Source organism: Methylobacterium phyllostachyos (genome assembly GCF_900103445.1).
GTDB lineage: Bacteria > Pseudomonadota > Alphaproteobacteria > Rhizobiales > Beijerinckiaceae > Methylobacterium > Methylobacterium phyllostachyos.
In genome coordinates, this window is record NZ_FNHS01000020.1 from 1 (window position 1) to 56,455 (window position 56,455).

The 56,455-nt window shown below is 70.3% G+C and carries 53 protein-coding genes and 1 pseudogene (1 of these 54 cut by a window edge); 33 read left to right on the plus strand and 21 right to left on the minus strand.

Going from position 1 to position 56,455, the window contains the following annotated elements:
- Positions 1–319: EipB family protein (locus tag BLQ49_RS24910; RefSeq protein ID WP_143012319.1), on the plus strand; the 319-nt coding region annotated here is incomplete at its 5' end.
- A 32-nt stretch (positions 320–351) separates the two neighbouring features.
- Here the strand turns inward: BLQ49_RS24910 and BLQ49_RS24915 are convergent.
- Positions 352–648 carry a DUF3572 domain-containing protein gene (locus tag BLQ49_RS24915; RefSeq protein WP_091721417.1) on the minus strand — a complete coding sequence of 99 codons (297 nt, stop codon included), beginning with the start codon at positions 646–648 and terminating at the stop codon, positions 352–354.
- Between the two features lie 80 nt (positions 649–728).
- Between BLQ49_RS24915 and BLQ49_RS24920 the strand changes: the two genes are divergently transcribed.
- Both BLQ49_RS24920 and BLQ49_RS24925 read left to right on the plus strand, forming a co-directional pair.
- Entirely contained in the window at positions 729–1,100 is a 372-nt protein-coding gene (locus tag BLQ49_RS24920; protein ID WP_007560977.1) for a response regulator, read from the plus strand.
- Between the two features lie 129 nt (positions 1,101–1,229).
- On the plus strand, positions 1,230–2,603 hold the full coding sequence (locus BLQ49_RS24925) for a PleD family two-component system response regulator (RefSeq protein ID WP_091721210.1): 1,374 nt from the start codon (positions 1,230–1,232) through the stop codon (positions 2,601–2,603).
- Between the two features lie 45 nt (positions 2,604–2,648).
- Here the strand turns inward: BLQ49_RS24925 and BLQ49_RS24930 are convergent, their stop codons facing one another.
- On the minus strand, positions 2,649–3,338 hold the full coding sequence (locus tag BLQ49_RS24930; protein ID WP_091721212.1) for an MgtC/SapB family protein: 690 nt from the start codon (positions 3,336–3,338) through the stop codon (positions 2,649–2,651).
- Between the two features lie 281 nt (positions 3,339–3,619).
- Here BLQ49_RS24930 and BLQ49_RS24935 point away from each other — a divergent pair, with 281 nt between their 5' ends.
- The 3 genes from BLQ49_RS24935 to BLQ49_RS24945 all read left to right on the plus strand — a co-directional run bounded on the left by BLQ49_RS24935 (position 3,620) and on the right by BLQ49_RS24945 (position 6,624).
- Positions 3,620–4,828: a DUF2252 family protein gene (locus tag BLQ49_RS24935; RefSeq protein WP_091721215.1), complete on the plus strand. Its 1,209-nt coding sequence runs from the start codon at positions 3,620–3,622 to the stop codon at positions 4,826–4,828.
- 105 nt (positions 4,829–4,933) lie between these two features.
- The gene (locus BLQ49_RS24940; RefSeq protein WP_091721217.1) at positions 4,934–5,896 is read left to right on the plus strand and encodes an acetyl-CoA carboxylase carboxyltransferase subunit alpha; all 963 of its coding nucleotides are present in this window, start codon (positions 4,934–4,936) and stop codon (positions 5,894–5,896) included.
- Positions 5,893–6,624, plus strand: a complete 732-nt coding sequence (locus BLQ49_RS24945) for a DUF1796 family putative cysteine peptidase (RefSeq protein WP_091721220.1) — start codon at positions 5,893–5,895, stop codon at positions 6,622–6,624. Before BLQ49_RS24940 ends, BLQ49_RS24945 begins: the two co-directional genes overlap by 4 nt.
- Before the next feature lie 15 nt (positions 6,625–6,639).
- Here the strand turns inward: BLQ49_RS24945 and BLQ49_RS24950 are convergent, their stop codons facing one another.
- The 4 genes from BLQ49_RS24950 to BLQ49_RS24965 form a co-directional block, all read right to left on the minus strand.
- On the minus strand, positions 6,640–6,891 hold the full coding sequence (locus tag BLQ49_RS24950) for a CCDC90 family protein (RefSeq protein ID WP_091721223.1): 252 nt from the start codon (positions 6,889–6,891) through the stop codon (positions 6,640–6,642).
- 155 nt (positions 6,892–7,046) lie between these two features.
- Positions 7,047–8,036 (minus strand): inorganic phosphate transporter, encoded by a 990-nt coding sequence (locus BLQ49_RS24955; RefSeq protein WP_091721225.1) that lies wholly within the window; start codon positions 8,034–8,036, stop codon positions 7,047–7,049.
- Between the two features lie 14 nt (positions 8,037–8,050).
- Entirely contained in the window at positions 8,051–8,692 is a 642-nt protein-coding gene (locus BLQ49_RS24960; protein WP_091721228.1) for a DUF47 domain-containing protein, read from the minus strand.
- Between the two features lie 154 nt (positions 8,693–8,846).
- Positions 8,847–9,758, minus strand: coding sequence for a LysR family transcriptional regulator (locus BLQ49_RS24965; protein WP_091721232.1), 912 nt, complete (start codon positions 9,756–9,758; stop codon positions 8,847–8,849).
- Between the two features lie 98 nt (positions 9,759–9,856).
- Between BLQ49_RS24965 and BLQ49_RS24970 the strand changes: the two genes are divergently transcribed.
- Together BLQ49_RS24970 and BLQ49_RS24975 are read left to right on the plus strand one after the other, a co-directional pair.
- Positions 9,857–11,023: an MFS transporter gene (locus BLQ49_RS24970; protein WP_091721235.1), complete on the plus strand. Its 1,167-nt coding sequence runs from the start codon at positions 9,857–9,859 to the stop codon at positions 11,021–11,023.
- Positions 11,024–11,177: 154 nt separating this feature from the next.
- Positions 11,178–12,668 (plus strand): L,D-transpeptidase family protein, encoded by a 1,491-nt coding sequence (locus BLQ49_RS24975; RefSeq protein ID WP_091721238.1) that lies wholly within the window; start codon positions 11,178–11,180, stop codon positions 12,666–12,668.
- Positions 12,669–13,159: 491 nt separating this feature from the next.
- Here the strand turns inward: BLQ49_RS24975 and BLQ49_RS24980 are convergent, their stop codons facing one another.
- Positions 13,160–13,333 carry a YqaE/Pmp3 family membrane protein gene (locus BLQ49_RS24980; protein ID WP_091721241.1) on the minus strand — a complete coding sequence of 58 codons (174 nt, stop codon included), beginning with the start codon at positions 13,331–13,333 and terminating at the stop codon, positions 13,160–13,162.
- Between the two features lie 619 nt (positions 13,334–13,952).
- Between BLQ49_RS24980 and BLQ49_RS30905 the strand changes: the two genes are divergently transcribed.
- Positions 13,953–14,141 carry an autoinducer binding domain-containing protein gene (locus BLQ49_RS30905; protein WP_091721244.1) on the plus strand — a complete coding sequence of 63 codons (189 nt, stop codon included), beginning with the start codon at positions 13,953–13,955 and terminating at the stop codon, positions 14,139–14,141.
- Between the two features lie 539 nt (positions 14,142–14,680).
- Here BLQ49_RS30905 and BLQ49_RS24990 read toward each other — a convergent pair.
- The 8 genes from BLQ49_RS24990 to BLQ49_RS25025 form a co-directional block, all read right to left on the minus strand.
- Positions 14,681–16,273, minus strand: coding sequence for a cytochrome c (locus BLQ49_RS24990; RefSeq protein ID WP_091721247.1), 1,593 nt, complete (start codon positions 16,271–16,273; stop codon positions 14,681–14,683).
- 22 nt (positions 16,274–16,295) lie between these two features.
- Positions 16,296–16,655 (minus strand): hypothetical protein, encoded by a 360-nt coding sequence (locus BLQ49_RS24995; protein WP_167627782.1) that lies wholly within the window; start codon positions 16,653–16,655, stop codon positions 16,296–16,298.
- Positions 16,655–17,152: a TspO/MBR family protein gene (locus tag BLQ49_RS25000; RefSeq protein WP_091721250.1), complete on the minus strand. Its 498-nt coding sequence runs from the start codon at positions 17,150–17,152 to the stop codon at positions 16,655–16,657. Before BLQ49_RS25000 ends, BLQ49_RS24995 begins: the two co-directional genes overlap by 1 nt.
- The gene (locus BLQ49_RS25005; RefSeq protein WP_244507757.1) at positions 17,149–18,405 is read right to left on the minus strand and encodes a geranylgeranyl diphosphate reductase; all 1,257 of its coding nucleotides are present in this window, start codon (positions 18,403–18,405) and stop codon (positions 17,149–17,151) included. The genes BLQ49_RS25000 and BLQ49_RS25005 overlap by 4 nt, the downstream gene beginning before the upstream one ends.
- 4 nt (positions 18,406–18,409) lie before the next feature.
- Entirely contained in the window at positions 18,410–19,732 is a 1,323-nt protein-coding gene (locus BLQ49_RS25010) for a BCD family MFS transporter (protein ID WP_091721255.1), read from the minus strand.
- Positions 19,733–19,938: 206 nt separating this feature from the next.
- Positions 19,939–20,823 (minus strand): chlorophyll synthase ChlG, encoded by an 885-nt coding sequence (gene chlG / locus BLQ49_RS25015; RefSeq protein ID WP_091721258.1) that lies wholly within the window; start codon positions 20,821–20,823, stop codon positions 19,939–19,941.
- Between the two features lie 321 nt (positions 20,824–21,144).
- Positions 21,145–22,590, minus strand: coding sequence for a transcriptional regulator PpsR (gene ppsR, locus BLQ49_RS25020; RefSeq protein ID WP_091721262.1), 1,446 nt, complete (start codon positions 22,588–22,590; stop codon positions 21,145–21,147).
- A 30-nt stretch (positions 22,591–22,620) separates the two neighbouring features.
- On the minus strand, positions 22,621–23,508 hold the full coding sequence (locus tag BLQ49_RS25025; RefSeq protein ID WP_091721264.1) for a cobalamin B12-binding domain-containing protein: 888 nt from the start codon (positions 23,506–23,508) through the stop codon (positions 22,621–22,623).
- Between the two features lie 326 nt (positions 23,509–23,834).
- Here BLQ49_RS25025 and bchF point away from each other — a divergent pair.
- From bchF to BLQ49_RS25105, 16 genes and pseudogenes are all read left to right on the plus strand, one after another.
- Positions 23,835–24,314 (plus strand): annotated as a pseudogene (gene bchF, locus BLQ49_RS25030) (2-vinyl bacteriochlorophyllide hydratase); the annotation flags it as partial.
- Positions 24,315–24,439: 125 nt separating this feature from the next.
- Positions 24,440–25,717, plus strand: a complete 1,278-nt coding sequence (locus tag BLQ49_RS25035) for a ferredoxin:protochlorophyllide reductase (ATP-dependent) subunit N (RefSeq protein ID WP_091721271.1) — start codon at positions 24,440–24,442, stop codon at positions 25,715–25,717.
- Between the two features lie 4 nt (positions 25,718–25,721).
- Positions 25,722–27,314: a ferredoxin:protochlorophyllide reductase (ATP-dependent) subunit B gene (bchB, locus tag BLQ49_RS25040; RefSeq protein ID WP_091721275.1), complete on the plus strand. Its 1,593-nt coding sequence runs from the start codon at positions 25,722–25,724 to the stop codon at positions 27,312–27,314.
- Entirely contained in the window at positions 27,304–31,047 is a 3,744-nt protein-coding gene (locus tag BLQ49_RS25045; RefSeq protein ID WP_091721277.1) for a magnesium chelatase subunit H, read from the plus strand. Before bchB ends, BLQ49_RS25045 begins: the two co-directional genes overlap by 11 nt.
- Positions 31,044–31,937: a ferredoxin:protochlorophyllide reductase (ATP-dependent) iron-sulfur ATP-binding protein gene (bchL, locus tag BLQ49_RS25050; protein WP_091721281.1), complete on the plus strand. Its 894-nt coding sequence runs from the start codon at positions 31,044–31,046 to the stop codon at positions 31,935–31,937. The genes BLQ49_RS25045 and bchL overlap by 4 nt, the downstream gene beginning before the upstream one ends.
- On the plus strand, positions 31,937–32,839 hold the full coding sequence (gene bchM / locus BLQ49_RS25055; RefSeq protein ID WP_091721284.1) for a magnesium protoporphyrin IX methyltransferase: 903 nt from the start codon (positions 31,937–31,939) through the stop codon (positions 32,837–32,839). The genes bchL and bchM overlap by 1 nt, the downstream gene beginning before the upstream one ends.
- Complete coding sequence (locus tag BLQ49_RS25060) at positions 32,836–34,263, plus strand: BCD family MFS transporter (protein ID WP_091721286.1); 1,428 nt, start codon at positions 32,836–32,838, stop codon at positions 34,261–34,263. Before bchM ends, BLQ49_RS25060 begins: the two co-directional genes overlap by 4 nt.
- A gap of 18 nt (positions 34,264–34,281) precedes the next feature.
- Entirely contained in the window at positions 34,282–35,061 is a 780-nt protein-coding gene (gene puhA / locus BLQ49_RS25065) for a photosynthetic reaction center subunit H (protein ID WP_091721289.1), read from the plus strand.
- Positions 35,058–35,708: a photosynthetic complex putative assembly protein PuhB gene (gene puhB / locus BLQ49_RS25070; RefSeq protein WP_091721292.1), complete on the plus strand. Its 651-nt coding sequence runs from the start codon at positions 35,058–35,060 to the stop codon at positions 35,706–35,708. Before puhA ends, puhB begins: the two co-directional genes overlap by 4 nt.
- Positions 35,709–35,718: 10 nt before the next feature.
- Positions 35,719–36,219, plus strand: coding sequence for a photosynthetic complex assembly protein PuhC (puhC, locus tag BLQ49_RS25075; RefSeq protein ID WP_091721295.1), 501 nt, complete (start codon positions 35,719–35,721; stop codon positions 36,217–36,219).
- The gene (locus BLQ49_RS25080) at positions 36,219–36,515 is read left to right on the plus strand and encodes a hypothetical protein (RefSeq protein ID WP_091721298.1); all 297 of its coding nucleotides are present in this window, start codon (positions 36,219–36,221) and stop codon (positions 36,513–36,515) included. The genes puhC and BLQ49_RS25080 overlap by 1 nt, the downstream gene beginning before the upstream one ends.
- Positions 36,512–37,600, plus strand: a complete 1,089-nt coding sequence (gene acsF / locus BLQ49_RS25085; RefSeq protein ID WP_091721301.1) for a magnesium-protoporphyrin IX monomethyl ester (oxidative) cyclase — start codon at positions 36,512–36,514, stop codon at positions 37,598–37,600. The genes BLQ49_RS25080 and acsF overlap by 4 nt, the downstream gene beginning before the upstream one ends.
- Before the next feature lies 1 nt (position 37,601).
- Positions 37,602–38,396, plus strand: a complete 795-nt coding sequence (gene puhE, locus BLQ49_RS25090; RefSeq protein WP_091721303.1) for a putative photosynthetic complex assembly protein PuhE — start codon at positions 37,602–37,604, stop codon at positions 38,394–38,396.
- 112 nt (positions 38,397–38,508) lie between these two features.
- Positions 38,509–39,726, plus strand: a complete 1,218-nt coding sequence (gene hemA, locus BLQ49_RS25095) for a 5-aminolevulinate synthase (protein WP_091721306.1) — start codon at positions 38,509–38,511, stop codon at positions 39,724–39,726.
- 139 nt (positions 39,727–39,865) lie between these two features.
- Positions 39,866–40,876 carry a magnesium chelatase ATPase subunit I gene (bchI, locus tag BLQ49_RS25100; protein ID WP_091721309.1) on the plus strand — a complete coding sequence of 337 codons (1,011 nt, stop codon included), beginning with the start codon at positions 39,866–39,868 and terminating at the stop codon, positions 40,874–40,876.
- A 140-nt stretch (positions 40,877–41,016) separates the two neighbouring features.
- The gene (locus tag BLQ49_RS25105) at positions 41,017–42,708 is read left to right on the plus strand and encodes a magnesium chelatase subunit D (protein ID WP_091721423.1); all 1,692 of its coding nucleotides are present in this window, start codon (positions 41,017–41,019) and stop codon (positions 42,706–42,708) included.
- A gap of 18 nt (positions 42,709–42,726) precedes the next feature.
- Here BLQ49_RS25105 and BLQ49_RS29885 read toward each other — a convergent pair whose 3' ends face one another.
- Complete coding sequence (locus BLQ49_RS29885; protein ID WP_167627783.1) at positions 42,727–42,873, minus strand: hypothetical protein; 147 nt, start codon at positions 42,871–42,873, stop codon at positions 42,727–42,729.
- Positions 42,874–43,083: 210 nt separating this feature from the next.
- Between BLQ49_RS29885 and bchO the strand changes: the two genes are divergently transcribed.
- From bchO to BLQ49_RS25135, 6 genes are all read left to right on the plus strand, one after another.
- Positions 43,084–44,016 carry an alpha/beta fold hydrolase BchO gene (bchO, locus tag BLQ49_RS25110; protein ID WP_091721311.1) on the plus strand — a complete coding sequence of 311 codons (933 nt, stop codon included), beginning with the start codon at positions 43,084–43,086 and terminating at the stop codon, positions 44,014–44,016.
- Positions 44,017–44,262: 246 nt separating this feature from the next.
- Positions 44,263–45,048, plus strand: coding sequence for a gamma-glutamyl-gamma-aminobutyrate hydrolase family protein (locus tag BLQ49_RS25115; protein ID WP_091721314.1), 786 nt, complete (start codon positions 44,263–44,265; stop codon positions 45,046–45,048).
- Between the two features lie 296 nt (positions 45,049–45,344).
- Positions 45,345–46,094, plus strand: coding sequence for a guanitoxin biosynthesis heme-dependent pre-guanitoxin N-hydroxylase GntA (gntA, locus tag BLQ49_RS25120; RefSeq protein ID WP_091721317.1), 750 nt, complete (start codon positions 45,345–45,347; stop codon positions 46,092–46,094).
- A 58-nt stretch (positions 46,095–46,152) separates the two neighbouring features.
- Positions 46,153–46,749 (plus strand): DUF1989 domain-containing protein, encoded by a 597-nt coding sequence (locus BLQ49_RS25125; protein WP_091721320.1) that lies wholly within the window; start codon positions 46,153–46,155, stop codon positions 46,747–46,749.
- Positions 46,750–47,120: 371 nt separating this feature from the next.
- Positions 47,121–48,860, plus strand: coding sequence for a methyl-accepting chemotaxis protein (locus tag BLQ49_RS25130; RefSeq protein ID WP_091721323.1), 1,740 nt, complete (start codon positions 47,121–47,123; stop codon positions 48,858–48,860).
- A gap of 109 nt (positions 48,861–48,969) precedes the next feature.
- Positions 48,970–49,353, plus strand: a complete 384-nt coding sequence (locus tag BLQ49_RS25135; RefSeq protein WP_091721327.1) for a VOC family protein — start codon at positions 48,970–48,972, stop codon at positions 49,351–49,353.
- Positions 49,354–49,383: 30 nt separating this feature from the next.
- Here BLQ49_RS25135 and BLQ49_RS25140 read toward each other — a convergent pair whose 3' ends face one another.
- Genes BLQ49_RS25140 through BLQ49_RS25150 form a run of 3 tightly spaced genes read right to left on the minus strand, consistent with a single transcriptional unit; the run spans position 49,384 to position 52,166 of the window.
- A complete protein-coding gene (locus tag BLQ49_RS25140) occupies positions 49,384–50,637 on the minus strand; it encodes a cytochrome P450 (protein ID WP_091721330.1) in 1,254 nt (417 codons plus the stop codon).
- 15 nt (positions 50,638–50,652) lie between these two features.
- Positions 50,653–51,921, minus strand: a complete 1,269-nt coding sequence (locus BLQ49_RS25145) for an NAD(P)/FAD-dependent oxidoreductase (protein WP_091721333.1) — start codon at positions 51,919–51,921, stop codon at positions 50,653–50,655.
- A complete protein-coding gene (locus tag BLQ49_RS25150; RefSeq protein WP_091721336.1) occupies positions 51,921–52,166 on the minus strand; it encodes a ferredoxin in 246 nt (81 codons plus the stop codon). Before BLQ49_RS25150 ends, BLQ49_RS25145 begins: the two co-directional genes overlap by 1 nt.
- A gap of 183 nt (positions 52,167–52,349) precedes the next feature.
- Here BLQ49_RS25150 and BLQ49_RS25155 point away from each other — a divergent pair, with 183 nt between their 5' ends.
- Complete coding sequence (locus BLQ49_RS25155; protein ID WP_091721425.1) at positions 52,350–52,889, plus strand: hypothetical protein; 540 nt, start codon at positions 52,350–52,352, stop codon at positions 52,887–52,889.
- On the opposite strand, the gene BLQ49_RS25160 is transcribed toward BLQ49_RS25155, so the two are convergent.
- The gene (locus BLQ49_RS25160; RefSeq protein ID WP_091721339.1) at positions 52,859–54,625 is read right to left on the minus strand and encodes a class I adenylate-forming enzyme family protein; all 1,767 of its coding nucleotides are present in this window, start codon (positions 54,623–54,625) and stop codon (positions 52,859–52,861) included. The two genes, BLQ49_RS25155 and BLQ49_RS25160, sit on opposite strands and share 31 nt — an antisense overlap.
- Entirely contained in the window at positions 54,622–55,392 is a 771-nt protein-coding gene (locus BLQ49_RS25165) for an SDR family NAD(P)-dependent oxidoreductase (protein WP_091721342.1), read from the minus strand. The genes BLQ49_RS25160 and BLQ49_RS25165 overlap by 4 nt, the downstream gene beginning before the upstream one ends.
- A gap of 1,024 nt (positions 55,393–56,416) precedes the next feature.
- Between BLQ49_RS25165 and BLQ49_RS25170 the strand changes: the two genes are divergently transcribed.
- On the plus strand, positions 56,417–56,455 hold the 5' portion of the coding sequence (locus tag BLQ49_RS25170; protein ID WP_244507760.1) for a glycosyltransferase family 2 protein. The gene runs 768 nt beyond the window's last position; only the first 39 of its 807 coding nucleotides appear in the window; the start codon lies at positions 56,417–56,419; its stop codon lies beyond the right edge, outside the window.

Genomic DNA, 56,455 nt, shown 5'->3' on the forward strand with positions numbered 1-56,455 from the left:
TTACGACACCTTCGCGGTGATCGGCCACACCGAGACCGCGCCGGCCCCGGTCTCCGGCTCGGCGCGGGACAAGCCCCTGCGGGAGGGCGCGATCGCCGGCATGCCGCACTGGCCGGTACGCCTGAGCTACTACACGGAGGGCGCTGGCGAGCGCACGCCGATCTACACCCTCGGATTCGACCTCTACGAGAACGGGGTCAGCGGCGCGCTCAAGCTCGATTACGGCGACTTCGCCATCCTGGGCGACATGACCGCCCTCGACATCGATGCGAAGGCGGGGCGCGCCGACAAGGACGAGGGGAAGGGCTGCACACCCTGAACCTCAAGGACCGAAGGGCGCGGGCCGCAGCCTCACGCCCACTCGTCATCCGGCCTCGGCGACAACCTTTGCCACGCCGCCGCGATCCGCTCGGGCTTCACGTCCAGGGCCCGTGCACAAGCCAGCAACACGGCCTCGTCACCCATCACATGATCGAGGACGCCGACCAGAAAGGCCGGCTCCCGGACGCTGGCGCGCAGCGTGTCGAGGTCGAGGCCGGTGGCCGCGAGGAACGGCAGGAGGCGGTCCTCCTCCCCCGTGATCCACAGAAGAACGTCGAGGGCGAGCCGCTCTGCAGCCTCATCCCCTTGAAGAGGTTTGCCATTCATCAACATGTCAACGTTACAAAGGTGATGGAGGGGCTTCACCGCCCGCTAATCATGATCGGCGCGCACCGGGACAACGGATCATGAAGAAGACGGTGCTGATCGTCGAGGACAACGAGTTGAACATGAAGCTGTTCAACGACCTCCTGGAGGCGAACGGCTACGCGACGCTCAAGACCGCCCACGGCATCGAGGCGATCGAGCTGGCGCGCGCCCACCACCCCGACCTGATCCTGATGGACATCCAGCTCCCGGAGGTCTCGGGCCTTGAGGTCACCAAGTGGCTCAAGGAAGATGACGATCTCAAGTCCATCCCGGTCATCGCCATCACGGCCTTCGCCATGAAGGGCGACGAGGAGCGGATCCGCGAGGGCGGCTGCGAGGCCTACCTGTCGAAGCCGATTTCGGTCGCGAAGTTTTTGGCAACGGTTCGCGCGTATCTTGAGCCGCGGTGATCCCAGAGAGGCCCACCGTTGAGGTTGCCCCCGACCGAGTCGGGGACAACCTCAACGGTCTGTCTCGATGCGCGGCCGCATCCGGATCCACCCGTCCCGGGCCGCACCGCCGCGCGTCAGCGAGGAACCATGTCGGCCCGCGTCCTGATTGTCGACGACCTGTTCCCGAACGTGAAGCTTCTGGAGACGAAGCTCGGGCTCGAATATTTCGACACCCTCGCCGCCATGAATGGCCGGGACGCCATCGCGATCTGCGAGAAGGGCCTGTGCGATCTCGTCCTGCTCGACGTGATGATGCCCGGCATGGACGGGTTCGAGGTCTGCCGCCACCTCAAGAGCAACCCGGTCACCGCCCATATCCCGGTGGTGATGGTCACGGCCCTCGACCAGCCCTCGGACCGCCTGCGCGGCCTCGATGCCGGCGCCGACGACTTCCTGACCAAGCCCGTGGACGACACCGCCCTGTTCACCCGGGTGCGCAGCCTCGTCCGCCTGAAGGCGGTCACCGACGAATTGCGTCAGCGGGCGCTGGCCTCCCGTGAGTTCGGGATCGGCGACCCCCTCGCGCTCGCCGCCGCCGAGACCGGCCTCGACGCCCGGATCCTGCTGATCGAGGACCGCCCCGGCTCGGCCGAGCGCCTCGCCGGCGCCCTGCGCCAGCACCACGCGGTGACGATCGAGCCCGATCCGCAGGCGGCCCTGGTGCTGGCCGCCGAGGGCGGGTTCGACCTCGCCCTGGTCAGCCTCGATCTCGACGGGTTCGACGGCCTGCGCCTGTGCAGCCAGCTCCGATCGCTCGACCGGACCCGCGCCATGCCGCTGATCATGCTGGCGGAGGAGCACGACCGCGCCCGGGTGGTGCGCGGCCTTGATTTCGGCGTGCACGACTTCCTGATGCGCCCGGTCGACCGCAACGAGCTGCTGGCCCGGGCCCGCACCCAGGTGAAGCGCCGTCGCTTCACGGAGGCGCTCCGGGGCGCGATGCAGGCCTCCCTGCAGATGGCCGTCACCGACGCGCTGACCGGCCTGCACAACCGCCGCTACCTCGACAACCACCTCGGTGCGCTGTTCGCGCAGCCGGGGGCCCGGCATTCAGCGCTCGCGGCCCTGATCCTCGACATCGACCACTTCAAGCGGATCAACGACGGCTACGGTCACGAGGCCGGGGACGAGGTTCTGCGCGGCTTCGCCGACCGGGTCCGCCAGCACACCCGCCCGGTCGATATCGTGGCGCGTTACGGTGGCGAAGAGGTGGTGGTCATTCTGCCGGAGGCCGGCCTTGCCGAGGCGCAGGTGATCGCCGAGCGCATCCGCGAGCGGGTCGAGGCGGTGCCGTTCTCGGTCCAGCGGGCGACCCGGTCCATCGGCGTGACGGTCTCGATCGGCGTCGCCGTGCGGCACGCCGACGATGCGGATCCCAGCGCCATGCTGCGGCGGGCCGACCTCGCCCTCTACCGCGCCAAGGCGGCGGGGCGGAACCGGGTGGAGCCGCAGGCCGCCTGAGGCCGCGTCCCACCGGCGATTCCAGCCGTCATTCGCGGTCCTGCCTCAGCTCAGATCCTCCCAGCTCGCCTTCGTCACGGCCCGCGCCGCCCGCAGCCGCGCCACGGCGGCGAGGGTCCAGGCCCGGTCCTCTCCCGTGTGCGAGCCGAGGCAGCGCAGGCTGCCGCCCTCCACCCCCTGAACCAGCGTGCTGGCCTTCACCTTGAGGCCGAGCGCGTCGAGTTCAGCCAGCAGCGCCGCCGGATCGGCCTCCGGGCCGAATTCCAGCGTCATCGTGCCGTAGCTGCGCCGGCGCAGGACGGCTTCGAGCCGGCGCAGGGCCTGGAGCGTGACGAGCCCCGCCAGGGTGGCGGCGAGGCCGATCGGCCAGGCGCCGCTGCCGAAGCACAACCCGATCACCGTGGTGAGCCACAGGGTCGCCGCCGTGGTGACACCGCGCACGATGTTGCCCTGCTTCAGGATCGTGCCGGCCCCGATGAAGCCGATGCCGCCGAGCACGCCCTGCGCCAGCCGCATCAGGTCGAGCCGGGTGAGGCCGCCGCTGGACCCGGCCGTCTGCGCCAGCAGCCAATCGGCGAGCAGCATCGCCGTGCAGGCCGAGAGGCCGATCAGCACGAGGGTCCGCAGGCCGGCCGGATGGCCGAGCTCTTCCCGGTCCCATCCGAGCACGAAGGCCGCCAGGAAGGTCAGGCCGATGCGGACCGCAATGGTATCGAGGGTCAGATCGCCGCTCATCGCGCCAAGCCGGCATCAAATGCGGTCTTTCGGCAGACTTGGCGTTCCGCGCAAATCCCGGACGCGCGGTGAACAGGTTCGGGCGTGTCGACGGGCGGCCGGCGCCCGGCGGATCGATCAAAGGTCTGTCGCATGACCGCGAGGTATAGCGTCCCGCCCGGTCAGGAAGCGCGGATCCGGCCGATGAACGCGAATTTAATGTCTGGTCGCGTACGCAGCATCGCGACACGCGTTATCGAGCGCTGTCTGCGATGACGGCAGGGCGAGGAGCGAACGACCGAATGGATATGCAGGTGCCGGCACGATCCGGCCGCGATGCGAGCGTGCTGGAGCACCGCCGCCTGTGCAAGATCGCTTCCTCGCCGCACGCCTATGTTCGCGGCACCACGGCGCGCTTCTACGACCTGATCGCCCAGATGCCGGCTGGGAGCCTGCCTGAGGGGCCGCCGGTCTGGATCTGCGGCGACGCGCATCTGGGTAACCTCGGCGCGGTGGCCGATGCGGATGGGCGGATCGGCATCCAGATCCGCGACCTCGACCAGACCGTGGTGGCGAACCCAGCCTTCGACCTCGTGCGGCTGGCCCTGTCCCTGGTCACCGCGGCGCTGAACGCGACGCTGCCCGGCATCGTCACCGCGCGGATGATGGACGCCATGGCGATCGGCTACGCCGAGGGAATCGCCGACCCCGAAGGCGTCGAGCGCGACATCGCCGAATCCGAGATCGTCGCCACCACGAAGCAACGGGCGCTCGGCCGGCGCTGGCGCCACCTGTCCCGCGAGCGCCTGAAGGGCAAGACGGATTACCTGCCGCGGGGGCACCGGTTCTTCGACCTAGACCCCGACGAGCAGGACGCGTTGACGGCGCTGATCGGGGATCCGGCGGTGCGCCGGCTCGTCCTGGCGCTGGGCAGCGGCGCGGCGGATGCCGAGATTCGGCTCCTCGACGCCGCGTACTGGATCAAGGGCTGCAGCTCGCTCGGGCGGCTGCGCTATGCCGGCCTCGTGGAGATCCGCGGCGGCCGGCGCCCGCATCTCGCCCTCCTCGACGTAAAGGAGGCGGTGCCGCACCTCGCGCCGGCTGCCAGCGGCGCCGCCATGCCAACCGACCATGCCGAGCGCGTGGTGGCGGGCGCCCGGGCGCTGTCGCCGCATCTCGGCGACCGGATGGTGGCCGGCCACGTCCTGGGCAAGCCCGTCACGGTCCGCGAGCTGATGCCACAGGATCTCAAGATCGACGCGGAGCAGTTCTCCCGGCGCGAGGCGGTCCGCGTCGCCGGCCATCTCGCCGCGATTCTCGGCCGGGCCCATGGCCGGCAGATGGACGGGGCCGTCCGCCCGGGTTGGATCGAGGCGGTGCGCGCCGTCGGGCCGGGCCCCGATGCCCCCGGCTGGCTCTGGTCGGTGGTCACCGACCTGATGGGCGCGCACCAGCGCGGCTACCTGGAGCATTGCTACCGGATCGCCCGCGAGGACCTGTCCCGCGGCTGACGCGGGCCGCCCGCCGCCAACAGGCCGGTTGACACCACTCCCGCCATCGCCAACACCTCGCGCCCGCCGCCTCGCTGCGGCGGATCCCGGGAAATCTGTGACACGATGGCGGTGACGCGCACCTATCTCGACTTCGAGAAGCCCGTGGCCGAGCTGGAGGCCAAGCTCGAGGAATTGCGCGCCGTGAGCGCGCGCGACGGCGCGGTTTCGATCGCCGAGGAGGTCGGCCGGCTGGAGGCGAAGGCCGGTCAGGCGCTCGCCGAGATCTACGCGAATCTCACCCCCTGGCAGAAGACCCAGGTCGCCCGCCACCCGCAGCGGCCGCACTTCGTCGACTATTGCGGCGGGCTCATCACCGAATTCACGCCGCTCGCCGGCGACCGCAACTTCGGCGAGGACGAGGCGATCCTCGGCGGGTTCGGCCGGTTCCGCGGGAGGCCGGTGCTGGTGCTCGGCCAGGAGAAGGGCGCCACCACCGAGGCGCGGCTGCGTCACAATTTCGGGATGGCCCGGCCCGAGGGCTACCGCAAAGCGGTCCGCCTGATGGAGACCGCCGACCGGTTCGGCTTAGCCGTCATCGCCTTCGTGGACACGGCCGGCGCCTATCCGGGCATCGAGGCGGAGGAGCGCGGCCAGGCCGAGGCCATCGCCCGCTCGACCGAGGCCTGCCTGGCGCTCGGCGTCCCCAACGTCGCCGTGGTGATCGGGGAGGGCGGCTCGGGCGGCGCCATCGCGCTCGCCACCGCCAACCGGGTGCTGATGCTGGAGCACGCGATCTACGGGGTGATCTCGCCGGAGGGCGCCGCCTCGATCCTGTGGCGCGACCAGGGCCGCGCCGCGGATGCCGCCACCGCCATGAAGATCACCGCCCAGGACCTGCTGCGGCTCGGCGTCATCGACGCGATCATCCCGGAGGCCACCGGCGGGGCGCACCGCGACCGCGAGGCGGCGATCCGTGCGGCGGGCGACGCGATCGCCGAATCGCTCGACCAGTTCGAAGGCCTCGGCCCGGACGAGATCCGCGACCGTCGCGCGGAAAAATTCCTGGCGATCGGCCGGACCCTGTGAGCACACCCGGGGCGACGGGGGGCCTGTTCGGCGCGATCGGGCGGCTGCTCGGCCGGCGGGACGCGCGCGAGCCGGGGGCGCACAACCACATCTCGCTCGGCTGCAACTGCCAGATGGCGCATGTGCTGAAGACCCTGGACCTGCGCCAGTGGTCGGGCCCGCTCGACTGGATCTTCTCGATGCCCGGCATGGCCCGGGACTGCCTTGCGGACGATTTTTCCGCCCTCCTCGACCGGGACCAGCTGGAGAGCATCCCGGAAGCCGAGCGGCGCGGTCCCGACATCTGGCGCGGGCGCCACCGGCTCTACCGGGAGCGGCACGGGCTCGAATGCGTCTTCAACCACCACGACCCGGCGGCGAACGCGGCGGACTATGCGTTCCTCTCCGAGGGCGTGCGCCGGATCCGGACGGCGCTGGACACGCCCGGCACCGATAACCGGCTCTGGATGATGACCCACCTGCACACGCCCCGCGCGGTGGCGGAGGCGGTGGACGACCAGCTCCAGGCACGGGCGAGCCGCAACCATTTGACCTTCCTGCAGCTTGAAACCGGGCATCCGCGGATGACGGTCGTGGAGGCCGTCGATCTGCGGCCGACGCTGCGCTGGCTCACGGTGCAGACGCCCTCCGAGCCGGTGGGCCTGCGGCTCGCCGATCCGGCGGACGATGCCCAGCTCGTGGAGATCATCCGCACGGAGGCGGAGCGGCGGCCGGCGCTGTTCGGCTGAGCGGTCACAGGCGCGTCAGTGCGTGGCCCGCGATAGGGCGACGATCGCGCCGACGATGACGATCGTCTGGAAGCCGATCGAGCCGATCACCCATGTCGTGATGTCGAACTTGGCCTCGGCGAGGTCTGTCTTCGTAACGAGATTAGTCAGGTCGGCGTCGCGGCTCGCGCGGATCGCGGTGGTGATCGCCTCAGCCTGATCCTCGGATAGGCCCGTAGCCTTGAGCCGACGCACAAGGGCATGCGTATCGAGCGAGAGGGCCGTCATAGGCGACGTCGGCGTTTCTGAAGCCTGAACGATCCTTCGACCGAAGCCGGAGAATGGCCGTCGCCAAGTTGGCGCCTTTCTCCCCCGGGGGCAAGCCGCGAGACGGGCGTTCGAGCTTATCGGACCCGCCGACCTGAGGGGTCCGGCCCTTCCCGTCACGGCAGCACGAAGCCGGACACAGCATAGACCAGGGCCGCCACGAGGGCGGCGGCCGGCATCGTCACCACCCAGGCGACCACGATGCCCTGGGCCACGTTCCAGCGGACCGCGGAGACGCGCCGGGCCGCGCCGACACCGACGATCGCCCCGGTGATCGTGTGGGTCGTGGAGACCGGGATCCCGAAGGCGGTGGCCACGAAGAGGGTCAGCGCGCCGCCGGTCTCGGCGCAGAAGCCCTGCATGGGCGACAGGCGCGTGATCTTCGAACCCATCGTGTGGACGATGCGCCAGCCGCCCAGCAGGGTGCCGAGCGCCATGGCGCTCTGGCAGGACAGCACCACCCAGAGCGGTACGTGGAACCCGCCGCTCTCCTCGCCATGGGCGTAGAGGAGCACGGCGATGATGCCCATGGTCTTCTGCGCGTCGTTGCCGCCGTGGCCGAGGGAGTAGAGCGAGGCCGAGACGAATTGCAGCTTCCGGAACAAGCCGTCCACGGCGGCCGGTGTGGAGCGGACGAAGATCCACGAGACGGCGAGCACGAGGAGCAGCGCGAGCAGGAAGCCGAGCGCCGGCGACAGCACGATGGCGGCGCTGGTGGTGATGACGCCGGGCCACACGACCGCGCCGAGGCCCGCCTTCGCGATCCCGGCCCCCAGGAGGCCGCCGATCAGGGCGTGCGAGCTGGAGGAGGGGATCCCGGCATACCACGTGAGCAGGTTCCAGGTGATCGCACCGCCGAGTGCCCCCAGGATCACCCGGTCGTCGACCATGGAGACGTCGATGATGCCGGATCCAACCGTCCCGGCCACGTGCAGGCCGAAGACCAGGAACGCGACGAAGTTGAAGAACGCCGCCCAGAACACCGCGTAGCGGGGCGCCAGCACCCGGGTCGACACGATGGTGGCGATGGAATTCGCGGCGTCGTGCAGGCCGTTCAGGAAGTCGAACAGCAGCGCGACGGCGATCAGAGCGATGAGGAGGATCACGAGGCGCCCGCGGCTCAGACGTGTTCGACGACGATGCTGCTGATCTGGTTCGCCACGTCCTCGAACCGGTCCATCACCTTTTCCAGATGGTCGTAGAGTTCGGACCCGATCAGGAAGGCCATGGGATCCTGCCGGGAGGCCCGGAACAGCGCCTTCAGGCCGGCATTGTGCAAGTCGTCGGCCCGGCCCTCCAGCTGGATCACGCGCTCGGTCAGGGCGTTCAGCGCCGTGGCGTTCTCGCCGAGGGCGCGCAACTTCGGGAGCGCCTCGGCCACCACGGCGGCGGCCTCCTCGATCACCGCGCCCATCTCGCGCATGGGAGGCTCGAAGGTCGTCACCTCGAACAGCTGCACGGCCTTGGCGGTCTTGAGCATCTGGTCGATGGCGTCGTCGAGGGACCCGACCAGCGCCTGGATGTCGCCGCGGTCGAACGGCGTGATGAACGTCCTGCGGACCGCGAGAAGCGCCTCGCGGGTGATCGCATCGGCCTTGTCCTCATGATCCGCGATAGCTTGGTAGGCGACCGGGACATCCTGGGTCCGGTCGAGCAGGGCGCGCAGGGCCGCCGCCCCGTCGACCAGCGTGGCGGCATGGCGCTCGAACAGGTCGAAGAACCGGTCTTCCTTCGGCATCAACGCCCGGAACCAAGCCAGCATGTGAAGTCCAGGTCCCGAGGGCGGAGGGTCTGACGGCCGCAATCGCTCGGGCCGCCACACTGCGACAACCGGGATGCAGGCGCTGTGCTCCCACAACGTAAGGGCGGATCCGAAGTCGGCTAGGGTCTCCGCGTGGCGACGTTTGGATCGGCGCTCACCCGAGGCCACCCCCGCGCATCCGTTCGACCAGGAAATCCACCAGCACCCGCACCCGGGCCGGCATGGCGGGACCGCCGACGAAAACTGCGTGGATCGCCTCGCGGTCCTGCGGGTTGAACGGCTCCAGGAGCGGCACCAGCCGGCCGGAGGCCAGTTCGTCCACGATGTGGAAGTTGCCGACGCGCGTGACGCCGCCCCCCCGCAGGGCGAGCTGCACCAGGGTCTCACCATTGTTGGCCGCGATGGAGCCGGTGACCGGCAGGATGGAATCACGGCCGTCCTCGCGGAACGGCCAGCCCGGCTCGGCGCGGCGGAACGTGAAATCCAGGCAGTTGTGCCGGGCCAGATCGGTGGGCCGGCGCGGCGTGCCCGCTCGAGCGAGGTAGGCCGGCGCCGCCACCACGGTCCGGCCGGTCTCGCCGAGGCGGCGGGCGGTGAGCGGGCTATCGGCGAGGGGGCCGAACCGGATCGCCACGTCGGCCCGGCCACCCAGAATGTCGGCGAGTTCGTCGCTTAGGTCGATCTCGACCGTGATGCCGGGATGGCGTTCGACGAAGTCGGCGAGCAGCGGCACGATCACCAGCCGGCCATGCGCGGTGGCAGCACTGACCCGGACCCGCCCGCGCGGGCAACCGCGGTTGGCGAGCGCGGCTTCGGTCTCGTCGAGATCCGCCAGGATGCGGCGCGCCGCCCGCCCGTAGGTCTCGCCCTCGGCGGTGAGCCGCAGAGTCCGGGTGGTGCGAACCAGGAGCTGCACCCCGAGCCGCGCCTCGATCCGGGCGACGATCCGGCTGACCGCCGAGGGCGTCAGACCGAGCCGGCGCGCGGCGCCCGAGAGGCTGCCGGCCTCCGCCACCGCCACGAACACCGCCATCTCGCCGGCGCGGTCGATCCTGTCGTGCTGCATTCGTGACGTCCAAGCACAGATCCTGATCCGTCCAGCAGGCTACTGTCCGTCGCATGAATCGGCCACCTGCGTTTCCGGAACAACCGGAGACGATCCCTATGGCGCTCAACCCACCCTTGCTGGCCCTGGCGGTCGGTGCCTTTGGTATCGGCGTGACCGAATTCACCCCGATGGGCATGCTCCCCCTCATCGCGGGCGACCTGAACGTTTCGATCCCCGCAGCAGGCCTCGTGGTCAGCGCCTACGCGCTCGGTGTGCTGCTGGGCGCGCCGCTGATGACGCTCGCCACCGCCCGCATGGGCCGGCGGCGCCTGCTGGTCGGGCTGATGGCGATCTTCACCCTCGGCAACCTGATGGCGGCACTCGCCGACAGCTACGCCATGCTGGTCGTCGCCCGGCTCGTGACCTCCCTGAACCACGGCGCGTTCTTCGGGGTCGGCTCGGTGGTGGCCGCCGGAATCGTGCCGCCGGAGCGTCGCGCTGCCGCGGTGGCCGCCATGTTCTCCGGCCTCACCATCGCGCTGATCGGCGGCGTGCCGCTCGCTGCCTGGTTCGGTGAATTCTTCGGCTGGCGCACGGCCTTCTGGGGTATCGCGGCCGTCGGCCTCCTCGCCATGCTGGCGCTGCGTCTCGCCCTACCGGAGCTGAAGCCGGCGGCGAAGGACGACCTGCGGGCAGAGCTGCGCGTGCTCGGGCGCGGGCCGGTGCTCGCCGCGCTGGCATTGACCGTCGTCGGCGCCAGCGCGATGTTCACGGTGTACACCTACATCGTGCCGATCCTGCGGACCGAGACCGGCGCGGCGACCCCCTTCGTGACCGCGATGCTGGTCCTCTACGGAATCGGCCTCACCGTCGGCAATTGGCTTGGCGGCCGGCTCGCCGACCGCTCGGTCGATGGCACGATCATCGGCTCCCTCGCCGGACTCGCCGTCGTCCTGGCGCTGTTCGCGGCGGGCATGCACGGAGCGATGCCCGCGGCGATCCTGATCTTCCTCTGGGGCGTGGGCAGCTTCGCCCTGGTGCCGCCGCTCCAGACACGAGTGATGGAGAAGGCCGCCGAGGCGCCCAACCTCGCCTCCGCGATGAATATCGGTGCCTTCAACCTGGGCAACGCCATCGGGGCGGCGGCGGGCGGTGGCGTGATCGATGCCGGACTCGGGTTCCCGGCGGTGTCGCTCGCCGGAGCCGCCATGGCGGCGGCGGGCCTCGCCCTGCTTCTATGGCTGCGCCGCGGAACCCGGGAACGGATCGCCGCAGCCTGTTGATCAGGCCACGATTCCCCGGAGAAGCCGCTCAGTGTTGCACCCCGGTCCTTGCGGTAAGGAAGGCGCAAGCTTAACGAGCCTATTGGGTTGGGGAGTGGCACGCGACGGTTGCCGAAAAGGCCCGCGGGTGCGCGTAGGACGATTGAGGTTCCCCATGACGGTGCGTCTCGCGACGACCGCGCGGATGCTGGCGGCCGCTTCCCTGCTGGTCCTCTCCCTTGCCGCCTGCCAGGACGGATCTGGTATCAACGGTCCGAGCGCGCGCAGCCTCGCGCCGATCGCTCCGCAGACGGTCGCACTGATGCAGTCCAAGGGGATGCAGCAATCCGACCCGATCCTGATCCGCGCCTTCAAGAAGGAGGCGGAGATGGAGGTCTGGAAGAAGGGCGCCGACGGCCGCTACGCCCTCCTGAAGACCTACCCGATCTGCCGCTGGTCCGGACAGCTCGGCCCCAAGACACGGGAGGGCGACCGGCAGGCCCCGGAGGGGTTCTACACGATCACCCCGGGCCTGATGAACCCGAACTCTTCGTATTATCTCTCGTTCGATACCGGCTTCCCGAACGCCGTCGACCGGGCCAACGGGCGCACCGGGCGCTACCTGATGGTTCACGGCACCTGCTCGTCGGCGGGCTGTTTCGCCATGACCGACGCGACCATCGCGGAGATCTACGCCATCGCCCGCGAGGCGTTCATCGGCGGCCAGCGCAGCTTCCAGTTCCAATCCTACCCGTTCCGGATGACGGCCGAGAATATGGCCAAGTTCCGCAACGACCCGAACATCGGCTTCTGGCAGAACCTCAAGGAGGGCTCGGATTATTTCGAGGCCCTGCGCGAGGAACCGAAGATTGGGCAGTGCGGCACCAAATACGTGTTCGGCGGCGCCGATGCGGCCGCCGGTGCGTGCAAGCCGCGGGTCGAGCCGGAGGTGGCGGAGAAGCGGGAGCGCGACGCGCGCGCGGTCGCCGAACTGGTCGCGAAGGGCACCCCGGCGGTGCGGGTGGTCTACCAGGACGGCGGCCAGAACCCGGTCTTCCGCCCACCGGCCAACACGAGCGCCTTCGCGAGCCTTGGCGGCACCGAGACGGTGCTGCCCTACGACGCCAAGGAGTACGGCCGGCACAATCTCGGCGACGTCAGCCGGCCGGAGACCCTGGCGGCGGGCCCGCAGGAGATCGAGATCAGCCCGAAGGGCCAGCCGGTGATGCTGGCCGGCGCCGAGCCGGCGCCCCCCGTCAAGGCCGCCAAGGCAGGCCGGGGCCCGGGCAGGGAGCCGGCGCAAAAGCCCGTCGCCACAACCCTCATGGCGAACCACGCCGAGCCCGACGCCAAGGTCGAGACGACCGCGGCCCTCCCCGAGAAGCCCGCCCGCATCGCCGTGGCGGACGCGGATGGCGACCCGAGCAGCTATCAGAAGATGTTCGGAAAGCTGTTCGCCAAGGACGACCCGGCCCCCGCCCCCCCGCCGACCCCGGCAGTCGACGCCACTTCGGTGCCCGAGCCGGTCAAGCTCGCGCACGCCACCGAGAAGGTCGCGCCGAAGGCGGCCGCCAAGGCGCATGCGGTCAAGACCGCCAAAGTCGAGCCAAAGGCCGACACAAAGCCCGCACTCCGAAAGGGCGAGGCCGAGAAGACCAAGCCCTGACCCAGGTCCCGGCCCACCGCCGGCATTTCGCGAGGCGGTTCTCCGCGGCGCGTCCCCGGAGAACCGCCTCGATATCGGCGACCGGGCGCGCCGTCATCGCCGCATAGCGGATGACGGCGCCCCCGATCCTCGATTCCTGGTCCGCCAGGGTACTGGGTCCGGCACCGCACAGCCGCAGGTTCATGCGCCGACGGACAACGCTTTCGCCGGATCTGCGCGTCGGCAACGGCAGCCCCAGCCCCGCCGCAAAGCCTGTGCGCCTTGCTCGGTGAGCGGATCCAGAGCGCCGTGGATCGTCACCATCGAGCTCGGTCGCGCAGCCTTCAAGGCCGCGACAGCCCTGCGGTTATCGGGGATCAGGATGGGCTGCGCCTGAGCCCTCAGCATCGCCAAGCGAGGGACGGCGCAGGAGACGCCTGCAAACCGAACCGAAGTGTCGCTGCGGATCGGCGCAAAGCGTTGCGGGCCGCCCGCCGGATCCGTGGCGCGCCTCAGAGCAACGCGCGATCGCGATTCATCAGCCAAAGGGCATGGACGGTGCCCGGCAGCCAGCCGAGGATCCAGAGCAGGATATTCAGCAGGAACTGCAGCCCGAAGCCGGTGGTGACGAGAACCGCGATCGGTGGGAAAAAGATCGCGAGAAGGATGCGGACAAGGCTAGACACGGGCGCTCCGGGGCTGGGGTCCTGAGGCAGTCACGCTCAAACGAAGGGCAGCCCTCTCCGTTCCCGAGGTGCCCAGGGCGGCGTACCGCCCGCTCATAGGCCCTCGCCGCCGGCCCCATCCTTCGCGCGCGCCGCCATCGCCTCGAGCATCCGGAGTGCGTGACGGCGTCTCTCGAAGCCCGGAAGGGCGCAATAGGCTCGGACCACGCGGAACAGCATCGCGGCGCTGTCATAGACGCCGCGGCGCGGTGAATCGGAACCCCAATCCGGCCTATGGCGGGGTCCAAGGAAAGCATCGATGTCCGTTCCGTTCGCCGCCGCAATTCTCTGCAACAAACTTAAGGTCAATTGATTCCTCGGCACATCAATTCTCCGTCAAAAAAGCCGGGATCTCCTTATTGGTATCTCCACCCTATTCCCATGATCATCAAAAATAATTTCTGACGGTACAGATTTCTGCCTTTTGATTCCTTGATCAGAATCATGCCTTCAGTAAGAGCATTCGTCAAATCTCATGCGCCATTCCTGACGGGATACGTCATTCAAAATTCTTGGACAATGCACCAAACATAGCATAAATTCATAGGTCAATATTCGGATCCTACGCGGATGTACTGGGATGTTTGCCGCGATCGCGAGAGCAAATGGTTCCAGATCAATTCTAATCTCAGGTTGGCCACGCGCGTGGACGCAGCGCCATCGGGCCAGGGGCGTCATCCACGTCGGCCCCGTCCCGAGACACCTGAAGGGCGTCGTCGATCCCTTCCTCTGGCGCGTGCTGGCAGGTCAGGCCCGGGGCCGCGCGTGATGGACAGGGCGCGCGCATGCGGGCTGTAGCAGGGCTTCCGCGCCCCCATCCAGCAGCACGACGGCAACGCGGCCTGCATCGGCTTTAACGGCGCCCGTCTCGGCCTTTCGATCGGTGAGCAAGCCGTCCTGCCTCTGACCGCCACCGATGCCCGCCCATGGCGAAGGCGATCCCGCATCACCGAGCGCAGGTGCGAGGCTCGAAATCAATGGCCGGTTGCCGGAGGGACAGCTTGGGACAGACCCGTCCTGGTATCGAACGCGACGCTCTTACTCCATCGACGGGTTGGCTGCCCCTCGGTCGCCGGACGGATGGCGACATGGTCGCGGCCTCCGCGCGCCCTCGGCCGACGCCGCGGCCCCATCGCCTCTCTCCTCGAAATCGATCCGGGAGCGGAGCGCGGCCAAAAAGTCTTCGAACGCCGGCCTAAACGCGATCGCCCGCCTTCGAAGAGCCGATCAACGATCTATTGAACCACCGCGGCGCCGGGTGGACGACGCTGGCCGGGGCGCGGGGCCTGACCCGCGCCGCCCTCCGCCTCAAGGCTTCTGCGTCGGCGGCGTGATGGCCGTGGGCACGTTCACCGCCTGCTTCTCCGGGTTCTTCACCTGGCTGTAGGCGACGTTGGCAAAGGTGCCGATCACCGCCGGCCAACTCGGGCTGGCATATTGCGGATCGTCACGCCCGACCTTGCAGAACGCGGTCGTCAGGGCGTTGACCACGTCGTCGTCGTTGGCCCCCGTCGCGGCGCCCTTGATCTGTGGGACCAGCCGGACCAGCGTCGGCACGAAGTCCTGCTGCTTCAGGCCCTTGAGGGTATTCTGCACGCCGATCTGATCGAAGGCGGCCTTCAGCTTGTCCTGCTCGATCTCGGCACAGGGCGCGGTGCCGGCCAGCATGGTCCGGGTCGCGGCCCGGGCTTCGGAGGCTTTGTTGCCGGTCACCGGCGGCGCCTTGTTGCCCCAGGAATTGCGGATGTAATCGGTGACGTTCTTCACCTCGACATCGGTCATCTGCTGGCCGATCGCCACCATCGGGGCGAGGCCGCTCTGAGCGGCGAGGCCGCCATAGATCACCCGCAGCACCGTCTCGGGCCCATCCGACATGACCGAGGTGTTCCCCGCCAGGTTGGGCACCGCCCCCTCGATGCCCTTGCCGTCGGGCTGGTGGCAGGAGGAGCAATAGGTCAGGTAGGTGGAGGCCCCGGGCGCATTGGCCGTGTCGAAGACCGCAAGGTCCTTCGGCTTGTAGGTCTGCTTGGCGGGAACCGTACGCAGATAGGCGACCATCGCCTTCAGATCCTCCTCCTTCACCTTGGAGAGGGATTCCATGATGGTCTGGCGCATCGGCCCGGCGGCGACACCCGGTCGGTCGCCCGGGGCGGTGCCGGTCTTGAGGTAGGTCACCACCTGCTCGTCGGTCCAGGCGCCGATACCCTGGTGGCCGTCGGGCGTGATGTTGGGCGCGTACCAGCCGTCGATCACGCCGCCGCCGAACCGGCCCGCGAAGCTCGAATTGCCCACGAGCTTGTTCTCGTTGTGGCACATGGCGCAGTGGCCCAGCCCTTCGACGAGATAGGCGCCGCGGTTGACCTCGGCGCTGGCATTCGGATCGGGCTTGAAGCGCTCCTCGGTGAAGAACGCCGTCCGCCAGGTCACCAGCGCCGTACGGACGCTGAACGGAAACGGGATCTGGCTCTCCTGACGCTTCTCGTTCACCGCCGGGACCGATTGCAGGTAGGCCCAGATCGCCTTGGTGTCATCGTCGGTGACCTTGGTGAACCAGCCGAACGGGAAGGCGGGATAGAGGTAGCCGACGTTCTTGCTGTAGCCGTGCCGGAAGGCCTTCTCGAAATCGTCGTAGTTCCAATTGCCCAACCCGGTTTCCTTATCGGGGGTCAGGTTGGGGGTCATGATCACGCCGAAAGGCATGGCCAGCGCGTAATTGCCGGCGAGGTACTTGCCGCCCGGCGCCGTGTGGCAGGCCGCGCAATCACCCATGGTGACGAGGTACTTGCCGCGCTCGATCGCGTCGGACAACCCATCCTGCGCCAGGGCAGGACCCGCCAGAACCATGGCCGTCAGCAGCGAGGCGGAGGCCCATCCCGAGGGGAGGGCATTCGTGCGCTTCATGGCATCCTCTCCCAGGTGGACTTTAGAGTTGTTTCAAGCGGCTGACGCGCGTGAACGCGGCCGTTTGCGGCGTTGTTCCGGCCCAGGTCCGGCTGCGGCGTTGTGCCGTGGCCGCCCGAAATCGGAGGTTGAGATCGGCCAGATGGGCGACAAGCCCGGCGAGCATCCACCCGGCGACCGCGATCCAACCGGCCCCGACGAGGGCCGCCCGCAGGGCCAGCATCAGCGCGGCCCCGGAGGCGAGATTGGCCAGCAGGGACGGCAGCGGCAGCCCCTTGCGGCGGCCGATCCAGGCCAGGACGAGCGCTTCGCCGGCGACGAGCAGCAAAATCGCGTCGATGATCCGGCCGGAGGCGAACCAGGACGCGATCGAGCCCTCCATCACGCCGGCTCCCCGAAGGGCGCGTTGAGGCGCACGATCCGCAGGTTCAGGCAGGCGGCGACGCTGACCCAGGCCAGATAGGGCAGGTTCAGGAGCCCGGCCGTCACGGAGACGCGGCCCGCGACCAGGACCAGCACGGCGATCGACAGCCACAGGGCGGCAACCTCGGCGAGCGCCCAATCGGGACGGCGGAACCGGAAGAACAGCACGCTCCAGGCGATGTTGAGCAGCCCGTTCACCGCGTAGGCGGCCAGCAGCACGCCCCGGGCGGCGGGATCGGGATCGGCGTTCCAGACCATCACGGCGGCGATGGTGGTGAGCAGAAAGATGACGGTCCAGACCGGCCCGAAGGCCCAGTCCGGCGGCTTCCAGGCCGGGACGCGCAGGCGCCGGTACCACGCATCCGTCCGGGTCGCGAGACCGCCGGCCAAGGCCACCAGCAGGGCCGCAACGGCCGCAACGGCGGGCGCCCCCCAACCGGAACCGAGGAGCGTCATGGCGAGACCCAGCGGAACAGGTGGGCGAGGTCCTTGAAGAAGATCCGGGCGTGGGCGGCGGGCTTCGCCCGGACCAGCTCCTTGTTCATGTAGCTGTCCCAGGTGAGCTGCTGCACGTCCTTGTCGCGGCAGATCGAGACGAAGCGCTCGCGCAACCCGTCGCTGCGGTACCAGACCCACTGCATCATCCCGAGGATCCAGAACACGCGCCCGTGGAGCTTCATGAAGGCTTTGCGGGCCTGGGCGAGGGCTCTGGCGTCGCCGGTCTTCAGGAAGGCGGCGGCCGCCTCGGCGGAGAGGCGTCCGCCCAGCATCGCGTAGTAGATGCCCTCGCCGGAGGCCGGGGCGACGACGCCGGCGGCATCGCCCGCCAGCAGCACGTCGCGGCCGTTGTCCCAGCGCTTCAGGGGCTTGAGGGGCAGCGGGGCGCCCTCGCGCCGCACGGTCTCGGCCTGATCGAGGCCGGTCGCCACGCGCAGGGCCCGGATCGAGGAGCGCAGCGAGAAGCCCTTCTTCGCGCTGCCGGTGCCGATGCTCAGCGTGTCGCCGTGCGGGAAGATCCAGCTGTAGAAATCCGGCGAGTGGCGGCCCTGGTAGTAGACATCACAGCGGCTCGCCTCGACCGATTCGGCCCCGGGGGCGCCGGCCTGCGGCACCCGCAGGATCTCGTGATAGGCGAAGACCTGCCGCATCTTGGCGTGGCCCGGCACCTCGGCCCGGCCGACCGGTGAGCAGGCGCCATCGGCCCCGATGACGAGGCGCGCCCGGACGGCGTGGCGGGCGAGGGCCTCGCCCGCGCCGGTGCTGAAGTGGACGCGGGGCAGGCCGTCATCCGGACGGGACATCGTCTCGAAACTGCCCTCGCGCAGCTCGGCGCCGGCCTGTTCCGCGCGGGTGCGCAGCCAGGGGTCGAACTGCTCGCGGTCGACCATGCCGACGAAGCCCTCGCCCACCGGCATGTCGACCGCCTTGCCGCTCGGCGCCACCATCCGGGCGGAGCGGATCTTTGCGACCAGAAGGGCATCGGGGATGGCGAAATCGCGGATCAGCCGGGGCGGGATCGCGCCGCCGCAGGGCTTGATCCGGCCGGGCTTGTCGAGGAGCAGCACCGTATGGCCTGCCCGGGCGAGATCGGTCGCCGCCGTGGCGCCGGCGGGGCCGCCGCCGACCACGACGACGTCGTAGGTCCGCTCGCCGCCGCGTCCATCATCCACCCGAGCCGTTTCCAACCGAGCCGTTTCCAACCGAGCCATGGCCTCACCTCGCGCTGAAGGCAGGATCGAGCGATACCGGGCCCGGTGCCGGAGACGATTCGAGCCGCGCCGCCAGGGCGACCGCGACCAGGAACAGCACGCCTTCCGCGGCGAACACCGCCGCGTAGGCCTGGACCGGCTCGGCCGTCACGAGCCGCATCGCGTCCACCGCGACCGCCCCGAGGAAGCCGCCGGCCCCGAAAGCGATGCCCTGTGCGGCGCCCCAGACGCCCATGCGGGTGCCGCGCTCGCGCGCGTCGCCGCGTCCGGCGAGCGCCATCATCGAGCCGATCGCCGCGACCGCGTAGGCGCCGTTGGCCACCCCGAGGGCGAAGACCGTCGCCCGCAGGGGGAAGTTCGAGCCGGCGGCCGCGCCGCTCGCCAGGGTGAAGAGCGCCGCCGCCGAGCCGGCGCAGCCGATCCCGATCCAGAGCCGCAGGGAGGCGAGGGGGGTGCCGCGGGCCGCGAGCGTCACCGCCGCCACCAGCAGCATGCCGGCCAGCACACCGCCGTGCTGGAGCCCGGCGAGCTTCGTGGTCGCGCCCGGACTCATCGCGAAGACGAGGCCCGCATAGGGCTCCAGGATCAGCTCCTGGGCGCTGTAGGCCAGCATCGAGACGAAGACGAAGATCGTGAAGGTCCGGGCCACCGGATCGGCCAGGACATGGTGCAGCACGGTGAAGAACGGCCGCCGCGCCTCGGCGGCCTCGGGCGCGCGGGCCGGCAGGCGGCGCTCCACACCGGCGACCGCGAGGGCGGCGACGCAGAAGGCGGTCAGCGAGACCGTGCCGGACACCGCGACGAGCCGCATCCCGGAGAATGGATCGAGGAAATGGCCGGCGAGCGGGGCCGTCACCGCGAAGCCGACGATCATCATCACCCAGACGACCGTGGCGGCCGCCCCCCGCCGGGCCGGGGCGACGCCGCCGGCCAGCAGCACGAGGAGCGAGGTCCCGGCGGCGCCGACGCCCATCCCGACGCAGAGGAAGGAGAGGGCGGCGAGCGCCAGCCCCAGCGCAAGGTGCGTGGCGGCGAGCGCCGTACCACAGGCCGCCCCGAAGCCGCCGAGGCACAGGGCCGCCATGCCGCCGAGGATCCAGGCGGTGCGCCGGCCGCTTCGGTCGGAGCCGTAGCCCCAGCGCGGGCGCAGCACCTGAACGGCGTAGTGCAGGGCGACCAGCAGGCCGGGCACGAAGGCGGGCAGCGCCAGCTCCACCACCATCACCCGGTTGAGGGTGGCGGTCATCAACACCACGACGCTGCCGAGCGCGGTCTGGACGAGGCCGAGGCGGACGATCTGGGGCCAGCCGAGGCCATCGACCTCCACGGATCTCCCTCCCCCCTCTGCGGGGGAGGGTGGCCCCTGCGTCAGCAGGGGTCGGGAGAGGGGAGCGCGGTTTGCGGAGAGCGCGCGACGGGTGTCATAACCTGAACCGTCGCGCTGCCCCTCTCCCCCCCTGCTCCGCAGGGTACCCTCCCCCGCAGAGGGGGGAGGGAGGGTGCCTGTCAGACCCGGTCTGATCTCAGCCCCCATCACGCCCCTCCCACCAGCGGCCGCAGCGCAAAGGCGGCGACCAGCATGCCGAGGACGTAGAGGGTGGTGCCGGTGCCGTTGTACCAGATCGCCCGCTCCCGGGGATTTTCGAGGAACCGGACCATCAGGACGAGCTGGCCGGCGAGCAGCGCCGCCACGATGGCGGCATGTCCGTAGCGCCCCCAGCCGACGAGCAGCGCGATCACCGCGACCTGCGGCAGGGCCATGACCTGGCAGGCGAAGCGCGCCGCGCGCTCGGTGCCCATCTGCACCGGCAGCGACAGCAGCCCCATGCGCCGGTCGCCCTCGACCGACTTGAAATCGTTGAGGGTCATGATCCCGTGGGCGCCGGCCGCGTAGAGCAGCGCCACAAGCAGAACCCGCCGGTCGGGCAGGGCGGCGGCCATCACGGCGGCGCCGGTGAACCAGGGCAGCCCCTCGTAGCAGAGCGCCACCGCGGCGTTGCCCCACCAGCCGTTCCGCTTCAGCCGCACCGGGGGCGCCGAATAGATCCAGGCGAGCGCCAGCCCGAACAGGGCGGCCCCGAGGATCCAGGGTCCGAGGGCTGCAGCCACCACCAGGGACAGCCCGGTCCAACCGAGCGCGAGGTAGAGCCCCCAGCGGCCGGGGATCCGCCCGGAGGGAATCGGCCGGTTCGGCTCGTTGATCGCATCGACGTGCCGGTCGAACCAATCGTTGGCGGCCTGGCTGGTGGCGCAGACCAGTGGCCCGGCCAGCAGGACCCCGGCGGCGATCACCGGCCATTGCCCGCTGGCCGGCTGGCCCGAGGAGATTACCCCGCAGGCGAACGCCCACATCGGCGCGAACCACGTCAGCGGCTTCAGCAGCTCGATGACTGCGCTCGGGGCGGGCGTAGCGGTCATGGTGGAAGGCTACCGGGACCCGCCAGAGTGTCAAGCTGGATTTACAGCGTGCGGCGGAGTGCGCGCGACCCTTGTCGGCCGAATACATCCCCTGGATGAAAATACAATATCCAATACCGGACCAGCGCGGGTATCCTAAGCCGTCTCCGGGCTCGGCCGCGTACAGCTAGGCCCGAGGTCTCAGCCTCGGAACGCGGCCCCGCGCGCGCCGAAGCGTGCGCCCGGCCCATCCGATGTGTGACCCGATTTAGTTGCCGGTGGATTTGCCGGTGAACTTGCCCGGTATTCTGCCGTGTCGTCGGGGATACGGGCCGGCTCCGGTCACTCCGCCTCGATCGGCCCATCCAGATCGCCGACGCCGTAGCGGCGCATCTTGGCGTAGAGGCCTTGCCGGCTGAGACCCAGCATCTCGGCGGCCGAGGCCCGGTTGTCCCGGGTGATCCGCAGGGCCGCCTCGATACACAATTTCTCGATCAGGTCGGTCGTCTCGCGGACCAGCGTCTTCATCGAGACCCGACCGACCAGCTCAGCCATCTGCTCCACCGAGCGCGGCACTTCCCGCCCACCGCCGAATCGGCCCTCGGGGATCCGGCGCGGGGCCGGACGGATCGCGAAACCCAGGCAGGGGCGGGCGCCCGCCACCGAGACCGCCGCGACCTCCACGTCCTCCACGCCGCCATAGGCGCCCCGGATGACGGTCGCGAAGCGCCGCACCGCGCCGTGATCACTGAGCGTCGCGAACAGGGCCTGCGCCTCGGTCTCGTCGCGACCGAGCCAATGATCCACAGTCCGTCCGCGGACCTGCCCCTCGGTGGCGAGCTGGGCCAGTTCCAGGAAAGCAGCGTTCGCGGTCAGGACCCGCCGGCTCGAATCGGTGACCACGAACCCCTCGGGCATCGCCTCGATCACCGCCTGGGTCGGCACATCCTGGCCGGGTCCGGCCTCGGCGGGCGCCGTATCGACCACGAGCCGCATCAGCGCGCTGGCGCCCCCCTCGCCCCGGAACAGCGAGACCGCGACGGTGACCTCGCCGCGCCCGTGTGGCAGGGCGGCCCGGATCTCCCCGGCCTGTCCGGTCGCCCGCAGGGCGGCGAACTGCGCCTCCAGGGCCCGTGTGCTACCGGCGTCGAACAGCTCGACCACATCTTGGCCGGCGACCCGCTTGGCGGGGCGCCCGAGCAGCCGCGCAGCGGCCGGGTTCGCCTCGGCCACCCGCCGCGTCCCGGCATCGACCACCAGCACCGGCTCGCCGGAGATCTGGAACAGGAGGCGATAGCGGGTCTCGACCGCGCGCAGCCGCTCGTAATCCCGCTCCAGCGCCTGCTGGGTCTCCATCAGGCGGCGCTGGAGGCCGGCCACCGCCCGCATATCGCGCCCGAGCACGAGGATCGGGCCGCCCTCGGCCGGGCGGATCGAGGCGTAGCGGATCGGCAGGTCGATGCCGCTGGGGGAGGGGTGGTTGACCTGGCGCCAGCGGGTGATGCCCTGCGGTCGGGCGTCGCGCAGCAGGGCATCGACCTTCGGCCGGCTCTCGACCGTTACGGTGTCGACCCAGCGCCGGCCCAGCCAGCCGGGGATGTTCTCTGCCTCAAGATCGGTGCCGATCGAGGCGTCGCGGATCACGCCGTCAGCATCGATCACAAGCGAGAGATCGGCAGATGCCGCGACAATGCGCCCGACCGCCTCGCCATCGAGGTGGCCGGCCACCTGGTCCAGCACCGCGGGTTGTCCCGGGGGGATGGGGTGCGGCTGAAGCGACACGATCACCGTGATGTGATGGGGTGGATGACGACCCTTTCAACAGGCCAATGCCCGTCTGTCCAGCAAAGCTTCCGCGGCGGCAGGCGCTAAACACGCATCGAGCGCGCAGGCGTCGGCCCCGACAATGCCCGCCTCACCGCCGTGGCGCGTGAAGTAAGGCCCTCCGACCAGCACGCGGATCCCCGGATTTCGGGAGGCGCGCCGCACCTCGGCGACCGTCTCCGACAAGACCGGCAGAAGAACGTCGGCGGAGAGCGACAGGCCGACCACCTCGAACCAGTCGGTCGCCAGCAGGGCGAGGGGATCGAGGTCGGGCGCCGGCACCGCCGTGGTCACGTCCCAGCCGGCCTCCCGGAAGAAGCTCGCGACGATCGAGAGGCCGAAACGGTGCGTCTCGCCGGGACAGGGCAGGAGCAATACGCTCCGCCCGCCGATTGGCGCTGATTCGCTCTCCAGCTCAAGGCAGAGGTGCCGGCTGATCGCCTGCAGCCGCCCCAGGCCCTCGGTCACGGCCAGGAAATCGCAGGCATCCTCCTCCCACAGGGCGCCGAGATGCCGCGCCGCCGGGGCAAGCAGGTCGAGGAGCAGCCGCGCCAGGGGTAGTCCGCCGTCCCGCAACGTCGCGATCTCGACCTCAAGATCCATCGGTCCGGGGGCCAGGAGGAGGGCGCTGAAGGCGGCGATCTCCTGCGGCGTCACCGGCCGGTCAGCCGGCGCCCGGCGGCCGGCACCCGGACGGTGGGCCAGCATCAGGCGTGGCAGGATCTCGCCTTCGATCACGCGGGTGAGGGCGTCGGGCAACGGCCGCAGCGGGTCGGACCAAGTCAGGGACGCGTCGTGGAAGGTCGGGGGGACCTCGCTCACCGCGCCGCAGCCTGTCGCGGCCAATTCCAGACGCTTGCCGAAATGCCTCCAGTGTCCCATCGGCACCCTCCTGAAACGGCCCTGGCCTAAGGAACCAGCGGCTCCGCTCACGCCTTCGGGTGCGGGATTACTCGCCCGTCTATTCTTCGGCTTTGTCTGACTCGGGACTCAATATGCCAAGTCGAGGGCCGGTCAGCGGCCTGTCTGTGTCGCGCCTGACGATACGCTTCTTGACGATCTTGGCAATGATCTAAGACCAAGAAAAACATCACAGGTCAGTGTCAGGCTCGGAAAGCGTCAAGCGCACTTGACACTTCCGGGACCGGCGACCTAGCCTCTGCCAACGGCGTGGCCCCCGGCACCGCCGAGATCAGGGGAGCGGATGCATGGGTCCCGCGGACCGGCCGGCACGACCGCTCTACACGCAGGCCGAACGGCACCGGCGCGACACGTCGCGATGGACGCTGGTGCAGGGCGTGCTGGCCCCGCTGCAATTCGCGATCTTCCTCGTGAGCCTCGTCCTGGTGCTGCGCGCCCTGGCGACCGGTGCAGGCTTTGCCGCCGCCGAGGCCTCGGTCGTGGTGAAGACGCTGGCGCTCTACGCGATCATGATCACAGGCTCGATCTGGGAGAAGGCGGTGTTCGGCCGCTTCCTGTTCGCCCCGGCCTTCTTCTGGGAGGACGTGGTCAGCATGCTGGTGCTGGCCCTGCACACGGCCTACCTCGCAGCGCTGGCCACCGGCGCCCTCAGGAGCGAAGCGCTCCTCGTCCTCGCGCTCGCGGCCTACGCAACCTACGTGGTCAATGCCGGCCAGTTCGTGCTGAAGCTGCGGGCGGCCCGCCTTCAGGGATCCGGGCCGGCGAGAGCGCTCTCCGCCGAAGTGGACGCCGGTTCGGCGCAAGAGAGCGCGTCACAACAAAGGTTTGGATCCGTTTCCGATCGCAACACGATCGGAAACGGATCCAAACCGCGCCTCGCGGGGGCGCTGTCATGAACGCGCCGCTCCCGCGCTCGGCCGCCCCCTGCGGGGGCATCGACCTGCATCAGGAGCAGGGCCAGCGGGCCGTGTTCTGCGGGCTCACCGGCATCGTCTGGCTACATCGGAAGATCCAGGATGCGTTCTTCCTCGTGGTCGGCTCGCGCACCTGCGCGCACCTGATCCAGTCGGCCGCCGGCGTGATGATCTTCGCCGAACCGCGCTTCGCCACCGCGATCATCGACGAGCGCGACCTCGCCGGCCTCGCCGATGCCAACGAGGAACTCGACCGGGTGGTGACCCGGCTGATCGAACGCCGGCCGGACATCAAGCTCCTATTCCTGGTGGGCTCCTGCCCGTCCGAGGTGATCAAGCTCGACCTGTCCCGGGCGGCCCAGCGCCTGTCGAGCCGCCTGAACCCGGTGCGGGTGCTGAACTACTCGGGCTCCGGCATCGAGACGACGTTCACGCAGGGCGAGGATGCCTGCCTCGCGGCCCTGGTGCCCGACCTGCCCCGCGAAGCCGAGACGAGCACGCCGGCGCTCCTGATCGTCGGCGCGTTGGCCGACGTGGTCGAGGACCAGTTCCTGCGGATGTTTTCCGCGATGGGCATCGCGGATGTCCGGTTCCTGCCCGCCCGCCGGGCCGGCGGGATGCCGGCGGTCGGCCGCAACACCCGCTATCTGCTGGCCCAGCCCTTCCTGACCGAGACCGCCCGCGCCCTTGACGAGCGCGGCGCCCGCCGGCTCGCGGCTCCGTTCCCCCTCGGCGCCGAGGGCACCACCGGCTGGCTATTTGCGGCCGCTGAGGCGTTCGGCGTCTCGGCCTTGGCCTTCGAGGCCGCGATCGCCCCGGGCCGCGCCCGCGCCGAGACCGCCCTGGCGCCCCATCGCGAAAAACTCGGCGGCAAGCGGGTGTTCTTCTTCCCCGATTCGCAATTGGAGGTGCCGCTCGCCCGTTTCCTCGCTCGGGAACTCGGCGCGGAGCTCGTGGAAGTCGGGACGCCCTACCTCCATCGGGCTCATCTCGCCGCCGAGATCGAATGGCTCCCCGCGGGCACGCGGGTGACGGAGGGCCAGAGCCTCGACGACCAGATGGACCGCTGCCGGGCGGCCCGGCCGGACCTGACAATCTGCGGACTCGGGCTCGCCAACCCGCTGGAGGCGGAGGGGCTATCGACCAAGTGGTCGATCGAGCTGCTGTTCACGCCCGTGCAGGGCTACGAGCAGGCCGGCGACCTCGCCGAGCTGTTCGTGCGCCCGCTCCGGCGCCGCGCCCTGCTGGAGGTGTAGCACCATGCAGCTCACCCTCTGGACCTACGAGGGCCCCCCGCATATCGGCGCGATGCGCGTCGCCACGGCGATGTCCGGGCTGCACTACGTGCTGCACGCGCCGCAGGGCGACACCTACGCCGACCTGCTGTTCACGATGATCGAGCGGCGGGACGCACGCCCGCCCGTCACCTACACGACCTTCCGCGCCCAGGATCTCGGACGCGACACCGCCGAACTGTTCAAGCAGGCGGTCTCGGCCGCCCATGAACGGTTCCAGCCGCAGGCGATGATCGTCGGCGCCTCCTGCACCGCCGAGCTGATCCAGGACGACCCGGGCGGCCTCGCCAAGGCCCTCGACCTGCCGATCCCGGTGATCCCGCTGGAGTTGCCCGCCTACCAGAAGAAGGAGAACTGGGGCGCGGCGGAGACTTTTTATCGCCTCGTGCGGGCGCTCGCCGGGCCGCCGGCCCCGCGCCCCGCGCGGGAGCCGGGCTCTCGCCCGCTCTGCAACATCCTGGGGCCGACGGCCCTGGGCTTCCGCCACCGGGACGACCTGATCGAGATCCGCCGGCTGCTCGACACCCTCGGCATCGCGGTGAACATCGTGGCGCCGCTGGGGGCCACGCCCGCCGATCTCGGCCGACTGAAGGACGCCGACTTCAACGTCGTGCTGTATCCCGAGACCGCCCGGTCGGCCGCGGAGTATCTCAAGAAGAATTTCGGGCAGTCGTTCACGCAAACCATCCCGATCGGCGTCGGTGGTACGCGCCGCTTCGTCGAGGAGGTGGCGGCGCTCGCCGGGATCGATTCGGCACCTGTCCTCGACGGCCCCGGTTCGCGCCTGCCCTGGTACTCCCGCTCGGTCGACTCGACCTATCTCACGGCCAAGCGCGTCTTCGTGTTCGGGGACGCCACCCACGCGATCGGCGTCGCCCGGGTGGCGGCGAAGGAACTCGGCTTCACCGTCGTGGGCCTCGGGACCTACGGCCGCGAATTCGCCCGCGAGGTCCGCGCCGAGGCCGCCCTGCACGGCATCGAGGCGCTGATCACCGACGATTACCTCGATGTCGAGGCGGCGATCCGCGCGGCTGCACCGGAACTCGTCCTCGGCACCCAGATGGAGCGCCACGTCGCCAAGCGGCTCGGCATCCCCTGCGCGGTGATCTCGGCTCCGGTCCACGTCCAGGATTTCCCGGCCCGCTACGCCCCGCAGATGGGCTTCGAGGGCGCCAACGTCCTGTTCGACACCCTGGTCCATCCGCTGATGATGGGCCTCGAAGAGCACCTCCTCGGCATGTTCCGGGAGGATCCCGAATTCCACGACGGCGTCGGCCCCTCGCATCTCGGCGGCAAGTCCTTCGGGGCTCCGGCGGACGGGGCGTCCGAGGCCACGGAACGGGCGCCGGCCGACCACCCTCCGACACCGGCGCCCGTTCCGATTCTACTGGACCGCGCAGCGACTTGGTCGCCCGAGGCCGAGAGGGAATTGAAAAAAATCCCGTTCTTCGTGCGGGGCAAGGCGCGCACCAACACCGAGACCTTCGCCCGGGACCGGCACCTGCCGCTCATCACCGTCGAAACCCTCTACGATGCGAAGGCGCATTATGGCCGCTAGGGCGCTTCCCGCCGGCGCGGCCGGCTCGTCGAAGGCGGAGGCCGCGCGGCGCCGGCCGCCGATCCGCGTCGTCATCGTCACGCTCGACAATCACTTGGCGAGCGCGGTGGAACGCGCGCGCCTGCGCCTCCGGTCCGAGATGCCCGGGCTGGTTCTGGGCTTCCACGCGGCCGCCGAGTGGGAGAACGATCCCGCAACCCTGGAGGCCTGCCGGGCCGACATCGCGCAGGCCGACATCGTGCTCTCGGCCATGCTGTTCATGGACGAGCATGTCCGGGCGATCCTGCCGGCGCTGGCGGCCCGGCGGGACGGCTGCGACGCGATGGTCGGCTGCCTCTCGGCCGGCGAGGTGGTGAAGACCACGAAGCTCGGCCGCTTCGACATGAGCGGCACCAAGCGCAGCGCCCTCGACTTCCTCAAAAAACTGCGCGGCAAGCCCGGCCAGCAGGGCAATGCCGGCCGGCAGATGGCCCTGGTGCGCAAGCTGCCGAAGATCCTGCGCTTCATCCCGGGCTCGGCCCAGGACGTGCGCGCCTATTTTCTCACGCTGCAATACTGGCTCGCAGGGTCCGACGAGAACGTCGCCGCGCTGGTGCGCTTCCTTGTGCACCGCTACGCGGCCGGCGAGCGGACGGCTTGGCGCGAGGGTCCGGCGGCACCCGCGCCCCTCGACTACCCCGAGACCGGTCTCTACCACCCGCGCCTGCCGGGCCGGATCGGCGCCGACCCGTCGCGGCTGCCGCACCAAGCGGGCGCGAAGGGCCGCGTCGGGCTGCTGGTGATGCGCAGCTACGTGCTCGCCGGCAACACCGCCCATTACGACGGCGTCATCGCGGCCCTGGAGGCGCAGGGCCTCGACGTGGTGCCGGCCTTCGCCAGCGGCCTCGACAACCGCCCGGCGGTGGAGGCCTTCTTCATGAAGGACGGTCGCGCCTGCATCGACGCGCTCGTGTCGCTCACCGGCTTCTCGCTGGTCGGCGGCCCCGCCTACAACGACGCTGCCGCCGCCGAGGCGATGCTCGCCCGGCTCGACCTGCCCTACCTCGCCGCCCAGGCGCTGGAATTCCAGACGATCGAGCAGTGGGAGGCGGGCGACCGCGGCCTGTCGCCGGTCGAGGCGACCATGATGGTCGCGATTCCCGAACTCGACGGCGCCACCGCCCCGATGGTGTTCGGCGGCCGCTCCGCCAATTCCGGCGCCGACAACGCCCGGGATATGCGGGTGCATCCCGAGCGGGCCGCCCGCCTCGCCGAGCGGGTCGCGCGGTTGGTCTCGCTCCGCCGGACCGCGAGGCCTGAGCGGAAGCTCGCCGTGGTGCTGTTCAACTTCCCGCCCAACGCCGGCGCCACCGGCACGGCCGCGTTCCTGTCGGTCTACGCCTCGCTCCTCAACACGCTGAAGGGTCTGGCGGCCGACGGGTACACGGTCGAAGTACCGGAGAGCATCGACGCCCTGCGCGAAACAATCCTGGAGGGCAACGCCAAGCGCTACGGCACCCAGGCCAACGTCCACGCCCGCATCCCGGCCGAGGATCACCTGCGGCGCGAGACCTACCTCGCCGAGATCGAGGCCCAGTGGGGCCCGGCACCGGGCCGCCACCAGACCAACGGCGGCGAGATTTTTGTCCTCGGCGCCCAGTTCGGCAACGTCTTCGTCGGGGTCCAGCCCGCCTTCGGCTACGAGGGCGACCCGATGCGGCTGTTGTTCGAGCGCGGCTTCGCACCGACCCACGCGTTCTCGGCCTTCTACCGCTACCTGCGCGAGGATTTTTCCGCCGACGCCGTGCTGCATTTCGGCACCCACGGGGCGCTCGAATTCATGCCCGGCAAGCAGACCGGCCTGTCCGAGGCCTGCTGGCCGGAGCGGCTGATTGGGGCGCTGCCCAACGTCTACCTCTACGCGGCCAACAACCCGTCCGAGGGGACGCTCGCCAAGCGCCGCTCGGCCGCGACGCTCGTGAGCTACCTGACCCCGAGCCTCGCGGCGGCCGGGCTCTATCGCGGGCTGCTCGACTTGAAGAGTTCGATCGAGCGCTGGCGCGGCCTCGGCCCCGAGGCGGGGGGCGAGCGGGAGACGCTGGCGCGCCTGATCCAGGACCAGGGCGCAGCGGTCGATCTCGTGGCGGCCGATCCGGCCTGGACCGGCGATTACGGGGCGCATGTCTCCAGGCTCTGGATTGCCTTGCAGGAGCTGGAACAGACCCTGATCCCGCATGGGCTGCACGTGGTCGGTCAGGGGACGCCGGAGGAGGAGCGGGTCGATCTGCTGCTGGCACTCGCCGAATCCGCCCACGGCATGCGGCCCGAGCGGGCCGGGATCGAAGCCCTGGTGGCCGGGCAGGGGATCGAGGCGGCGCTCAAGGCCTCCGGCCTGCCCGCCGACGAGACCGCGCGCGCTGCCTTTACGAGCCTTGCCGAGACCGACCGCCTGCTCGCCCGCGACCACGAGGTTCCCGCCCTGCTGCGGGCGCTCGACGGCCGCTTCGTGCCGCCGGTGGCCGGCGGCGACCTCCTGCGCAACCCCGCGATCCTGCCGACCGGCCGCAACCTCCACGGCTTCGACCCCTACCGCCTGCCCTCGGCCTTCGCGGTTGCCGACGGCGCCCGGCAGGTCGCCCGGATCCTCGACCGCTTCGCCGCGGACGGAAAGCCCTGCCCGGAGAGCGTGGCCCTGGTCCTCTGGGGCACCGACAACCTCAAGAGCGAGGGCGGCCCGATCGCCCAGGCGCTGGCGCTGATCGGCGCCGCGCCCCGCTTCGACGGCTACGGACGCTTGAGCGGTGCGGAGCTGATCCCGCTGGACACCCTCGGCCGCCCGCGGATCGACGCGGTTGTGACCCTCTCCGGCATCTTTCGGGATCTGCTGCCGCTCCAGACCAAGCTCCTGGCGGAAGCTTCCTTCCTGGCCGCCACCGCCGACGAACCCCTGGAGCAGAACTACGTCCGGAAGCACGCCCTGGCGATCCAGGCCGAGCAGGGCTGCGACCTCGAAACCGCGGCGCTCCGGGTCTTCTCCAACGCCGAGGGCGCCTACGGCGCCAACGTCAACCACCTCGTCGACTCGGGCAACTGGGACGACGACGCGGAACTCTGCGAGACCTTCTCCCGCCGCAAGAGCTTCGCCTACGGCCGCACCGGCCGGCCGGCGCCGCAGCGGGCGCTGATGCAGGCGGTGCTGGCCTCCGTCGACATGGCCTACCAGAACCTCGACTCGGTCGAGGTCGGCGTCACCTCGGTCGATCACTACTTCGACGGGCTCGGCGGCATGGGCCGGGCGGTCGCCCGGGCCAAAGGCGAGTCGGTTCCGATCTACATCAGCGACCAGACCCGCGGGGAGGGGCACGTCCGCTCCCTGGAGGAGCAGGTTGCGCTGGAGACGCGCACCCGGATGCTCAACCCGAAATGGTATGAGGGCCTGCTCGGCCACGGCTACGAGGGCGTGCGCCAGATCGAGACCCACCTGACCAACACGGTCGGCTGGTCGGCCACCGCCAACGCGGTCCAGCCCTGGATCTACGAGCGGATCACCGAGACCTACGTCCTCGACCCCGCCATGCGCGAGCGCATGGCGTCCCTGAACCCCACCGCCTCCGCCAAGGTCGCCCAACGGCTGATCGAAGCGCACCGCCGCGGCTTCTGGACTCCCGACGCAGCGATGCGCGACGCCCTCGATCGGGCCGAGGAGGAACTGGAAGACCGCCTGGAAGGCGTCACCGCAGGAGTGGCCGCATGAACATCGCAATCCGCAATCCGGTCGTCGCCCGGAAGGAGGAGGGCAGTCTTCAGGTCGCCCTCGATCCCGATCTCAGAATCGAGACCGCCAAGGTCTTCGCGGTCTACGGCAAGGGCGGGATCGGCAAGTCCACCACTTCGTCGAACCTGTCGGTGGCCTTCTCGAAGCTCGGCAAGCGGGTGCTGCAGATCGGCTGCGACCCGAAGCACGACTCGACCTTCACGCTGACCAAACGCCTCGCCCCCACGGTGATCGACGCCCTGGAGGCGGTGAACTTCCACTCGGAGGAGCTGCGCGTCGAGGATTTCGTGGTTGAGGGCTACAACGGCGTGATGTGCGTCGAGGCCGGCGGCCCGCCCGCCGGTACCGGCTGCGGCGGCTACGTGGTCGGCCAGACGGTGAAGCTCCTCAAGGAGCATCACCTTCTGGAGGACACCGACGTCGTCGTCTTCGACGTGTTGGGCGACGTGGTCTGCGGCGGCTTCGCCTCGCCGCTCCAGCATGCCGACCGGGCGCTGATCGTCACCGCCAACGACTTCGACTCGATCTTCGCCATGAACCGGATCGTCGCGGCGATCCACGCCAAGTCGAAGAATTACGGCGTGCGCCTCGGCGGCGTCATCGCCAACCGCTCGGCCAAGACCGACGAGATCGACCGGTTCAACGATGCGGTCGGCCTGAAGCGGCTCGCCCATTTCCCGGATCTCGACGTGGTCCGCCGCTCGCGGCTCAAGAAGTCGACCCTGTTCGAGATGGAGTCCTCGCCGGAACTCGACGCCGTGACCGCCGAGTACATGCGGCTCGCCGAGACCCTCTGGGCCGGGGGCGACGCTTGCGAGGCGATCCCCATGAAGGACCGCGACCTGTTCGAGTTTCTGGGATTCGATTGATGGCCAGCGCCAGCTACGACGCCCGCCGGGGCGAGCTCACCACCTATTTCGACCGCACCGCGGTCGAGGCGTGGTCGCGCCTGACCTCGGACGCCCCGGTCAGCCGGATCCGCGCCACCGTGCGGGCCGGGCGCGACGCCATGCGGGCGACGCTGCTCTCCTGGTTGCCGGCCGACATGACGGGCCTGCGCCTGCTCGACGCCGGCTGCGGCACCGGGGCGCTCAGCGTCCAGGCGGCGCGGCGCGGCGCTGAGGTGGTGGCGATCGACGTCTCGCCGACGCTGATCGGGCTGGCGCAGGAGCGGCTGCCGGCGATCCCCGGGGCCGGACGCATCGAGTTCCGGGTGGGCGACATGCTCGATCCCGGGCTCGGCCAGTTCGACCACGTGGTGGCGATGGATTCGCTGATCCATTACCGCGCCGCCGACATCGCCCGGGCGCTGGCGGTTCTAGGTGCGCGCACGGACGGCTCGGTGCTGTTCACCGTGGCCCCGCGCACGGCGTTGCTGACGCTGATGCACGCGGCTGGAAAGTTCTTTCCGCGCGGCGATCGCTCGCCGGCGATCGTGCCGGTGACCGAGGGCGGGCTGCGGCGGCGCATTTCGTCCGAACGCGCCCTCGACGGCTTCGCCTGGGCGCAGAGCCATCGGATTAACAGCGGGTTCTATCTCTCGAACGCGGTGGCGCTCACGCGAACCCTCCCTCCCCCCTCTGCGGGGGAGGGTACCCTGCGCAGCAGGGGGGGAGAGGGGAACACGGCTCCCGGAAGTGGCGAGAGCCTTCATGAAGGCCGCGCCGGTTCCTGCACCGGCGCTCCCCTCTCCCGACCCCTGCTGACGCAGGGGCCTCCCTCCCCCGCAGAGGGGGGAGGGAGCCCATCGGGGACGGGGGTGCGATCATGACCGCATCCAAAAAACTCACCACCGCCCTGATGCGCCTCGGCCCCGCGGTGCTTCCCTTCGCGGATGCCGCCACCGTCGAGCTGCCGCTGGGCCGTCTGCTCCGCCTCGCCCTGTTCCAGGTCACCGTCGGCATGGCGGCGGTGCTGCTCATCGGCACGCTCAACCGCGTGATGATCGTCGAACTCGGCGTCCCGGCCTGGATCGTCGCGATGATGCTGGCGCTGCCGCTGGTCTTCGCCCCCCTGCGGGCGCTGGTCGGCTTCCGGTCCGACACGCACCGCTCAGTGCTGGGCTGGCGGCGGGTGCCCTATATCTGGTTCGGCACGCTGCTCCAGTTCGGCGGGCTGGCGATCATGCCGTTCGCCCTGCTGATCCTGTCGGGCGACACGACGGGGCCGCTCTGGGTCGGCGACCTCGCGGCGGCGCTCGCCTTCCTGCTGGTCGGCGCAGGGCTTCACACGACCCAGACCGTGGGGCTGGCGCTCGCCACCGACCTCGCCCCCGCGCATGCCCGGCCGAAGGTGGTGGCTTTGCTCTGCGCGGCGCTCCTGTTCGGCATGATGGCGAGCGCCGTACTCTTCGGCCTGTTCCTCGCGCATTTCTCGCCGGTGCGGCTGATTCAGGTGATCCAGGGCGCCGCCTTGCTCACCATCATCCTCAACGGCTTCGCCCTGTGGAAGCAGGAGCCGCGCGATCCCAATCGGGGCCGCGACGTGCCGCAGCGCGACTTCCGCGCCTCCTGGCGGGCCTATGCCGGGCAGGGCACCGCCCGGCGCCGGCTCGTGGCGATTGGGCTCGGCACGGCCGGCTTCTCGATGCAGGACATCCTGCTCGAGCCCTATGGCGGCCAGATCCTTCACCTCTCCGTGGGAGCGACGACGGCGCTCACCGCGCTGCTCGCCGCCGGCGGCGCGCTCGGCCTGCTGATCGCGGCCCGCTGGCTCAACCGCGGCGGCGACCCGTTCCGTGTGTCGGCGGTCGGCGTCGGGATCGGCATCCTGGCCTTCTCGGCGGTGGTGTTCGCAGCACCTCTCGCCTCGGCCGATCTGTTCGCAGCAGGCGTCAGCCTGATCGGCCTCGGCGGCGGCCTGTTCGCCCACGGCACGCTCACCGCCTCGATGAACCGCGCCGGCCCCGAGGATACCGGCCTCGCCCTTGGCGCCTGGGGCGCGGTGCAGGCGACCGCGGCCGGCCTGTCGATCGCCGCGAGCGGCCTCGTGCGCGATGTCGGCGGCGCCATCGCCCAGTCGGGCGTGCTCGGCGAGGGCATGAACGAGCCCGCCATCGGCTACCTCATCGTCTACCACATCGAGATCGCCCTCCTGTTCGCGGCCCTCCTCGCCCTGGGGCCGCTGGTGCGAGAGGACGCGCGGGCAGAGACACAACTCCGGCTCGGCGGCGATCTTGCCGGCCGGACGGCCTGAGACACGGGGAGTTCCACCATGCCAACCGGCGCACTCACGGGTTACGTCGACGTCGCCCAGGTCGTGCTCTACGCCTTCTTCATCTTCTTCGCGGGGCTGGTCTTCTGGCTCCGCCGGGAGGACCGGCGCGAGGGTTACCCCCTGGAGAACGAGGCGGTCGGGCGCCGCAAGTCGGACGATCCGTTCCTGATCCCCCGCTCGAAGGCGTTCCACCTGCCGGGCGGCGAGACCACCTACGCGCCGCAGACGGTCCATGGCCGCGACGACATCGAGACCGGCATCCCCGCCCGCAAGGTCGAGCCCTGGCCGGGCGCCCCCTACGAGCGGACGGAATCCTCGCTCCAAGCCGGCGTCGGCCCCGGCTCCTGGGTGCTCCGGCACGATGTCCATGACAGGACCTGGGACAACGAGATCCGGATCGTGCCCCTGCGAGTGGCGACGAACTTCGTCGTCCACGAGGACGGCCCGAACCCGATCGGCATGACGGTGTTCGGCACCGACAACGCCGTGGCGGGCGTCGTCAGCGACGTCTGGGTGGATCGCGGCGAGTCGCTGATCCGCTACTATGAGGTCGAACTCCCCACGGGCGGCCGCCGCCTGATGCCCACCACCTTCTGCCGGGCCGGCGGCTTCACCAAAACGGTCAAGTCCGAGGCGCTGCTCGCCAGCCAGTTCGCCGACATCCCCACCACCCGCGACCCCGACAGCGTGACCTTCCTCGAGGAGGAGCGGATCATGTCGTATTTCGGCGCCGGCACGCTCTACGCCACGCCGGCCCGCGCGGAGCCCCTGATATGAGCGGCGATTTCCTCCCCGAGGGCACCCCGCGGGGGCTGCCCGGCCCGCTCCCGGCGGGCGAGCGCATCCTGTGGCAGGGATCGCCCACCACCACGGGTCTGCTGGTCCGGGTGTTCCACGCCCGCCTCGTGGTCGCATGGTTCGGCGCCTGCGCCCTGGCCTTCGTCCTCGCGGCGGGGTCGCCCGGCGCGGCGCTGAAGGTCGTGCTGCCGACCCTGGTGATCGGCGCGGGCGGGGTGGCCCTGCTCGGGCTGCTCGCGTGGCTGACCCACCGCACCACGCTCTACACGATCACCAATCGCCGGATCGTGTTGCAGGCCGGCATTGCCCTGCCGGTGACCCACAACCTGCCCTTCACGCAGATCGACACTGCGGCGTTGCGCGCCTTCACGGATGGCACCGGCGACCTGCCGCTGCGGTTGCGGCCGGGCCTGCGTATCGCCTACCTTCAGCTCTGGCCGCATGCCCGGCCCTGGCATCTGTCGCGGACCGAGCCCATGCTGCGGTCCGTGCCGAACGCCGACGCCGCGGCGGCCGTGCTGGGACAGGCGCTCGCCGCCCATGCCGACGGCGCCGCGCCGCCGGTCCGGGTGGCGCGTCTCGGCCCGGCGAACGAGAATCCCGGTCGCCTCGTCGCGGCCGAGTAGGGAGGGGACGATGGGCGAGCGGGCGGATCACGCCGGCCGAACACCGGTTCGGGTTGCCGCTGGGCCGGCACCGGCGCTGCTGATGATCGGCGCCGGTGCGCTGATGGGCTTCACCATGCTGGCGGTCCTGATCGGCCGCAGCGAGGGGGTCGGGCTCGTCGCCCTGCCGCCGGCCAAGCCCGTGGCGCAGCTCGAATTCCGGGCCGAGGATCAGGTCGACGGCTCGATCGCCCTGCGCAACGTCGCCGACCAGAAGATCGTCGCTTGGATCCACCCCGGCGAGGATGGATTCCTGCGGGGGACGTTGCGGGGCTTGGCCCAGGCCCGCCAGCGCGACGGCCTCGGGCCGGAAAAACCCTTCAGCCTGACCCGCTACGATGACGGCCGCCTAGCGCTCGCCGACGAGGCCACCGGCCGCCGGGTGCCGCTCGAAGCCTTCGGGCCGACCAATGCCGGCGCCTTCGCCCGGCTGATGCCCGCCGCAGGCGCGCCCGCCACGGAGACGCGGTGATGGGCCTGTTCGGCAGCCGCACCGTCACCGTGCCCTGCACGGTCGAGATCGAGCAGACGCCCGAGAGCCTGCACGCGCACGTGACCCTCGATGCCGGCTTCGACATCGAGCCCGGCGACGAAGTCCAGGTTCACGACGCGCCGACGTCGGTGCCCTACGGCGAGCGGCTCACCGTCCGCCGCACCGCCACCGTCACCCGGGCCGGTCCGCTGGAGCGGGCCTGGACCAAGCTCATCGCCCATCTCGAGCTGACCGAACTCTACGAGGTCAGCTTTTCCGAGAGGAGGAAGCTGTGAACGCTCCCGTCGCGCCCCCCACCGGCCAGCCGATTCCGAAGAACCCGGTCAACGAATCGACCAAGGCCGCCCAGGAGACGACCTTCCTCAGCCCGCGCTTCTACACGACCGATTTCGACGAGCTCGACCGCACCAACGTCGAGCCGGTGCGGCGCGACTGGGACATCCTGATCGCCGAGCTGCGCGCCGACCCGAACAAGCGCCACTTCACCCGCAACGAAGAGTTCGACTGCGACCTGTCGCGGATGGAGCCCGAGCTGCGGAAGGAGTTTTTGGATTTTCTTGTCTCTTCCATCACGGCCGAGTTTTCCGGCTGCGTGCTCTACGCCGAGATGCGCAAGCGCGCCAAGAACAAGGACATCAAGGAGCTGTTCGGTTTCATGAGCCGCGACGAGGCGCGCCACGCCGGCTTCATCAACGACACGCTCAAGGATTTCGGCATCGGCGTGGACTTAGGCTTCCTGACCAAGTCCAAAAAATACACGTTCTTCCGGCCGAAGTTCATCTTCTACGCCACCTACCTCTCCGAAAAGATCGGCTACGCCCGCTACATCACGATCTTCCGTGAGTTGGAGCGGCACCCAGAGCGGCGCATCCACCCAATCTTCAAGTGGTTCGAACTCTGGTGCAACGACGAGTTCCGCCACGGCGAGGCCTTCGCGCTGCTGATGCGGGCGAACCCGAAGCTGACCAGCGGCGTGAACCGCTATTGGATCCGGTTCTTCCTGCTTGCGGTCTTCGCCACGATGTACGTGCGCGACCATCACCGCCCGGCCTTCCACGCGGCCCTCGGCGTCGATCCCAGCGACTACGATTTCAAGGTCTTCCGGATCACCTCGGAGATCTCCCGCCAGACCTTCCCGCTGGAGCTCGACCTCGACAATCCGAAGTTCAAGGCGGGGCTCGACCGGCTGCTCGCCTGCTCCCGGACGATCGCCGACGCCAAGGCGAAGGGTGGGCTCATCGGCAAGGTGCAGCACGGCGTGCAGGTGCTGCGCGCGGCCGTGACCTTCGCCCGGCTCTATTGCCTCCCCGTCAAGGCCAACGCCCTGCCGGCCGACATTCGCCTCCAGCCGGTCTGGTAGAATGGGGACCTACGCCGCTCCGGTGCTCTACGCGGTTCTGCTCTGGTGGTTCTCCACCGGGCTGATCCTGCTGCTCGACCATGCGCCGCGGCGCACGCACCCGTGGAGCATGGCCGGCGCGACGCTGCTCCTCGCCGCCGCCCTGGTGGCGATCCGGACCAGCGCCGGGGATACGAGTGCCACGGGGGCCTACACGGCCTTCACGGCGGCGCTGGCCGTCTGGGGCTGGCAGGAGATGAGCTACTATATGGGCTTCCTGTCGGGCCCCCGGCCGGTCGCCTGCGCGCCGGGTCTGCGCGGCATGGACCGGTTCTTCGCGGCGCTCGCCACCAGCCTGTGGCACGAATTCGCCATCGTGATCGGCGGTCTCGCGATCCTGGCGCTCGTCTGGGGCAGCCCGAACCGCTTCGCCCTCTGGACCTACGGCGCCCTGGTGGTGATGAACCTCTCGGCGCGGCTCAACCTGTTCCTCGGGGTGCGCAACCTCCACGCCGAGTTCCTGCCGGACCATCTCGGCTATCTCGCCTGCTACCTGTCGCGGAAGCCGATGAACCTGCTGTTCCCGGTCTCGGTGAGCCTCGGCACCATCGCGGCGGCGCTCCTCGGACGCGCGGCTTTGGGCGCCGACCTTTTGGAACACGAGCTGATCGGCTTCACGGTGCTGGCGACGCTGACCGCCCTTGCCACCCTGGAGCACTGGTTCCTGATGCTGCCGCTGCCCTCCGCGGAGCTGTGGCGCTGGAGCCTGCCGGCCCGGGCATCCGGGGAGGCGGTCAGACCGCCGGATCACGTCTAAGTCAGAGGATCACAGCCGGGCGGCGCACGTCCACCAATCTGGAACTGGTCTTGTGCGAAATCCGGTGTCACAGGCGGGATCAACCCGCATCGGGGATTCGGGGAGAGGCGACATGGACTACGAAAAGTTCTTCGGGGCTGAGATCGCCGGACTCCACCGGGAGGGCCGCTACCGGGTCTTCACCGACCTCGAGCGCCATGCCGGCAACTTCCCGCACGCCACCCATCACCACGCGGGCGGCACCCGGCCGGTGACGGTCTGGTGCTCGAACGATTATCTCGGCATGGGCCAGCACCCGACGGTCACCGGGGCGATGCACGAGGCGATCGACCGCTGCGGCGCGGGCGCCGGCGGCACCCGCAACATCTCGGGCACCAACCACTACCACGTGCTCTTGGAGCGGGAACTCGCCGACCTCCACGGCAAGGAAGCGGCGCTTCTGTTCACCTCCGGCTACGTGTCGAACTGGGCCGCCCTCGGGACGCTCGCCTCGCGCCTGCCGAACTGCGCGGTTTTTTCGGACTCCGAGAACCATGCCTCGATGATCGAGGGCATCCGGTTCTCCCGCGCCGAGCGCCACATTTTTCGTCACAACGACCCGGAGGACCTGAACCGCAAGCTCGGCCTGATCGACCCAGCCCGGCCGAAGCTGGTGGCGTTCGAGTCGGTCTACTCGATGGACGGCGACATCGCGCCGATCGCCGAGATCTGCGACGTGGCCGAGGCCCACGGGGCGCTCACCTATCTCGACGAGGTCCACGCGGTCGGCCTCTACGGGGCGCGCGGCGGCGGCATCTCGGAGCGGGACGGCGTCGCCCACCGGCTCGACGTGATCGAGGGCACGCTCGGCAAGGCGTTCGCGGTCCATGGCGGCTACATCACGGCCTCCGAGAAGCTGTGCGACTTCGTGCGCAGCTTCGCCTCGGGCTTCATCTTCACGACCTCGCTGCCGCCCGCTGTGGCGGCGGGCGCGGCGGCGTCGATCCGCCACCTGAAGGCGAGCGGCGCCGAGCGCGCCCGGCATCAGGAGCGGGTCGCGAAGGTCCGGCAGGCGCTGGAGGCCGCCGACATCCCGACCATGCCGAACGACAGCCACATCGTGCCGGTGATGGTCTGCGACCCCGTGCTCTGCAAGGGCATCTCCGACACGCTGCTCGACGAGTTCGGCATCTACGTGCAGCCGATCAACTACCCGACGGTCGCCCGCGGCACCGAGCGCCTGCGGATCACCCCGTCGCCGCTGCACAGCGATGCCGACATCGCCCATCTGGTCGAGGCGCTGACCACGATCTGGGGGCGGATCGGGCTCCGGCAGAAGGCGGCGGAGTAGGGCGCTCTTCCCTCCCCCTTGCGGGGAGGGGTAGGGGTGGGGGTGGTGCAGGAGGCACCGCTCCGCTTAATTCTGGACCACCCCCACCTCCGGCTCCTCCCCGCAAGGGGGAGGAGAGGGGGCAGAGTGCGAGTTCTGCGTGCCCACCTTCCCCTTCTCGGCCATCGTCGGCCAGGACGAGATGCGCCAGGCGCTGCTGATCGCGGCGGTGGACCCGGCGGTCGGCGGCGTGCTGGTCTTCGGCGACCGCGGCACCGGCAAGTCCACGGCGATCCGGGCGCTCGCCGCCCTGCTGCCGCCGATGCGGGCGGTGGTCGGCTGCCCGTACAATTGCGACCCCGACAGCCCAGCGGAATCCTGCCCGCACTGCGCGGAAGGAGCCCCGCGCAAAAGTCACAAAAAACCGGTGCCGGTGGTGGATCTGCCCCTCGGCGCCACCGAGGACCGGGTCGTCGGTACCCTCGATCTGGAGCGCGCGCTCGGGGCTGGCGTGAAGGCGTTCGAGCCGGGGCTGCTCGCCCGGGCCAACCGCGGGTTCCTGTACATCGACGAGGTGAACCTGCTGGAGGATCATCTCGTGGACCTGCTGCTCGACGTGGCGGCCTCGGGCGTCAACACGGTCGAGCGCGAAGGGCTGTCGCTGCGCCATCCGGCGCGGTTCGTGCTGGTCGGGTCCGGCAACCCGGAGGAGGGGGAGTTGCGCCCGCAGCTCCTCGACAGGTTCGGGCTGGCCTGCGAGGTCGCGACCCCGAAGGACATCCCGACCCGCATCGCGGTGGTGCGCGCCCGCGACGCCTACGAGCGCGACCCGGAGGGGTTCTGCGCGGCGCGGGCAGGGGATGAGCGGAAGATCCAAAAACGAATCCTGCTGGCGCGGGAGCGTCTGCCGTCCGTGACCGTGCCGGATGCCGCCCTGGAGCGCGCGGCGCGGCTCTGCCTCGCGCTGGGGACGGATGGTTTGCGCGGCGAGCTGACCCTGATGCGCACCGCCCGGGCGCTCGCCGCCCTCGACGGCGCCGAGACGGTCACAGACGATCACCTCCGCCGCATCGCCCCAGCCGCCCTGCGCCACCGGCTGCGGCGCAACCCACTCGACGAATCCGGCTCCACGGCCCGGGTGGAACGGGCCCTGGCGGAGGTGTTTGCGTGACGGGCGCGCCGCCTCTCCCTCCCCCCTCTGCGGGGGAGGGTACCCTGCGCAGCAGGGGGGGAGAGGGGCAGCGCGACGCTGCGGGTTTCAGCGCCCGACGGGACCTCTCCGGCACTGTCGCTCCCCTCTCCCGACCCCTGCTGACGCAGGGGCCACCCTCCCCCGCAGAGGGGGGAGGGAATGCGCCCAGCCTTTGGACCGACGCGCGTCTTGCCGCTGACCTGCTCGCCGCCGACCCGCAGGGATTCGGCGGCGCCTTGGTTCGCGCCCCGCCCGGTCCGGTCCGCGAGCGCTGGCTCGAAATCTTACGCGCCGCGCTCCCTCCCAAAACACCCTGGCGCCGCCTGCCCTCCGGCATCGGCGACGATGCCCTGCTCGGCGGCCTCGACCTGGCCGCCACCCTGGCGGCGGGCCGCGCGATCGCCCGGGCCGGCCTGCTGGCGGAGGCCGATGGCGGGATCGTCGTCGTGCCCATGGCCGAGCGCTTAGCCCCCGGCACGGCGTCGCGCCTCGCGGCCGCCCTCGACACCGGGAGCGCGTCGGAGCGGCCCGCCCGGTTCGGCCTGATCCTCCTCGACGAGGGCGAGGGCGACGAGACCGTCGCCGAGCCCCTGGCCGACCGCCTCGCCTTCCGGATCGACCTGAGCGGGATCGGGTTCGCGGAGACGCGGGCCGATCCGCCGGCGCCCGAACCCGGCCCCGAATGCCCCGATCCGGTCGGCGACCTCTGCGCCCTGGCCGAGGCGTTCGGCGTCGCGTCTCTGCGCGGCCCGATCCTGGCGGCGCGGGTTGCGCGCAGGCTGGCAGGGGATAGGCCGATCAACCGGCAGGATATCGTCACGGCCGCGCGCCTCGTCCTGGCGCCCCGGGCCACGCGTCTGCCCGCCCCGGAGGAGCCGGCTCCGGAGAGTCAGGCGCCACCGGAGGAGCCGCGCGCGGAGCCCCCGCCGGACGAGGGGCCGGAACCCGCAGCGGGCACGCCCGATGACGTCGTGCTGGAGGCGGTGCAGGCGGCGATTCCGCCGAACCTGCTCGATCAGCTGCTGGCGGGCGGGCAACGGCTCACGGCCGCGAAGGCGGGCCGGGTCGGTCAGGCAGCGGCATCCCGAACCGGGCGGCCCATCGGCAGCCGTCGGGGCGATCCACGACGGGGGCGCCTCGATCTGCTCGGCACCCTGCGGGCGGCAGCGCCCTGGCAGGCGATCCGCCGGGCAGAGAGGGAGACACGCCGCATCGTGGTCCGGCGCGACGACCTGCGGATCCGGATCCTACGGCAGCGGACCGAGACCACAACCGTGTTCTGCGTCGATGCCTCGGGCTCGGCCGCGCTGGAGCGGCTGGCAGAGGCCAAGGGCGCGGTCGAGCTGCTGCTGGCGGAGGCCTATGTCCGACGCGACCGGGTGGCGCTGGTGGCCTTCCGCGGGACGGGCGCCGAGTTGGTCCTTCCGCCGACGCGCTCGCTCACCCGGGCCAAGCGCGGGCTTTCCGGATTGCCGGGCGGGGGCGGGACACCGCTCGCGGCCGGGATCGATGCGGCGGTCGCGGTAGCTCTGGGGGTGCGCCGGGGCGGCAGCCGGCCGGCGATCGTGCTGCTGACCGACGGACGCGCCAATGTCTCCCGTTCGGGGGAGGGCGGTCGTGCCCGGGCCGGCGCGGAGGCCTTGCAGGCGGCCCGGACCTTGCGGGCCGCCGGTCTGCCGGCCGTCGTGGTCGATACCGGGAGCCGTGGCGAGGAGGCCCGGGCGGTCGCGGACGCGATGGGCGCCCGCTATCTCAAACTGCCGCGCACTGAGGCCAGACAGCTCAGCGCGGCGGTGCGGGCGGCGCTCTGAGCGCCGCGGCCGTGTGGCTCAGAGGTGGCCGGCGCCGCCGATATCGGCCACGCGCTGGTGGTGGGCGAGCCACGCGTTCAGCATGTCACGGACGATGGCACGGAGGTTCCAGCCGCCGGCAGCCGGGGCCGCGATGTTCTGGGTCGAGGAGGTGAAGAGGATCATGGCCTGCTCCGTAGTCGGGGGATGTCTCTTGTTCTTGTGCAGCCACTATATGCTGATTCTGCCGCAGCGCAGCAAACGCGTTCCGAACACCCGTGGCATGCGGCGACGGCATGGAATTCCAATGCTTTACGAAATACTTCCGCGGCTGCACGATAGCGCTCCCAGCTGGCCGGCAGCGACCTGGTTTGGTGCAGTGCGGGAGACGCAAGCGTGCTGAATCCCTTCGATGCGAACCGGCCGGACTGGGCGGTGGAGGGGCGGGACTGGCCGCATCGGGCAGCGAGCCGCTTCGTCGAGGCGGCGGGCCTGCGCTGGCACGTGCAGGAATTCGGCCGGCCCGACGCGCCGGAGTTGCTGCTGCTCCACGGGACCGGGGCAGCCACCCATTCCTGGCGCGGGCTGGCCCCACTGCTGGCCGCGGATTTCCACGTGACCGCCTCGGACCTACCGGGCCACGGCTTCACGGATCCGCTGCCGGATTCCGAGCTGTCGCTGCCCGGCATGGCGCGGGCGGTGTCGGGGCTGGTGGCGGCGCTCGGCCGGCCGCCGATGCTCGCCGCCGGCCATTCCGCGGGCGCGGCCGTGCTGGCGCGGATGTGCCTCGACGGCTCCATCGCACCCCGGCTGCTCGCGGCCTTCAACGGCGCCCTGGCGCCCCTGCCGGGGGCGGCGAGCCTGCTGTTCCCCAGCATGGCGCGGCTGCTGTTCCTCAACCCGTTCACCCCAAAGATCTTCGCCTGGACGGCGGACCGCTCGGCGGCCAAGCGGCTGATCGAGGGGACCGGCTCGCGCCTCGATCCGCAGGGCGTCGAGCTCTACCGGCGGCTCTTCGCCCGGTCGGGCCATGTCCGGGGGGCGCTCGGCATGATGGCCAACTGGGACCTCGAGAGCCTGCACCGGGCCCTCCCGGGCCTACAGACCCGCACCCTGCTGATCGTTGGCGGCGACGATCGAGCGATCCTGCCCGATACCGCCTTCGGGGTGCGCGACCGCCTGCCCGACGCCCGGGTGGCGCTGATCCGCGGCCTCGGCCACCTCGCCCACGAGGAGGCGCCCGAGAAGGTGGCGGAGGTGTTTCGCGCGGAGGCGCAGGCCATGGGCCTCGTGCCTCAGAGGCCATCAGACATGCAGACCACATCGTGAGGGTATGTCAGATCGAGAATTTGGGGTTCCCCAACGGCGAGCCCTTGGGCGGGTTTTCAGGGCAGAGCCCGGAAGATCATCTTTCCAGGGCTCTGCCCTGGACCCGCGAAAGGTCCCGACCTTTCGAAACCAAGATCGGAGTGCCCTAGTCCGGCCCACTACGGGACTGGCGCCGCCCTTGCCTGGGCCGTAGACCCTGACACGGGCCTAGGGCCGCCGGACATCACGTGAGGAGCCCCCGAAACGATGGCGAGACCCGTGATCGGCGTCATCGGCAATGCGCGCCTGCTCGACAACCGGTTCCCGGCGCAGATCGTCGGCGAGAACAACATGCGCGCCTTGGCCAATGTGGCGGGCGCCCTGCCGCTGATGTTCGCCGCCGCCCCGGCGATCACCGATCTCGGCGACCTCCTCGACACGGTGGACGGCATCCTGCTCACCGGCGGGCGGGCCAACGTCCACCCGACCCGGTTCGGGGCCGAGCCCTGCACGGCGCACGAGCCCTACGACGAGGCCCGCGATGCCGTGGCGCTGCCGCTGATCGAGGCCTGCGTGGCCCGGGGCGTGCCGCTGTTCGGCATCTGCCGCGGCTTTCAGGAGATGAACGTCGCCTTCGGCGGCAGCCTGCACCCCGAGATCCGCAACCTCCCCGGCCGGCTCAATCACCGGATGCCGCGGCTGGAGAACGGCGAGATCCATCCGGATCTGGAGGTGATCTTCGCCGACCGGCACGACGTGCGCCTGACGCCCGGCGGCGCCTTCGCGCGGCTGCTGGAGCGCGAGACGATCCGGGTGAATTCGCTCCACGGCCAGGGCATCCTGGAGCCCGGCGCGCGGGTGGTGATCGAGGGCGTGGCCGAGGACGAGACGATCGAGGCGATCCGGATCCGCGACGCGGCGGGCTTCGCCCTCGGGGTGCAATGGCATGCCGAGCACGATCCGGGGACCAACCCGATCAACCGAGCCCTGTTCGAAGCCTTCGGGAACGCGGCGTCGGCGTGCCATCAGGCACGGGCGGCGGGCCGGGGCTGATGCGGTCTTTGGCTGAACGGCTCAATCACGCTGGCCACCCCCACAATTCAGCCAGGTGGATCGCAGATTAACTTATGTTTCGATCGCCCGTAACATATGTTGATCCGATTGCTGCGAACACCGAAAAAGCTTGCTCTGTCGCGATCAATGCTTGCGAACGCGCCAACCGAATCCCGTCATCCTGTGGACGACCTGTCGCAGTGCGGAACAGACCCCGGATGATCGGGTTGCCCGAGTCCCGCACCTAAGCTGCCCCCGCGTAAGGCAGCCCTGCGCAGAACACAGGCACGGACCACATGCAGTTTCCCCGCGATGACCGAGAGCACCCGCGTGCCGAGGCTTTTCGCGATTTCATCCGCAATCCGCCCTTCCCCTGCGTCGGCGCCAAGTCGGCCCTGTCGCGCGGACGGATGAGCATCGTGGTCGCCCGGGACATCACCTCGGGCTGGGACGACATGCGGATCTACCCGGCTCTGCTCGCCTTCGTGGCGCGCTACCGGCTGAATCCGGACCTGTTCCAAAGCTTCGCGGTGGTGTTCGAGGGGCCCGGCGACCTCTCGGAGGAGGGGTTCGAGGAGAACCTTTGGGCCCGGGCCCAATCGCTCACCGACAAGGACGCGTGGCTCGGCCAGCCGCACGACACCCGGGTGGCGGACGATCCCGACAATCCGCACTTCTCCCTGAGCTTCGGCGGTGAGGCGTTCTTCGTGGTCGGCCTTCACCCGAACGCCAGCCGCCCGGCGCGGCGGTTTTCCTCGCCGGTGCTGGTGTTCAACCTGCACGCACAGTTCGAGCGGTTGCGCGCGGAAGGCCGCTACGAGAAGCTGCGCGCCTCGATCCTGGAGCGCGATCAGGCGCTTGCCGGCAGCCTGAACCCGATGCTGGCGCGCCACGGTGAGGCCTCGGAGGCGCGCCAGTACAGCGGCCGCGAGGTCGGGCCGGACTGGCGCTGCCCGCTCCAGGCCCGCCCGGAGCAGAAGCCCGACACAGGCTGGCATCCGCCGGGGCTGTCCCTCGATCGGTCCCTGCCGGGAACCGGGGCGTGAGGCGGACGCTTGGCGCGGGAACGGGTCGACGGGAGATCACGGCGTGAGCGGGGCCAGCATGGATCAGGCGGCGGTGCAGCGGATCGCGCCGCGCTCGGGCGTGGCGTTCACCCTGGACCGGGGCCAGCGCCTTACGGTGATCGACCCGACCGGCGAGCAGGTGGCCGATCTGGTAGCCTATAACCGCCACGACACGGGCGAGGTCATCTCGTCCGGCCGGACCCTCGACTATGCCAGCCGGATCTACCTCACGACCGGGGATCCCCTCTACTCGAACCGCTCGAACGTGCTCCTGCGCATCGTCGAGGACACGGTGGGGCGGCACGACTTCCTGCTGACCCCGTGCTCGGCCGACACGTTCCGGATCATCTACGGCGACACCGACCCGCATCGCGGCTGCTTCGGCAATCTCGCGGCGGCGCTGGCCCCCTACGGCATCGCGCCGGATGCGATCCCGGTGGCCTTCAACTGCTTCATGAACGTGCCGATCGACGGGGCGACGGGGGCGCTCACGGTCGAGCCGCCGCTCAGCCGGGCCGGCGACCGGATCGTGTTCGTGGCCGAGACCGACCTGATCATCGGCCTGACCGCCTGCTCGGCCCTGCAATCGAACAACGGCAGCTTCAAGCCGATCGACTATCGCGTGGAGGGCTGACCGCCCCGCGAGCGACGCTCGGCCCAACGGAGGCCGAGAGCCGTTTCCGATGGCATCGCGACGGCTGATGACGCGTCAGATGGCCTTGTTTCTGGTCCTAGCGCGCTTGCGCAAACGGCAAGCACATGACGACTATAATCTCGATATTTAATCCAGATTAAGACCACAGGATCCTCAGATTACATCGATCTCAACCGGATCGACGGATCGAGGAACCGGCATGCGATTGCCATCTGCCGGAAGCCCACACCAATGTTTGCCATTTACTAACCTGAATAGCCGAGCTTCACTCGGTCCAGCGAATCGGCGGCTTCGGCCCGACCCGATGCGGGCGTCACGACGGCCGTCGCCGTCCTTGTTTCGGTGCTCGGATGACCCTCACGCAGACAGATCAGACGTCCGCCGGACGCGCTGGACCCTGGCAGAGCCTCGCGAACCTCAAGCTGCGCCACAAGCTCGCGGCGGTGATGGCCCTGGTGGTCGTAGCCATGGGTGCCCTGACGACCCTCAGCTTTCTCGATACCCGGACCTCGGCGCTGGAGGACCGGGCACTCATGACACGCCGCCTCGCCGAGGTGGCCCAGAGCCTCGTGGTCCACTACGAGGCTCTGGCGAAGACGGGCCAGATGTCCACCGAGGCGGCCCAGCAGGCCGCGCTCACGGCGATCAGCGCCCTGCGCTTCGGCAACGAGGATTACTTCTTCGTCCTGTCCACCGACGGCCGGCTGATCGCCAACGCCTTCAACGCCAAGAACGTCGGCAAGCACGTGCTGGATCAGACCGACGTGCCCGGCGGCAAGCGCTACTTCGCCGAGATGGTCGAGACCGCCCAGCGCGACGGGTCGGGCGTCGTGAATTACATGAAGCCGCGGCCCGGCGGGACCGAGCCGGTCGAGAAGATCGCCAGCGTGCAGATGTTCAAGCCCTGGGGCTGGATCATCTGCACCGGCCTCTACCGCGACGACGTGTACGCAGCCGTGCGCAGCCGCGCGACCACGATCGCGCTGTGGTCCGCCGGCCTCGCGCTGCCGGTCGTGGCCCTGCTCCTGCTCATCGGCAACAGCCTGTCGCGCCCGATCACGCGCCTGACCGCCGCGATGCGCGGCCTCGCGGAGGGCGACCTCGCCGTCCCGGTCGCGGACCAGGGCCGCGGCGACGAGGTCGGCGCCATGGCGCGCGCCGTGCAGGTGTTCAAGGACGCGCTGATCGCCAAGCGCGCGGCCGACGACGCCGCGGTGGCGGAGAACGCGGCCAAGATGCGCCGCGCGCAGATGCTGGACGAGGTGACCGCCCGGTTCGACGCCCAGGTGAGCGCGCTCACGCAGGGTCTGGCTTCCGCCGCGGTGGAGATGGAGGCCACCGCCCGCGAGATGACGCGCACCGCCGCCCGCACCACCGAGCAATCCGTGCGCGTCAGCGCGACCTCGGAGCAGACATCGAGCAACGTGCAGACCGTCGCCGCCGCCAGCGAGGAGATGTCGGCCTCGATCCAGGAGATCGCGGCCCGGGTCGCCCAGTCCTCGCTGATGGCCGACCGGGCCAGCACCGACGTCGCCCGGACGAACGAGCTGATGCAGGTCCTGTCCCGGGGGACGGAGCAGATCAGCGAGGTGATGGGGCTGATTGCGGGCATCGCCGGCCAGACCAACCTGCTCGCCCTCAACGCGACCATCGAGGCAGCCCGGGCCGGCGAGGCCGGCAAGGGGTTCGCCGTGGTGGCGGGCGAGGTGAAGGCACTGGCCTCGCAGACCGCCAAGGCCACGGAGACGATCGCCGGCCAGATCGCGGCGATCCAGGGGGAGACCCGGCATGCGGTCGAGTCGATGCGGGCGATCGGCAGCTCGATCGACGAGATGCGCACGGTCGCGCTGAGCGTGGCCGCCGCCATGGAGGAGCAGGGGGCGGCAACCAGCGAGATCGTCCGGAACGTCTCGCAGGCGGCCCAGGGCACCCAGGCGGTGAGCGCCGACATATCCGACGTGCGCAAGGCGGCGGGTGATACAGGGGCAGCCTCCGGGCAGGTCCTGAACGCCGCGCAGGAGCTGGCGCGCTACTCGGCGAGCCTTGGGCAGGAGGTCTCGACCTTCCTCGCCGCCGTGAAGGCCGCCTGAGAACGCCTCAACCCTGGGATGGTGGACAGCGCGAACCTGACCGGCAACGTGTCGAATCGGACAAGCCCGGGATGAGGCGAGCGGCCTCGCCCGCGTGAGAGATCGATCGATGCGCTTCGCCCATGTGGCTTTGTGGACGCGGGACCTCGACGCGGCCGCCGCGTTCTGGCGGGACTATTTCGGGGCGGAGATCGGCCCGTCGTACCACAGCCGACGCCGGCCGGGCTTCGTGTCGCGGTTCGTGACGCTCCCCGGACCGGGTGCGCATATCGAGCTGATGACCGGGCCCTGGGTCGCGGTCGAATCGGCGCCGGAGCAGGTCGGCTGGGCGCACGTGGCCGTCTCCCTCGGCTGCATCGCGGCCGTGGATGCGCTGGCCGAGCGGTGCGCGGCGGGGGGCTGCCTCGTGTCGCCGCCCCGCCGGACCGGTGACGGCTTCTACGAGGCCGTCGTCGCCACGCCGGATGGGACGCCGGTGGCGATCACGATCTGAGCCGCGCCGACGCCTATGCGCCGGCACCCCTCACGCGATGCCGTCGATCGCCACCCGTAGATGCTCCGGCCCGCGCAACGCCGCCCCCTGCCGATAGGGCGGCGGATCCGCGATCAGGCGCGGCGCCTTGAGTCGGCGGGCCAGTGCGGTGAGCGCCGCCTCGGCCTCGAACCGGGCGAGCGGCGCGCCCACGCAGTAATGCAGGCTCCCGCCGAAACCGAGATGGCGGGTGCCGGTCCGGTCCGGGTCGAACCGGTCGGGGTCGGGGAACACGGCTTCGTCGCGGTTGCCGGCGGCGAGCAGCAGCACGAGGTCGGCGCCCTCCGGGATCGTCACCCCCGCGATGTCGATGGCCGAGAGGGTCCGGCGGGTCCGGAACTGCACCGGCGGCTCGTAGCGCAGCAACTCCTCGATCAGCCGCGGGGCCCGCATCGGGTCCTGGCGCAGGCGCTCCAGCTCGTCCGGATGGCGCAGCAGGGTGAGCAGGCCGTTGGTGATCAGGTTCACGGTGGTCTCGTGGCCCGCCACCAGCATCAGGATCGAGGTGGCGATCAGGTCGTAATCGCCCATCTTCACGCCGGCCGGGGTGGCGTGGTTGGCCAGCCCCGAGAGCATGTCGTCCTGCGGATGCCGGCGCTTCTCCTTGATCAGGTCGCCCATGTAGCCGCCGATCGCGTCGAAGGTCCGGCTGTTCTTCGCGCGGATCTCGGGGTCGGTGAGGCTGTCGGGTTCGAGCGCCGTGGCGAGCTGCGTCGCCCAGTCGTGGAACTTCGGCTCGTCCTCCCGGGGCACGCCGAACAATTCGCAGATCACCGTCACGGGGAGCGGGTAGGCGAGGTCGTCGACGGCGTCGATCTCCCGGGCGTCGCGCTTCTCGTCGAGGAGGTCGGCCACCAGCTTGTCCGAACGGGCCCGCATCGCCTGCACGCGCGCCCGGGAGAACTGGTGCATCACCGCCGAGCGCAGGGCGTCGTGGTCCGGCGGATCGCGGAAGATGAAGACCCGGTGGCGGTCCATCATCCAGTCCTTGAGCGGCTTCACGATCAGGTCGGTGAGCGGGTTGCCGGTGCGCGGCCGGTCGGCCGGGGGCAGGGTCTCGGAGCTGACCCGCGGGTCGTGCAGCAGGCGCGCGATGGTGTCGTGGGTCGCCGCCACCCAGGTGCCCTCCGCGGTGCCGTCGTCCTGGCGCGAGACCGGGTTCTGCCGCAGCTTGGCGTAGACCGGATAGGGGTTCGGCCGGTTGGCGAAATCCTTGACCTGATCGAGGAGGCTGGAATCGGGCATCGCTGTCCTCAAACCCTAAGAAAAGCCCGGGTCGAAGACCGCGACGCCCTTCGGCCGGTCAGCGGCGGCCCCCTCCGGCGGGAAGGGCGCGGCTGAGGCGACCAGCTCGGCATGGGCCGGCAGCCAGCGGGCGGAATCCACCGAGACGGCGGCGATGCAGCGCCCCGCGCGGCCGTAGAGGGCGATGAAGCGGCCGCTGGCCGGATCGCCCTGCGTGATCGCCACCGCGTCCGCCCCCTCGGTCAGGCCAGCGGATTTCACCACGAGGTCCCCTTGTGTCGACCAGAAGGTCGGCAGGGCGCCGTAGGCCGCGTCCGGCGGCGCGCCGGCGAGCAGGCGCCCGGCATGGGCGGCCTGCGCCACGGCGTGGCTCCAGTGCTCCAGGGCGACGCGCCGCCCATCGTAGAGCGGGTGGGGGAAGCGGGCCACGTCGCCCGCTGCCGCGATCTGCGGATCGGGATGGCCCTCCGCGTCGAGGACGTAGCCGGCGGCGTCGCAATCGACCCCGCCCGGATCCGCCGACAGGCCGGCCCCGTCGAGCCATTCGGTGTTGCGCAGGGCCCCCAGCGCGATGACCGCGATGTCGGCCTCGATGCGGCTGCCGTCCGTGCAATGCGCGCGGACCAGCCGGCCGCCTTCGCCCTCCAGCCACTCGACCTCGCCGCCGCAGCGCAGATCGACCCCGTGGCCCGCGTGGATCGCTCCGATGAACGCGCCGATCGTGCGGCCGAGGACCCGGGCCAGCGGGGTCGGCCCGGGCTCCACCAGGGTCACGGGCAGGCCGAGCGAGCGGCACAGGCTCGCGACCTCGCAGCCGATGAAACCGCCGCCGATCACCAGGACGCGCCGCGGGCCGGCCTCCAGCGCCCGCCGCAGGGCGGCGGCGTCGTCCCGTCCACGCAGCGTGAAGACGCCGGACAGGCGCCCCTCGTGCGGGTTCGCCCAGGGCCGGGCCCGGGTGCCGGTGGCGATCAGAAGGCGGTCGTAGGGAAGGACGCGCCCATCCGCGAGCCGCACCGTACCGGCCTGCCGGTCGAGGCCGGCGACGGGGATGCCGAGCTGCCAGTCCACATCCGCATCGAGGCCGTGCGGCAGGGTGGTGGCATGCGGGTGGATCGCACCGGCAAGGACGTGCTTCGACAGGGGCGGCCGATCATAGGGGAGGTGGGGCTCGGCCCCGACGATCGTCAGCGGCCCGGAAAAGCCCGCCTCCCGCAGGGCCTCGGCGCCGCGCAGGCCGGCGAGGCCGGCGCCGACGATGACCGCGCGTTCAGGGGCCGCCATCAGGCGTCCCGCCCCGGATCCTGGACCCGGATGGCCTGGACCGGGCAGGCGACCCGCGCCCGCTCGATGTCGTCGCGATCCGCAGCGGCGGGGGCCGGGTCGTAGAACAGGGCCTCGTGCCCCTCGATGCGGAAATGCCGCGGCGCCGCGTAACAGCACTGGGCGTAGGCCTGGCACAGGTTGAGATCGACGCTGACCCGCAGGCCAGGCGGGGATCCGGATGACGCATCGGCGGGGATCGACATGGCGGGGCAACCGCGCGGGACGCGCTCGGTTCCGCACTGCGAGATGGGTGCGTCAGACGCGCAGATCTGTACACGACAGTCCCCGCAGAAAGTGTGTGCTGGAATTCCCTTCACCCGGGGTTCGGACTAGTGTTCCACCGCCTCGCGGGCCCGCCCAACGCGCCGCGACTTCAGGAGGGCACCATGCCGCACGGCGCACGCACGAGCCTCGCCGCCCTGATCCTGCTGCTCGGCGTTGGCAGCGCCACGGCCGAGCCCGCCGCCGGCACGACCTGGACGGACCCGCCGGTTCACAAGCCCGCCGCCGAGGCACCGGCCCCGAAGGCGGTGGCCCCCGCGTCGACCCCCGCCGCCGTCGCCGAGGCGGCCCGGCCCGCCCCCGCCAGGAAGGCGGCGGCACGCAAGACGGGCGCGCGCCCTGTCCGGAGCGCGGTGCGGCGCACGGCGCCCAGGCGGGTCGCTGCCGCGGCTCATAGGCCCCGCATCGCCGCGGCATCGCCCCGGGCGATCGTCGGCCCGCGGGTCGTCGCCCTGGCGCCGCCGCCGGAGGGCTACGCGCGCTACCGGTCCTACGGGTATGGCCCGGGCTACGCCGATGGGCGCCTGGACCGCCTGAGCAGCGCCGAAGCCGCCGGCTACGTCGTGGTGCGCCGCCGGACGGTGGTGTTCCCCGACGGCCGGACGCTGCGCGTCTACCGCCCGGACGACGGCGAGCCGTTCTGACCGGGGGACGCGAACACTGCCCGCAGTCCGGCGCGCAGAACCTTCCCGGCCGGGTTGCGGGGCAGGAGCCCGTCCCAGATCACGATCCGCACCGGCACCTTGAAGGCCGCCAGCCGCTCCGCCGCGAAGGCCCGGATCGCCTCCGGGCCCGCCGCGGCCCCCTCTTTCAGCGCCACGATGGCCCCGGGCTCCTCGCCGAGCGTCGGGTGGGGCACGGGGAGCACGACGGCGTCGATCACGTCCGGATGCGCGTAGAGGACGTTCTCGACCTCGCAGCAATAGATGTTCTCGCCACCGCGGATCAGCATGTCCTTGATCCGGTCGACGATGGTCAGGAAGCCCTCGTCGTCCACCCGGGCGAGGTCGCCGGTGCGCAGCCACCCCGCGGAGAAGACTTCGGCGGTGGCCCGCGGATCGTCCCAGTAGCCGCGGATGATGTTCGGCCCCTTCACGCAGAGTTCGCCGACCTGGCCCGGAGGTAAGGTCTCCCCGAGGGGATCGAGGATCCGCACCTCGCAGACCGGAAGGGGCGGGCCGCAGGAATCCGGGCGGGCGAGATAGTCCTCGCCCTGGTGGTGGGTGAAGGTCGCCGAGGTCTCGGTCATGCCCCAGCCGGTGCCGGGCACGACCCTGGGCAGGATCTCCCCCAGCGTCCGCACGAGGTCGCCGGCCGCGGGGGCGCCGCCATAGGTGACGGCATCGAGGCTCGGCAGCCCGCGCCCGGCCTCCCGGGCCGCCGTGGCGAGCTGCCACGCGATGGTCGGCACGCCCCCCGCGCTGGTGCAGCCCTCCCGCTCGATCAGGTCGAGGGCTTCGTGCGCGTCCCAACGGTGCATCATCACCAGCCGGTGGCCGCCATAGAGCGCCGCCCCGAGGCTCGCGTGGCAGCCGGTGACGTGGAACAGCGGGATCACGAGCAGCGCCACCCGCTGCGGTGCGGCCGGATCGGGCTTCGGCGGCGCCTCGCCCCGGCGCAGGAAGCTGCGCGCCGCCGAATAGGGATAGGCCATCACCGTCGTGGCGGCCGCCCGGTGCGTGCCGACGGCGCCCTTGGGCTTGCCGGTCGTACCCGAGGTGTAGAACAGGGTCGCGTCGTCCTCCGGATCGAGGGCGATGTCGGGGAGGGGCCGATCGGGCAGGGCGCCCCAGTCCTGGACCCGCCCGACGATGTCGGCGAGGGGCGTCGCCCGGGGATCGGGCTCCATCCGGGTGGTGAAGACCCGCTCCAGGGCCGGGCATTCGGACAGGTGCGGAGCGAGCCGGGCGAAGCGCTCGCCGTCGGCGATCAGCACCCGCGCGCCGGAATGCTGCAGGCCGTAGGCGAGTTCGGGCCCGGTCCACCACGCATTGAGCGGCGTGGCGATCGCCCCGGCGAGCAGGGCGCCGAAATAACTCACCGGCCATTCGGGCAGGTTGCGCATCGCGATGGCGACCCGGTCGCCCTTGCGCACGCCGGACGCCACCAGCGCCTGCGCCAGGGTGGTCGCCGCCCGGGTGAAGCCCGTGAAGGTTACGCGCTCATCCTGGTAGACCAAGAAGGTCTTCTCCCCGTGCCCCCGGGCGATCCGGAACAGGTCGCGCAGCGTCGGCGGGGCCTTCTCCCAGATCCGGGTCGGCACGCCGCAAATGTCGATCGTCGTGATCGCGAAGGGCCCGCCCGGGGCGGTGAGCCGCGCCTCGGCCTCGCGGAAGGGCAGGGCCGGCCAGCCGGCGGGGATGCGGGGATCGGGGCTCATCGGGCGATGGTCACGCCGCCATCGATGACGAGCGCCTGGCCGGTCACGAACCGGCCGGCTGCGGAGGCCAGGAACACGGCGGCGCCCGCGATCTCGTCGGGCTCGCCGATCCGGCGCAGGGGGGCGGCCTCCGTGGTGGCGGCCAGCATCTCGGGATCCTCCCACAGGGCGCGGGCGAAATCGGTGCGGATGAGGCCCGGGCAGAGGCAGTTCACCCGGACGTTGGCGGGGCCGTATTCCACCGCGTAGTTGCGGGCGAGCTGGAGGTCGGCGGCCTTGGAGACGTTGTAGGCGCCGATCACGGGCGAACCCTTGAGCGCCCCGATCGAGGAGACGAGGATGACCGCCCCATCCCGCCGCGCCACCATGCCGGGGGCGACCTTCTGGATCAGCCAGTGGTTCGACAGGACGTTGTTGTCGAGAATTTTTTTGAATTGGGCGTCGGAGATGCCGGCGAGCGGCCCGTAATAGGGGTTGCTGGCGGCGTTACAGACCAGCACGTCCACGGGACCGAGCTGCCTTTCCGTCTCAGCGACGAGGTGTTCCAACTCCTCCTTCACGGAGATGCTGGCCGGGATCGCCACCGCCCGCCCGGCGCCGTGGGCGGCCTCGATCTCGGCGACCACCGCCGCGCAGGCCGCGCGCTTGCGCGAGGAGATCACCACCCGGGCGCCGTGCTCGGCCATCCGCAGGGCGATCGCCCGCCCGATGCCCCGGGACGAGCCGGTGATGAGGGCAATTTTGCCGGTCAGATCGAACAGGGACATGGTCTGATTGTGCCGACAGCAACGAACAGCGCGTCAACGCCTACGGTCGCAGTTATAGATGCCGCCCGCACGGGGAGGGCGATGGGCGGCGCTCCAAACCCGGACGTCATCATATCGGTCATTCGATCGGCGTGGACCCCGGTTCATCGTGGTTCGGCGCGTCGTGTAATGGGGCGGCGGGGCCGAGAGCACGGAGGCGGCCCCGGCCAAAGCCCGTCTGACCGGTCATCGGCTCTGCCCCCCTTCACGACCGCCCGGCAGAACCCGTCTGGCCAGCCCAGCACACCCACGCTGCCATCTGCGCATCCCGACGGCGGAACCCGCGGAGGCGGCGCAGAGCCGTCCCGTTGGCGGCGCTCAGAAACCGTCGTTTGGCAGCCAGCGCGTGGATCGCAGAAAACCGCGTACCAGCTCTTCCCGGCACAAACGCGAGCGAACCGTTCTAGAAGCTCGTATCTGTTCGGAAATAATCTTTCCACCCAATCCGACAATTTTGCACTATTAATTTCTAACTCGCCGTATCACTTATATCCTGGCGCTCATATCCGAGCAACGAAATAATACATTGGGTCTTTGCTTTGGATGATCGATAAGGTCTCGATTTTGTTTGAATTGATTTTGTCAATAGATATCATGAGATCGGACCGAGTGTATCGGCTCACCGCCGCGCCAAAAAGCAATTGGGCAAGGTTTCAGATACCGCGACGGTCACTGGATTTTTAGGGCTGCCAATACCGTGTCACGGCGGCCACTCTCCTGCTTCGCAATCACGTGGGATCCGGCACCCACGGCGAGGCCAAGCTGCAGACCGCGAGAAACCAAGGCAACGGTTTTAGGACATAAGTCGTTTCTTAAATACATGCCCTGAAAACACCCAACGGCATCTTGAGATAGTCTTTTTGTATATCCCCATTTCCGATCCGAAATAACCGGACCCATGTCACCAGTTCATCCAAAAACTTGACATCTTCGCTTTCTTTCTCCTACCAAAGACGCAGACTTCGAATAGTCAATGGTTTTCCGCATGGCACCCCCGGCATCACCACGCTCGAAAAATACTGTC

Coding starts and splice junctions, on each gene's coding strand:
- puhB (WP_091721292.1), top strand. CDS start 35,058: ATGAGCGGCGATTTCCTCCCCGAGGGCACCCCGCGGGGGCTGCCCGGC.
- BLQ49_RS24930 (WP_091721212.1), bottom strand. CDS start 3,338: ATGAGCGGCGATCTGACCCTCGATACCATTGCGGTCCGCATCGGCCTG.
- puhA (WP_091721289.1), top strand. CDS start 34,282: ATGCCAACCGGCGCACTCACGGGTTACGTCGACGTCGCCCAGGTCGTG.
- BLQ49_RS24935 (WP_091721215.1), top strand. CDS start 3,620: ATGGATATGCAGGTGCCGGCACGATCCGGCCGCGATGCGAGCGTGCTG.
- BLQ49_RS25160 (WP_091721339.1), bottom strand. CDS start 54,625: ATGAGCCCCGATCCCCGCATCCCCGCCGGCTGGCCGGCCCTGCCCTTC.
- BLQ49_RS25025 (WP_091721264.1), bottom strand. CDS start 23,508: ATGGGACACTGGAGGCATTTCGGCAAGCGTCTGGAATTGGCCGCGACA.
- BLQ49_RS24965 (WP_091721232.1), bottom strand. CDS start 9,758: ATGCAGCACGACAGGATCGACCGCGCCGGCGAGATGGCGGTGTTCGTG.
- BLQ49_RS25155 (WP_091721425.1), top strand. CDS start 52,350: ATGCCGCACGGCGCACGCACGAGCCTCGCCGCCCTGATCCTGCTGCTC.
- BLQ49_RS25060 (WP_091721286.1), top strand. CDS start 32,836: ATGACCGCATCCAAAAAACTCACCACCGCCCTGATGCGCCTCGGCCCC.
- BLQ49_RS25125 (WP_091721320.1), top strand. CDS start 46,153: ATGGATCAGGCGGCGGTGCAGCGGATCGCGCCGCGCTCGGGCGTGGCG.
- BLQ49_RS24915 (WP_091721417.1), bottom strand. CDS start 648: ATGAATGGCAAACCTCTTCAAGGGGATGAGGCTGCAGAGCGGCTCGCC.
- BLQ49_RS25005 (WP_244507757.1), bottom strand. CDS start 18,405: ATGGCTCGGTTGGAAACGGCTCGGTTGGAAACGGCTCGGGTGGATGAT.
- BLQ49_RS24975 (WP_091721238.1), top strand. CDS start 11,178: ATGACGGTGCGTCTCGCGACGACCGCGCGGATGCTGGCGGCCGCTTCC.
- BLQ49_RS24920 (WP_007560977.1), top strand. CDS start 729: ATGAAGAAGACGGTGCTGATCGTCGAGGACAACGAGTTGAACATGAAG.
- BLQ49_RS24950 (WP_091721223.1), bottom strand. CDS start 6,891: ATGACGGCCCTCTCGCTCGATACGCATGCCCTTGTGCGTCGGCTCAAG.
- bchB (WP_091721275.1), top strand. CDS start 25,722: ATGCAGCTCACCCTCTGGACCTACGAGGGCCCCCCGCATATCGGCGCG.
- BLQ49_RS25140 (WP_091721330.1), bottom strand. CDS start 50,637: ATGCCCGATTCCAGCCTCCTCGATCAGGTCAAGGATTTCGCCAACCGG.
- BLQ49_RS25165 (WP_091721342.1), bottom strand. CDS start 55,392: ATGTCCCTGTTCGATCTGACCGGCAAAATTGCCCTCATCACCGGCTCG.
- BLQ49_RS24995 (WP_167627782.1), bottom strand. CDS start 16,655: ATGGAGGGCTCGATCGCGTCCTGGTTCGCCTCCGGCCGGATCATCGAC.
- BLQ49_RS25115 (WP_091721314.1), top strand. CDS start 44,263: ATGGCGAGACCCGTGATCGGCGTCATCGGCAATGCGCGCCTGCTCGAC.
- BLQ49_RS24940 (WP_091721217.1), top strand. CDS start 4,934: ATGGCGGTGACGCGCACCTATCTCGACTTCGAGAAGCCCGTGGCCGAG.
- puhE (WP_091721303.1), top strand. CDS start 37,602: ATGGGGACCTACGCCGCTCCGGTGCTCTACGCGGTTCTGCTCTGGTGG.
- BLQ49_RS25035 (WP_091721271.1), top strand. CDS start 24,440: ATGAACGCGCCGCTCCCGCGCTCGGCCGCCCCCTGCGGGGGCATCGAC.
- BLQ49_RS24990 (WP_091721247.1), bottom strand. CDS start 16,273: ATGAAGCGCACGAATGCCCTCCCCTCGGGATGGGCCTCCGCCTCGCTG.
- BLQ49_RS24970 (WP_091721235.1), top strand. CDS start 9,857: ATGGCGCTCAACCCACCCTTGCTGGCCCTGGCGGTCGGTGCCTTTGGT.
- chlG (WP_091721258.1), bottom strand. CDS start 20,823: ATGACCGCTACGCCCGCCCCGAGCGCAGTCATCGAGCTGCTGAAGCCG.
- BLQ49_RS24960 (WP_091721228.1), bottom strand. CDS start 8,692: ATGCTGGCTTGGTTCCGGGCGTTGATGCCGAAGGAAGACCGGTTCTTC.
- bchL (WP_091721281.1), top strand. CDS start 31,044: ATGAACATCGCAATCCGCAATCCGGTCGTCGCCCGGAAGGAGGAGGGC.
- BLQ49_RS25000 (WP_091721250.1), bottom strand. CDS start 17,152: ATGACGCTCCTCGGTTCCGGTTGGGGGGCGCCCGCCGTTGCGGCCGTT.
- BLQ49_RS25045 (WP_091721277.1), top strand. CDS start 27,304: ATGGCCGCTAGGGCGCTTCCCGCCGGCGCGGCCGGCTCGTCGAAGGCG.
- BLQ49_RS29885 (WP_167627783.1), bottom strand. CDS start 42,873: ATGATCCTCTTCACCTCCTCGACCCAGAACATCGCGGCCCCGGCTGCC.
- hemA (WP_091721306.1), top strand. CDS start 38,509: ATGGACTACGAAAAGTTCTTCGGGGCTGAGATCGCCGGACTCCACCGG.
- BLQ49_RS30905 (WP_091721244.1), top strand. CDS start 13,953: ATGTTTGCCGCGATCGCGAGAGCAAATGGTTCCAGATCAATTCTAATC.
- BLQ49_RS25145 (WP_091721333.1), bottom strand. CDS start 51,921: ATGGCGGCCCCTGAACGCGCGGTCATCGTCGGCGCCGGCCTCGCCGGC.
- BLQ49_RS25080 (WP_091721298.1), top strand. CDS start 36,219: ATGGGCCTGTTCGGCAGCCGCACCGTCACCGTGCCCTGCACGGTCGAG.
- puhC (WP_091721295.1), top strand. CDS start 35,719: ATGGGCGAGCGGGCGGATCACGCCGGCCGAACACCGGTTCGGGTTGCC.
- BLQ49_RS25130 (WP_091721323.1), top strand. CDS start 47,121: ATGACCCTCACGCAGACAGATCAGACGTCCGCCGGACGCGCTGGACCC.
- bchM (WP_091721284.1), top strand. CDS start 31,937: ATGGCCAGCGCCAGCTACGACGCCCGCCGGGGCGAGCTCACCACCTAT.
- BLQ49_RS25150 (WP_091721336.1), bottom strand. CDS start 52,166: ATGTCGATCCCCGCCGATGCGTCATCCGGATCCCCGCCTGGCCTGCGG.
- gntA (WP_091721317.1), top strand. CDS start 45,345: ATGCAGTTTCCCCGCGATGACCGAGAGCACCCGCGTGCCGAGGCTTTT.
- BLQ49_RS24925 (WP_091721210.1), top strand. CDS start 1,230: ATGTCGGCCCGCGTCCTGATTGTCGACGACCTGTTCCCGAACGTGAAG.
- BLQ49_RS25135 (WP_091721327.1), top strand. CDS start 48,970: ATGCGCTTCGCCCATGTGGCTTTGTGGACGCGGGACCTCGACGCGGCC.